Below are 46,702 nucleotides of genomic sequence, written 5' to 3' on the forward strand. Positions count from 1 at the left end.
CAGATCCGCCGGGTGCGGGAAGTCTTCCAGGGTCCCGCTTGCCCCGAGAAGGCTGTCGGTTGAATAGGGATCCCCCGCCCGCCCCATGGCAGAGACGACTGCGATGACCCGGCCGTGTTCCTGGATTCCTTTCAGGATATGACGGATACAGTGCTCCCTTGAAGCCCGATCCCTGACGGCGATCCCGCCGAATTTTTGAATGATCATTGTCCGGTGCCACCTTCTTTCCGCGTGTCAAACGGGTTTCGGTCCACATACGATGAAGTGGACTCCAATTTAATGTATTCGTCCGGAGAGAAAATGTTCGGGAAGGGGCTGTGCATGATTCTGTTGTGCGAGCTGCTTAAAAACTGGCCGTGCACCGCATCGGGCGGGAATATCCGGGCGGAGGTCCGCGGCGTGACGGACCATTCCGCAGAAGTCGTCCCGGGCTCGGTCTTCGTTGTCAGGAAAGGAAGAAGGTCGGACGGAACCGCTCATATTCCCGAGGCGCTCAGAAACGGCGCGGTCGCGGTCGTCACGGACACACCGGATCCGCCTGAGCTGCCGCCGGATGTCGCGGCCGTCTCCGTTCCGGATGCGGCCGACTTCCTCGCTCATGCCTGTTCGGCGTTTTACGGTCACCCTTCCCGCGAGCTGGAAGTCATCGCGGTGACGGGGACGAACGGCAAGACGACGGTCACTCATTTCATCGGACAGATCCTGAAGGCGGCCGGCATCAAAGCGGCCGTGCTCGGCACGCTCGGCCTCTGGGTCGACGGCGAGAAGCAGGATATCGGGCTTCCGGCTCTGACGACGGTTCCGCCGACACATCTTCAAAGGGTGCTCAGGCACTGTGCGGATTCGGGCGTCACCCATATCGCCCTGGAGGCTTCGTCGCTCGGCCTGGAGGGAGGCCGCCTCGGCCACTGCCGGATCACCCGCGGCGTCTTCCTCAATATCGGCAAGGATCATTACGGTGAACACGGCGGGGAGGCCGCCTATCTGCGTGCCAAGGCGCGGCTGGCGGATCTTTCGGACCGGATCATCCTGAACCGCGACGACCCGGCCATCCTGAAGCTCTGCGAAGGGAAGTCGGCAGGCTGGACATTCGGAGGGTCACCGGACGGCGGGAACCATATATGGGTGGAAGACGCCGGATCGGGCAGTTGGGCGGCAGGCTGCGGGGACGAACGGACTCTGCTCCCTGCGCCTGTAGGAGGGAAGCATAATCGGCTGAATGCGGCGGCTTCACTGGCTGCCGCGGTCTCGCTGGGCTTTGGAATCCGCTCGTGCAGAGCCGGGCTGGAAGGATTGAAGCTGCCGGAGGGGAGGATGCAGGAGACCGGGCTGTCCGGAGTCCGGGTCATCGTCGACTATGCCCATACGCCGGATGCGCTGAAGGCGGTGCTCGAATCCCTGGCACTTGAGGCCGGGGGGCGGATCATCACGGTCTTCGGATGCGGCGGCGACCGGGACAAGGAGAAACGCCCGGAAATGGGCGAGATCGCCGCATTTTATTCTTCTTCCGTATGGGTGACGTCCGACAACCCGAGGAATGAAGATCCGCTGCAGATCATCTCGGATATACTCGGAGGGATCGGCGGGGAAGGTCCGAACCACCGGGCGGAACCGGACCGGGAACTGGCGATCCGAAGAGCCATTGCGGAGGCGGCGCACGGGGATATCGTACTCATCGCGGGGAAAGGACATGAATCCGGCCAGACGACCGCAGGGGTGACCCGCCCGTTCTCCGATTTTGAAGTCGCCCGCCGGCATCTTGAGGACATCCACTCAAATTCCGGTTCAGACACTGTGCAATCCACTGACGGAATCTGGTATGATGGAGGGGAAATGGAGTGATGCCGATGATGATGACCGACGAATGGCTCCGCGTCATCGATGAATCAGAACTGCTCAGCCGGATGATCGTCTCTTCCGAACAGGCGGAGGCGTACCGGCTTGCCCACCATACAGTCTATACCGATCCGCAGCTTATAGAACAGATCAGGGAATTCACCTTGATGAAAGAACGGTATGAAGAAGTCCAGCGGTTCGGCCGCTATCATCCCGATTATTCCACCGTCATGAAACAGGTCCGGATCATGAAGCGCCAGCTGGATCTGGATGACAAGGTCGCCGCGCTGAAAATTGCGGAGAACGATCTCCAGGATCTGCTTGATGAAGTCAGCCTGCTTATCGGGAAGACGGTGTCGGAATCCGTGAAAGTCCCGGTCAGCAATCCGTTCTTTTCCCAGGACTCTTCCTGTTCCGGCGGATGCGGTTCCGGCGGAGGATGCTCTTGCAGCGCCTGACCCGCCCGACAGTTGCTTCCCTCCGCTCCATGCCGGGGCGGTGAAAATAGAAAAAGGCCAGCCGGCTTGTTTCAGCCGGCTGGCCTTTTATGTTCTGGCAGAGGAATCGGATGAGCGGACACCGGCCGGGCTCGGGGGCGCACCGGTTCCGCCGGCTCACTCTCCGGGCGCATCCAACGCGGCGGCTTCCAGGGCGATGTCCGGATGGTCGGAGATGATGCCCATCGCACCGGCCAGGAGCAGCCGGTCCATCTGTTCCCGCTCATTGATGGTCCAGTAATGGACCGGGATGTTCCGCTTGGCGAGGAAGCGGATGAACGGGGCGAGGTCCAGCGGGAATACCCCGGATCTGACGGGGATCTGGAACACATCCGCCTCCGGCTGGTACAAGTGACCGAAGCCGCTTGCAAACGCGAGATAAGCGCGGCGGACTTCCTGTTCGCCGGCGCCGAGAGCGACCTGGTTGCGTGCATAAAGGTTGAACCGGTCGATCTGGCTATCGAAGAAGCTCGTGACGATCACCCGGTTGTGGGCATCCGCTTCTTCGATCACCCGCCAGAGTTTGGAGGGGATGATTCCGCCCTCGTACGTATCAGGCGCGTCCTTCATGTCGATATTGATGAGCATATGGGGGAATTCCTCGAGCAGCTCTTTCAGCGTGACGGCACCCCCGCTCTTGCCTCGGTAAGGGAACGTGCCGTCGCCCGGGGAGAAATGATAGGCAAAATCCGCCTGCTTCAATTCCGCGAGCGTGTAATCCCCCGGCCTGCCCCGGAGGTCGGTCGTCCGGTCGAGTGAATCATCGTGGAAAACGATGATCTCTTCGTCTTTCGTCAGGTGGATATCGATTTCAAAGCCATGGACGCCGAGCTCCGCCGCATGTCTGAAAGCGGTCATCGTGCTTTCGGGAGCCAGGCCGGCCCCGCCCCGGTGGGCGAGAACGATCGGCCGGTCATAGTCGAGCGCGGGGAGCGGATCCCGTCCCTGCGGCTTTGAAAGCATCCGGGAACCGGCCCATGCGGCGGCACCGGCGGCTGCGACGGTCAGGGCGACTTTCTTTTTCTTTTCCATGGTGGCCTCCCTTGGTTGGTAGTAAGCACACTCTTGTGGTTCATCGTGTGTTCGTGGGTTCAAGATCCGTGGAAGGGAACGTTCCGGGAGCCGGGTCTTCCGGAGGGCGGATGCCGCCGCCTTGTGAAATGTCCCATGCTTCCCGGACGGAGGTTGCTCCGGTGACAAGAATTATAAAGCAAACGGGCTCCGGTGTCAGCAAGAGCCGGTTGCCCGTTTTTTCCGGCGTATGGTATTCTTTATGATAGGAAATGAGGGATCCCTATGATTGATCGGCGTGGCATCATCGTCTATCTCACTCATCTGAAGCAGGCAAAGTCGCTCAGGAAATACGGGCACATCCAATATATTTCAAAGAGGATGAAGTATGCCGTCCTGTACTGCAACATGGAAGATGCGGACCGGACGGCCGCCAAGCTCGAGCGGCTGCCTTACGTCAAGTCGGTGTCTCTGTCGATGAAGCCGTTCATCAAGACGGAATACGAGAACGCCAAGCCCGACAAGGCGAAGGAATACGATTACAAAGGCGGCATCTGACGGCGTGGCCGGATCATCAGTTCGGGCGCCGGCAGAAGCCGGTTCGTTCTGAAGACGCCGGTCAGGTGGCGGTAATATTGATCAAGTCCTCCGAAGTCGGCGGACGGGCGGACCTGGACGGTCACCGGTGAAACACCCGCATCCGACAGGGCATCCAGGAACAGGCGGTGCCGGGCGCCGCCTTCCCGGATCCCTTCCCGGCAGATGTAGATCGGCATGAAGTGGCCGCCTCCCGCCGGGGAGAACGCCGCGGCCAGCGACAGGGCAGAAGCCGGGTTGCCGGCCTCGAGGACCAGGGCCCGGTGTAGCCGTGCCCGGTTCGTCCGGATCAGCTCACAGAGCTCGAACACATCGCCGTATCCTTCGCCGAGCTCGATGAATCGTTGAGTATCCATAAATGCAACCCCTTTCTTCAGCTCATCCTACCATAATGGCGGGACGGCTGGACAGGGGAAGGAGTGAAGTCATGAGAGTCATTTCCGGCGAACGGAAAGGCACCCAGCTGAAGTCGGTGACGGGAACGGGAACGAGGCCGACATCCGATAAAGTGAAGGAATCGCTATTCAATATGATCGGCCCTTATTTCACCGGGGGGGTCGTACTCGATCTGTTCGGCGGCAGCGGCGGCCTGGCGATCGAGGCGCTCAGCCGGGGGATGGACAGGGCGGTCATCGTGGAGAAGGACGGCCGGGCGCTTTCGGCGATCCGGGACAATCTGGAGAAATGCCGGTTCACCGGACGGGCGGAGCTGTTCCGGTCTGATGCGGCACGCGCCGTGCAGGCGACGATCCGAAAAGGCGGGGCGTTCGATCTCGTCTTCCTGGATCCGCCGTATGCGCGCGATACATACTACGGCCTGGCGGGGGAGCTGGCGGAAGCCGGCCTGATCCGAGCCGGGGGCCGGATCGTCTGCGAGCATGACCGGACGGTCGAACTGCCGGAGTCGTACGGCGGATTCCGGAAAGAGAAAGAACATGTGTATGGAGGGACCGTCATCACAATCTACGGCGGGAACGAAGAGGGGGAAAACAATGGGTAAGCTAGGGGTTGTGCCGGGAAGCTTCGATCCGGTTACATACGGACATCTGGACATCATCAAGCGGGCATCGCGTGTTTTCGAGGAAATCCGTGTGGTCGTTCTCAATAATTCATCCAAACAGCCGCTTTTCACGGTCGAGGAACGGATGGAGCTGATCCGGCAGGTGTCAAGGGATCTGCCGAACGTAAAGGTCGAGTCGTTTTCCGGCCTTCTCGTCGACTACGCCAAGTCGGTCGGAGCTTCCGCGATCGTCCGCGGCCTCCGTGCGGTCTCCGACTTCGAGTATGAGATGCAGATCACCTCGATGAACCGGGTGCTGGAGGAAGAGATCGAGACGTTCTTCATCATGACCAAAAACCAGTATTCATTCCTCAGCTCCAGTATCGTGAAGGAAGTGGCGAAATACGGAGCAGATACGACCGAGCTTGTCCCGGCTGAAGTGGGGATCGCGCTCCGGAGGAAATTCGCAATCGAAGAGGCGGCGTCCGCCGAAGAATGAGCGCGCCTCCGAAGCTGTCCGAAAGTCCGGCAGATAGACTGTCCGGCCTTCCGGGCAGTTTTTCTATTCTTAATTCAGGAAAAGAACGAAGATGAGCGGCACGGAGGCCATGTGGAAAAGACGGGCGGCCACATACGGGCGAAGCGGTATGCCGGCACCCCTCGCGATGACCGCCACCTGCAGATGGATGCTGAATCCGTTCATCGACAGGACGAGCGCGGTGATGATGCTGTGGAGCGGCGTGCCGCCGAACAGGTCGGCGGCCATGCGAAGGCCGGCCGTCATCTCAAACAGCGGAAAAACGGCCATGCCGGCAGTGGCGGCCCCGATGCCGGTCATGGAAGAGATGAGTTCCGAAGCGACCGTCCCGACGGCGGAAAAGAAGATGACCGTCGTGGCGACGAGCACGATCGTCTGGGAACTCTCCTTCAGGCTCGCCGTGAGCGGGGACGGCCTGCGCCCGCCCGCATCACGGACCGGTGCCGGTGCGGCCGGCCTGGAGCGGAAGTAAAGGGTGCCGACGGCGAGCAGGACCAGATTGACGCCGTGGATGACGGTCATGAGCTTCCAGCCTGCCGCAGAGTTGCCGAACAGCTCATGACCGACGAATCCGACGAGCAGCATGGAACTCGGCGCGTGGCAGACGGCCGTCAGGAAGCCGCCTTCCGTGCGCGACAGCCGGCCGTCTTTCACAAGGTGGGCGACAGACGCCGCGCCGACGGGGAATCCGCCGAACGCGCCGAGCACGTACGTCTTCCAGTAAGTGCCCGTCCGGCTCTTCGGTTCGCGTCCGGGGAGCCGGAGCAGCCACTGGGTGAGGATCAGATAAGGCAGCAGATAAGGCAGGAGGGCCTCGGCGAACAGTTCGATGCCGAATTCCGCCCCTTCCCGTGCAACTGCCGGCCGGAGCAGGAACAGGAGGATCATGCTCCAGATCATGGCGGTGTTCAGCTTTGGCATCAGATCAAATCGGCTCCCTTATTTTGTATGGATCGTTTTCCGGTGATACACTTATGATGTATATGCCGGCCGCAAGGGGGCTATTTTGGGAGGGACCTGGATGAAAAAAGGAAAGGCGGCCGCACCGCTGCTGCTCGTGCTGATTTTGGCGATAGTGGCGCTCTTGCCGATGGATTCATATATTTCAAAGCCCGGAGGCGCATACGATCTGACTCCGCTCGTCGAAGTGCAGGGCGGGGATGAGGACGACCGGGGAACGATGAGCCTCATGACGATCGCCCTCTCCAAAGCGACGCCCCTTACTTATGTCATGGCGAATTTCATGGACAGCCGGAAAGTGATGAAGGCCGGCCAGGTCAGGCAGGACGGGGAGACGGAGCGGGAGTATGACATCCGGCAGAAAAAGCTGATGGAGGATTCGCAGTTCAACGCCATCTACGTCGCCTACACGAAAGCCCGGAAAACGGCCGATGTCGCCTTTGAGGGTGTCCTCGTCATGAGGGTGCTGGAAGGGGGCGCCGCCTCGGGCATCCTCGAACCCGGAGACATCATCACGGACATCAACGGCGATGCATTCGGCTCGTCCGAGGAATTTGCGGACGCCCTGGCCGCATTGCCGGAAGAAGGCGCTGCGAGGCTCGGCATCCGCCGCGAAGACAAGCGGGAAGAAGTGACGGCAAGCCTCGCGCCGATCCCGGGAGCGGAGGACCGCCGGGGGCTCGGCATCACATTTGCCGAGGAGCGTTCAATCCGAACGGAGCCCGAAGTGGAGATCCATACCGAAGACATCGGCGGACCGTCGGCCGGCCTGATGTTCACGCTGGAGATCATGGACCGCCTCCTGGACGAGGACCTGACGANGAATCCGACGAGCAGCATGGAACTCGGCGCGTGGCAGACGGCCGTCAGGAAGCCGCCTTCCGTGCGCGACAGCCGGCCGTCTTTCACAAGGTGGGCGACAGACGCCGCGCCGACGGGGAATCCGCCGAACGCGCCGAGCACGTACGTCTTCCAGTAAGTGCCCGTCCGGCTCTTCGGTTCGCGTCCGGGGAGCCGGAGCAGCCACTGGGTGAGGATCAGATAAGGCAGCAGATAAGGCAGGAGGGCCTCGGCGAACAGTTCGATGCCGAATTCCGCCCCTTCCCGTGCAACTGCCGGCCGGAGCAGGAACAGGAGGATCATGCTCCAGATCATGGCGGTGTTCAGCTTTGGCATCAGATCAAATCGGCTCCCTTATTTTGTATGGATCGTTTTCCGGTGATACACTTATGATGTATATGCCGGCCGCAAGGGGGCTATTTTGGGAGGGACCTGGATGAAAAAAGGAAAGGCGGCCGCACCGCTGCTGCTCGTGCTGATTTTGGCGATAGTGGCGCTCTTGCCGATGGATTCATATATTTCAAAGCCCGGAGGCGCATACGATCTGACTCCGCTCGTCGAAGTGCAGGGCGGGGATGAGGACGACCGGGGAACGATGAGCCTCATGACGATCGCCCTCTCCAAAGCGACGCCCCTTACTTATGTCATGGCGAATTTCATGGACAGCCGGAAAGTGATGAAGGCCGGCCAGGTCAGGCAGGACGGGGAGACGGAGCGGGAGTATGACATCCGGCAGAAAAAGCTGATGGAGGATTCGCAGTTCAACGCCATCTACGTCGCCTACACGAAAGCCCGGAAAACGGCCGATGTCGCCTTTGAGGGTGTCCTCGTCATGAGGGTGCTGGAAGGGGGCGCCGCCTCGGGCATCCTCGAACCCGGAGACATCATCACGGACATCAACGGCGATGCATTCGGCTCGTCCGAGGAATTTGCGGACGCCCTGGCCGCATTGCCGGAAGAAGGCGCTGCGAGGCTCGGCATCCGCCGCGAAGACAAGCGGGAAGAAGTGACGGCAAGCCTCGCGCCGATCCCGGGAGCGGAGGACCGCCGGGGGCTCGGCATCACATTTGCCGAGGAGCGTTCAATCCGAACGGAGCCCGAAGTGGAGATCCATACCGAAGACATCGGCGGACCGTCGGCCGGCCTGATGTTCACGCTGGAGATCATGGACCGCCTCCTGGACGAGGACCTGACGAGGGGATACAAGGTCGGCGGGACGGGCGAGATGAATGAAGACGGAACGGTCGGCCGGATCGGCGGAATCGACTTCAAGATCATGGCGGCGGACCGGGACGGCATCGAGATTTTCTTCGCACCCGACGATGAAATCACGGATGAGATGAGGAAATACAACCCGGGAATCCGGACAAACTACGAGGAAGCCGCAGAAACGGCAGAAAAAATCGGCACGGACATGATCGTCGTGCCGGTGAAGACCGTGGATGATGCGCTGGAATATTTGAGGAGCACAAAAGAGAAGTCCTGAGCGTTCAGTCCGGCAGCAGGATCGGGGGCGTCCGGTAATCAGAACCCGGACGGTTTCCGCCGATTCCGAGCCAGTAGATGTCGGCCGCCCTGATATCGGCTTCAAGCATCGGATCGTCCGATGAGGCGGCGCGCGCAAGAAGCGGAAGGCCGAGGCTTTTCTTCCTCACACCGAGATACTGCCTGCCCGCCGGAGTCATCCCGAGCAGCCGGAGATAGCGCGGCTCGCGGTATTCATGATAGTCACTCCATGTCATCCTGCAGAGGATGTGGGTGAGGACCCGCTGGATCCGCGTCCATGTGTACCGCTTCGTCTTGACGGATTCCATGAACGAGGAAAATGACATGGCCTCCCGGGCCGCCCGGTAGATCCTGTGTTCGATTCCTTCCGCCATTTCGGCGATGCCCGCCAAATTTCCCGGGCCTTCCCGGATGATCTCGAAGCGGAGCAGCGGCCAGAACAGTTCCCAGCTGCCGAACGGATGCCCGGCCTTCCGCCAATCCTTGAACGCCTTGTCCGTGGCAGGCGGAATCGCCGCCGCAACGGCGTCCGGATTGTCTTTCCCGAGGACGGCCCGGCGGATTCCCGTGGCGCTCATGATCCCGGTCTGCGCGTCCGGCCCGGTGTCATGGTGGCCGGTGCCCGTCCGCCCGATCGTATAGGGCGTCATGCCGGCGCCGAGCTTCCTTGCCGCCTCGATGTAATGGAAGCCGAGAATGTTGTTCGGCCGGGTCAGGTCCGCGAAAGCAATGTCGTCCGGTGCTCCTTCGGCCAGTGCCGAGTAGGCGCCGCTCAGTGCGGCCGGATAGCTGGACCCCGTGCGGACGAGCCGCCTCACTTCTTCGTCGTATTGAACGCGCTTGGAACCGATGAGGCCGGCCGCCGCATCGAATGCGCCGATGTCTCCGTCCTCGGAACCGAAACAGAAGGCGTCGCACCCGGCCGCGGCCAGGATGGCGACTGCGCCGGCGGCGAAATCGGAGGCCTGGGCGGTCGCAAACCGGTACGGCAGCTCAAGCACGATGTCCGCCCCGGAACGGAGCGCCGCGTCCGCGCGCGTCCACTTGTCCATGAACGCGGGCTCCCCGCGCTGCAGGAAGTTCCCGCTCATGACGGCGATCACAACATCGGCATCCGTCACCCGCCGGGTCTCCCGGAGATGGTGGACATGGCCGTTGTGGAGCGGATTATATTCGACGATAACGCCTGCAGCTTTCAAGTGCCCCACTCCTTTGATACAATATAGAGGTATTATAACGTTCAGAACGGGAAAATCCCAGCGGCCGCGGCCGTACGGGGTGACAAGAAAATATCTTGACATCGTATTTTGGGCATTATATAATCTACTTTGTTGTCTTGAGGTGATTCCTGATGAAATGGACCATCCGACAATTGCTGAAGCACCGGCAGGGCGGGATGCACGTTGATGGCACCGCCGACCTGTCCGCCGTCAAGCAGCTGAACCCTGAAATCCGGGAGATTTCTCCCGTACGGGTAACCGGCACTTGCTCAGTCGGCTCCGGCAGCATGACTTGTCATTTCCGTCTTGAAGGGACGATGACCCTTCCTGAGTCGAGGACCTGGGAGGATATCGAGTATCCGTTTGAGATCGAGACGGACGAGCAGTTTGTCTGGGAAGGCGAGACGGATCCGTCCGATGACGCGGTCCATGAAGTGACCGGGGAAGTGGTCGATCCGACACCGGTCTTCGAGGAGCTCGTCCTTCTGGAAGTACCGATTCAGATTTTTTCTGAAGAGGCGGCCCGATCGATGGAAGGGAAAGGATGGACTTTTTCTTCCGAAGAGGAATACACCGCCAAGCGTGAAGAGGAAAAACCGAAAGTTGATCCGAGACTCGCGGGGCTGGCAGATCTCTTCGGCCAGTCCGATGATGAACCGGAAGACGAATAGAACCGTAAGGAGGTGCCCCGCATGGCAGTACCAAAAAGAAGAACATCCAAAACCGCGAAGCGCCAACGCCGCACGCACTTCAAGCTTCAAGTGCCTGGCATGGTCGCTTGCGACAACTGCGGTGAACCGAAACTCGCTCACCGCGTTTGCAAAGAATGCGGACATTACAAAGGTAAGCAAGTCGTCGGCGAATAATTTCCGACGCTGCAAAGGTGACCGGGGCCGAGTGCCTCCGGTTGCCTTTTTGCGTTTATGGGGAAATGCGGATCCGCTTTCCCGACTACACGGACGGAGGATGATGAGCGATGGCGTATCGGCTTGAACAANTCCCCGCGCTGCAGGAAGTTCCCGCTCATGACGGCGATCACAACATCGGCATCCGTCACCCGCCGGGTCTCCCGGAGATGGTGGACATGGCCGTTGTGGAGCGGATTATATTCGACGATAACGCCTGCAGCTTTCAAGTGCCCCACTCCTTTGATACAATATAGAGGTATTATAACGTTCAGAACGGGAAAATCCCAGCGGCCGCGGCCGTACGGGGTGACAAGAAAATATCTTGACATCGTATTTTGGGCATTATATAATCTACTTTGTTGTCTTGAGGTGATTCCTGATGAAATGGACCATCCGACAATTGCTGAAGCACCGGCAGGGCGGGATGCACGTTGATGGCACCGCCGACCTGTCCGCCGTCAAGCAGCTGAACCCTGAAATCCGGGAGATTTCTCCCGTACGGGTAACCGGCACTTGCTCAGTCGGCTCCGGCAGCATGACTTGTCATTTCCGTCTTGAAGGGACGATGACCCTTCCTGAGTCGAGGACCTGGGAGGATATCGAGTATCCGTTTGAGATCGAGACGGACGAGCAGTTTGTCTGGGAAGGCGAGACGGATCCGTCCGATGACGCGGTCCATGAAGTGACCGGGGAAGTGGTCGATCCGACACCGGTCTTCGAGGAGCTCGTCCTTCTGGAAGTACCGATTCAGATTTTTTCTGAAGAGGCGGCCCGATCGATGGAAGGGAAAGGATGGACTTTTTCTTCCGAAGAGGAATACACCGCCAAGCGTGAAGAGGAAAAACCGAAAGTTGATCCGAGACTCGCGGGGCTGGCAGATCTCTTCGGCCAGTCCGATGATGAACCGGAAGACGAATAGAACCGTAAGGAGGTGCCCCGCATGGCAGTACCAAAAAGAAGAACATCCAAAACCGCGAAGCGCCAACGCCGCACGCACTTCAAGCTTCAAGTGCCTGGCATGGTCGCTTGCGACAACTGCGGTGAACCGAAACTCGCTCACCGCGTTTGCAAAGAATGCGGACATTACAAAGGTAAGCAAGTCGTCGGCGAATAATTTCCGACGCTGCAAAGGTGACCGGGGCCGAGTGCCTCCGGTTGCCTTTTTGCGTTTATGGGGAAATGCGGATCCGCTTTCCCGACTACACGGACGGAGGATGATGAGCGATGGCGTATCGGCTTGAACAAAGGGGGAGCGGACTGGTCTTCACGATCGACCGGCCGGAAAAACGCAATGCGGTGAACGACGAAGTGATGGACGGACTGTCCGCGGCGATTTCAGAGGCGGAAGAAAATGATTCACTTCGCTTCTTCGCCGTCACGGGCGCGGGGGATTCCGCGTTTTGCTCGGGAGGCGACCTGTCGGAATTCCACCGGCTGAAAACGGCGGACGAGGCGGCGCCGATGCTCGGCAAGATGGCCGCCATCCTGCTGCGGATGAGCCGTCTTCCGGTTCCGGTGATTGCGCTCATCAACGGGCATGCAGTCGGCGGGGGATGTGAGATCGCGACGGCCTGCGACTACCGGCTCGTCCGGGAAGAGGCGAAATGCGGATACATACAGGGGACGCTCGCCATCACGACCGGCTGGGGCGGCGCCTCGCATCTGTTTGTGAAAACCGGCGGACATGCCCCGGCACTCAGGATGCTGACCGAAGCGAAAGTCCACACGGCCGGCGAACTCTTGTCGTCCGGCTGGGCGACCGAAACATTCGCCGGTGATCCGGCCGAGGCGCTGGACCGGTTCACGGACAGTCTTTCCCGCATCGATCCCGGGGTCATCCGGGCCTACAAGCAGGCCGCCGTCCGGAAGTCTGACGCCCTCGGCCTGGCAGAGATGATCCGGGAAGAAGTCGAAGAATGCGCCCGGCTGTGGGAAGCCGACGCCCACCACGAGGCGGTCGACCGCTTCCTGAACAAGAAATACTGAAGTCTATTTCATCCGTCCTCCGCATATAGTTTCCAAAACGGGGGTGGTAGAATGACTGGCAACACACGAAAAGACAGGTGGACATCCGAAGATGACCGAATCTTGGCTGAAACGGTCATCGGATCAGTCCGAAAAGGGGGCACCCAGCTGGACGCGTTCGCAGAAGCCGCCGAAAAGCTCGGCCGCACGAAGCAGGCCTGCGGCTTCCGCTGGAACAAAAATCTCCGGAGGTTTTACGAAGGGGAACTCGAAGCGGCGAGGAAGAAACCGGAACATCACCTGAAATCCCATCTCAAGCAGGCGATGACCGGCTTCGATGAACTGTCCCAGTCCTATCTGGCCTTGAAGAAAGAGCATGAACTGCTTGCCCGCGAACACCATCGGCTGCTCGCCTGGCTTTCCAAAGGCGTCAGCTTTATCGAGAAGAAAGGGCAATGACCGGCCGTGGCCAGAACTCCGGGACCAACAAAAAAGAACAATGACGGACGGCAGGAAGAAGCGGATTCCTGCCGTTTTTTCTGTCCGGGTACTTGAAAACGGTTTCACTCTTCATATAGACTAAGAGGGAAAGGGGTTTACTATAGTTTGTTACACGGAGGGGAACCGCATGGAGAAGATATTGATCGCAAATCGCGGCGAAATCGCATCCCGGATCATCCGGACGTGCAAGCGGCTCGGCATCCGGACGATCGCCGTCCATTCTGAGGCGGACGCCGGCATGCCGTTTACAAAAGAGGCGGACGAGGCATTTCTGATCGGTCCCGGACCGGTTCCGCAGTCTTACCTGAAAGGCGACGACATCATCGCCCTGGCAGTGAAGGAAGGGGCGGATGCCATCCACCCGGGCTACGGGCTGCTGTCCGAAAACGCGGACTTCGCGCGCAAGGCGTCGGAGGCCGGGCTCATCTTCATCGGGCCGAATCCGGATGTGATCGAGAAGATGGGGGACAAGATCGCATCCAGGAAGACGATGATCGAAGCCGGTGTTCCGGTCGTTCCGGGAACAGACGCTGGCGTCGCCACGCTGGGGGAAGCGTTGGAGGCGGCAGAGAAAATCGGCTATCCGGTCATGATGAAGGCGAGCGCAGGCGGAGGCGGAATCGGCATGATCCGCTGTGAAAATGAGCAAGCGCTCACTCGGAATTTCGAGTCGGTCAAGAAGCGGGCGATGTCCTACTTCGGCGACGACCGGGTGTTCCTTGAAAAGTTCATCGACAACGCCCGCCATATCGAAGTCCAGATCTTCGGTGACGAAGAGGGCGAAGTCGTGCATCTGTTCGAGCGCAACTGCTCGGTCCAGCGCCGGAACCAGAAAGTGATCGAGGAATCTCCGTCTCCTTGCTTCCCGGAAGAAACACGCCGCAGAATGCTCGCGGCCGCCGTGGAGGCCGGAAAGGCGGTCGGTTACACGAACGCCGGAACCGTCGAGTTCATCGTCGGGCCGGACAACGAGTTTTATTTCCTCGAAATGAACACCCGACTGCAGGTCGAGCATCCGGTGACGGAGGAAGTGACGGGGCAGGATCTCGTCGAATGGCAGATCCGGATTGCGTCCGGCGGGTCGCTTCCGGTTGCGGATCAGGATGAGATCAAATCATCCGGCCATGCGATCGAGTACCGGGTATACGCGGAGGATCCGGAGCGGTTCCTGCCGTCCCCGGGGAAGATCGATTCGTTGCAGCTCCCGGAAGGCGAAGGCGTCCGGGTCGATTCCGGCTACGATGGCGGCAACACCGTCACGCCGTTCTATGATCCGATGATCGCCAAGGTGATCATTTCCGGACAAGACCGCGATGAAGCCATCCGGCGCTCGGAGGAATTCTTCTCCAAGGCGGAAGTGGACGGGGTCAAGACGAACCTGCCGCTGTTCGCCGGTTTCACCAAGTCGGAGCTGTTCACGGCCGGCGACTATTCTACAAACGTGCTGGACAAATGGAAGCAAAGCCAGAAGGAGGAAATCACCAATGAATGAACTCAAATCAACGATGGCCGGAACGGTCTTCACAGTCGATGTCAATGCAGGGGACGAAGTGACGGCGGGCCAGACGGTCGTCGTTCTCGAGTCGATGAAGATGGAAATCCCGGTTGAAGCCGAAAAAGGCGGCAAAGTGAAAGAGGTCCTCGTCAACGTCGGCGACTTCGTCAACGAAGGCGATACGGTCCTGACTTTCGAGTAAGCTCGGACAACTGATGTTCAAACGGACAGGGAGGGGATTGGAATGACGGTAAAACCGACCGGCGACAGCCGGCTGGAAGAAAAGCTCCAGCAGATTTTTGCAGGGGGCCAGCCGAAGTACCATGAGAAACTGAAAGAGCAGAACAAGATGTTCGTGCGCGATCGTCTGGCGCTCTTGTTTGATGACGGGGAATATACGGAAGATGCCCGGTTCGCCAATGTGGAGGCGGGGGACCTTCCGGCGGACGGCGTCGTCACGGCGACGGGCAAGGTCGGGGGCCGGACCGTCTGCGTGATGGCCAACGATTCGACCGTGAAGGCGGGTTCGTGGGGAGCCCGGACGGTCGAGAAGATCATCCGCATCCAGGAGACGGCGGAGCAGCTGCGGGTTCCGCTTCTGTACCTCGTCGACTCCGCGGGTGCCCGGATCACCGACCAGCTGGACATGTTCCCGAACCGCCGCGGAGCGGGCCGGATCTTCCACAACCAGGTGCGCATGTCCGGTGTCATTCCGCAGATCTGCCTGCTGTTCGGGCCGTCCGCTGCGGGCGGTGCGTACATCCCGGCTTTCTGCGACATCGTGATCATGGTCGACGGCAATGCTTCGATGTACCTCGGCTCGCCTCGGATGGCCGCGGAAGTCATCGGGGAGAAAGTCTCCCTTGAGGAAATGGGCGGCGCCCGCATGCACTGCACGGTCTCCGGCTGCGGAGATCTGCTGGCGGCAGACGAAAAGGAAGCGATCGAAGCGGCGAAGAAGTACCTGGAATACTTCCCTCAGAACTTTGAGGAAAAACCGGCCATGGCCGAAGCGGCGGCTCCGAAGGAAGGGCGTCCGCTCGCCGAAATCGTTCCTGAGAACCAGAACGCCCCGTTCAATATGCACGAGGCGATCGACAGCCTGATCGATGAAGGGTCTTTCTTCGAGATCAAGAAGCTGTTCGCACCTGAACTCATCACGGGCCTCGCACGCATCAAGGGACGCACGGTCGGCATCATCGCCAACCAGCCGAAGGCGAAAGGGGGCGTCCTGTTCGTGGATTCCGCGGACAAGGGGGCGAAGTTCATCTCGCTCTGCGACGCCTTCTCGATCCCGCTCCTGTTCCTCGCAGACGTACCGGGCTTCATGATCGGCACGAAAGTGGAACGCGCCGGCATCATCCGGCACGGGGCGAAGCTGATCTCCGCGATGAGCTCCGCGACGGTCCCGAAAATTTCGGTCATCGTCCGCAAGGCGTACGGCGCCGGTCTCTATGCCATGGCCGGCCCGGCATTCGAACCGGATGCCTGCATTGCGCTCCCGTCTGCACAAATCGCCGTCATGGGACCTGAAGCCGCGGTCAATGCCGTCTACTCCAACCGTATCCAGGCAATCGAAGACCCGAAAGAGCGCATTGCCTTCATCCAGGAAAAGCGCCAGGAGTACAAAGAACAGATCGACATCTACAAGCTGGCGTCCGAAATGATCATCGATGACATCGTGGCGCCGGAAAGCCTGCGCGATGTGCTCGCCGAACGGTTCGAGATCTACTCGACGAAAGAAAAGGCCGCACCTCTTCGCAAGCACCCGGTCAATCCGGTATAATCATAGCAACAGGCCCGCCGTGCAGGCGGGCTTTTTAAATACGGAAAAGGGGTGTCCGGAACAGTGAAATTGAATATCGCGGGCGCAGGCGCGGTCGGCCTGTTGCTCGCATCGGGATTTGCCCGGGCGGGGTTTTCCGTCCGGCTGCTTGTCCGTTCCTCCCGTCAGGCCGCACTTCTTCGGAGTGAAGGGGTCTGTCTGGAAGAAGGCGACGGACGGCATACTTTCCGCGTGGACGCCTCAGCCGATCCTGCGGAGTGGGAAGACGGCGTTCTGACCATACCTGCGATGAAATCATATGACCTTGAGGGGTTCCTGGATTCCGCTTTGCGCTTCATCCCGGACTCGCCGCTCCTGTTCGTCCAGAACGGAGTCGCCCACCTCGGCCTGGCCGATTCCCTCCGGAGCCCGGCCATTGCGTTTGCAACGGTTGAGCACGGAGCGCTCAAGAGGGACGGCCGGACCGTCCGGCACACCGGAACGGGGCCGCTGAGCCTGGCTCCCGCGAAAGGGAATGCCGGCCTGTTCACCCCTCTGCTTTCTGCGGATTCCCCTGATTTCCCCGTCCGCCTGTCGGAAGATCCCGGAGAGCTCCTTTACCGGAAAGCGTTGAAAAACGCCGTCATCAACCCGGTCACGGCCGTCACAGGCGCAAGGAACGGGGAGCTGGCATCGGATCCGCCGCTGCGCCGGCTTGCCGGCATGATCCACGGGGAGCTGGCCGCGGCTTTCCCGGACACTGCGGCTGAAGTGCCGCTTGAGGCTGTGCTGGAGCTATGCAGGAAGACGGCGGACAATGAATCGTCCATGCTTGCGGACTTGAACGCCGGAAGAAAGACGGAGGCGGACGCCATACTCGGCGGGCTCATCCGTGAGGCGGACCGGCGGGGCAGCCGGCTGCCGCTCCTGTCGGGACTTTCCGAGATGATCGCCTTCCTGGAACGGAGGGGCTCGGATGGGTGAATGGATCTATGCGATTGCCGGTTTCCTGCTCGCCTTTCCCCCGGTCGTGTTCATGGTCCTGTTCACCGTCTTCACGAGGCTGTTCAAAGACCCGGCCAAGGGGCTGAGCCGGGCGGCGGATGTGACGACGGTCTTCCTCGTCCCTGCGGTTCCGATCACATTCCGGGCCTTCACGGGAATCCATATCGGGTTCCCCGCCGCGATGGCGGTAACGTTCCTCGCGCTCTGGATGACCTGGAGGGAACGGCTGGTCCGGCGGGAGCTGGAGATCCTGCCGCTTCTCCGGAGAATCTGGCGGGCTCTCTTTCTCATATCCGCGGCCTTGTACACACTTCTTTTCATCGCGGGGACGGTTGCAATGATCTGGGAATACACGCGCCCATGAGCGGAATTTTTCAGTTCGGGCACCGCATGATGATATAATCGGTGACGATGATTAATCTGAAAATGGGGTCTGTATCATGGAATTCGAATGTCTCGACATCCCGCCGGCCAGTCCGGTCATGGCGGCATACAAGGACGACGAGCAGTTCATCAATACATATTTTGACTACAAGCCGGATGACACCGGCTACCGGGAGCGGCTTTCGGAGCTGGACGGCCGGGAATTCGACCGGGACGGGCTATGCAACGCCGTGCGCGCCTTCATGGAGCCGCTCGGGATCTCGGAACGGACCGCCGTCCATCTGGAAGAGCTCCGGAGCGGCGCGCCGGTCGTCATCGGCGGGCAGCAGGCAGGCATCCTGACCGGACCGCTCTACTCGGTGAACAAGGCGCTCTCCGTCATCCTCGAGGCGAAGCGGCTCAGAGAAGCGCTTGGCAGACCGGTCGTTCCGGTGTTCTGGATTGCGGGAGAGGACCACGACCTGGCGGAGATCAATCACGTGAACGTCATCAGCGGATGCCGGACCGAAAAGAAACAATTCCCGATGGTTCCCGGGCTGAAGACAACAGCGTCCGCCACCCGGTTCGACAAGGACCTGATGTCCGGCTTTATCCGGGAAGTTTTCCGGAGCTACGGAGAGACCGCCCATACGGCTGGACTGCTTCAGACCGCCGAGGAATGCCTGGAGGGCAATGAAACCTTCACGGCCTTTTTCGCGGCGCTCATCAATCGCCTGCTAGGTGAAGAGGGGCTTCTCTTGATGGACGCGGCCGACCCGGCCATCCGACAACTTGAAAGGAACCACTTTGCCGCCATGATCCGCCGGTCCGAAGAGATCGCGCAAGGAACGGCGGAAACGGAACAGCGCTTCTCGGAAGACGGCTTCGGCCGTCCCGTCGGCGCAGAGCCGGATGCGGCCAACCTGTTTTATGTCGAGGACGGCGAGCGCTTCCTGCTCAGCCGGAAAGACGGCCGGTTCGTCAATGAACAGGCGGGAATCTCCTTCACCGAACGGGAACTTCTCGATATTGCCGAGTCGGAGCCCGAACGGCTGAGCAACAATGTCGTCACCCGTCCCGTCATGCAGGATCTGGTGTTTCCGGTGCTCGGATTTGTCGGCGGTCCCGGCGAAATCGCCTACTGGGCGCTTCTCCGTCCGGCTTTCCGTGCGCTCGGCATCAATATGCCCGTCGTCATTCCGCGCTCGTCGTTCACATTCGTCACAAGGCGGGCGGCAGGCCTGCTCGGCGAGACGGGGCTGGACGCCCGTGCAGTCCTCGGCGGAGCCGCCGCTTCAAAACGGGAAGAGCTTCTTGCCCGGATCCACGATCACGGAGCGGAAGAGGAGATCGACCGCCTGGAGGCACAGTTGGCCGAAGGGTATGCTGGGCTCGCCGGCAAGCTTGAAGGGAAGGGCCGCGGACTTCCGGCGCTCGCCGGGCTGAATCTGGAGTACCATAGCCGTCAGTTCGATTGGCTGAAAGACCGCATCCGCGAGTCGGTCATGCTCGAACACGAAACCGCCCTGTCCCGGTTCGACCTGCTTGAAGCCGAGCTCCTGCCCGAAGGCGGGTTCCAGGAAAGGAAATACACGCCGTTCCAGTTCATGAATGAATACGGCCCCGGCCTGTTCCGCGATCTGCTCCGGGCAGCTCCGGACCGGGCGGGCATCCATCTGCTCGTCCGTATCTAATTTCAGAAACCGACTGTCCGATTTTGGGATGGCCGGTTTTTTGTTGTGGAAGAGTGTGCCTGCCGGACGCAACTCTTCCACTTCGCGCTGCAACTCTTCCATCTCCGGCCGCAACTCTTCCATCTCGGGGCCCAACTCTTCCATCTCGCGAAAAGGCCGGGGACAAGCGGGAGTGGGGAGCGGGGGCCCGGCGAAGGCGAATTCCATCGGAACGGGGCGGATTGTCTCAAAAGCCGTCGTGACGCGGTGTGTTTATTGAGACGGGGCAAAAAGATTTCAAAAACGGGTGGAGGAAAGTGGGGGGATGTGGTACATTAGTTTTACGATGTGGGGTGAATCGCATGTTCATGGGTGAATACCAGCATACGGTTGATTCAAAAGGCCGCATCATCATCCCGGCCAAGTTCAGAGACCATTTGGAGGGCGGCTTCGTCGTCACCCGCGGACTGGACCAGTGCCTGTTTGCCTATCCCATGGACGAGTGGAAGCGGCTCGAGGAAAAACTGAAAGCCCTTCCCGTCACCAAGAAGGATGCCCGTGCATTCACCCGGTTTTTCTTCTCGGGGGCCACGGAAGTGGAGCTTGACAAGCAGGGGCGCGTCAATATACCTGCGGGTCTGCTCGGCTACGCCGGGCTGGAGAAGGATTGCATCGTCCTCGGCGTCTCGAGCCGGATGGAAATCTGGTCAAAGGCGGCTTGGGAAGAATATTTTGTGGAATCTGAGGAATCGTTCAACGAAATCGCGGAAAACATGATTGACTTTGATATTTAGCCATGGAGAAAAGAGGGGACGGGCTTGTTCGATCACGTGACCGTAATGCTGAAAGAGACCGTTGACGGGCTGAATGTCCGGCCGGACGGCATCTATGTGGACTGCACGCTCGGCGGCGGCGGCCACAGTGAATATCTTGCAGGACAGCTCGGGGAAGGCGGCAGGCTCATCTGCTTCGACCAGGACCCGGAAGCCATCCGGCACGCAGAAGGACGGCTCGCCCCTCATCTGGACAAAATCACGTTCGTGCGGGAGAACTTCCGTTATCTGAAACAGGAACTCCACGCACTCGGCATCACGGGAATCGACGGGATCCTCTACGATCTCGGCGTCTCGTCACCGCAGTTCGATACGCCGGAGCGCGGATTCAGCTACCGGTTCGATGCGCCGCTCGACATGCGGATGGATACGGACGCGGAACTGACGGCGCGCGAAGTCATCAACGAATGGCCGTACGAAGACCTGGTCAGAATCTTTTTCCGCTACGGCGAGGAGAAATTCTCCAAGCAAGTCGCACGCAAGATTGAAACGGCCCGGAAAGACCGGCCGATCGAGACGACTTTCGAACTCGTCGAGCTGATCAAGGCCGGCATCCCGGCGGCGGCGCGGAGAACCGGCGGCCATCCGGCCAAACGGATCTTCCAGGCCATCCGCATCGCGGTGAACGACGAACTCGGAGCTGCCGAGGACTCGATCTCCGACGCAATCGGCCTTCTGAATCCCGGCGGACGGATCAGCGTCATCACGTTCCATTCGCTCGAGGACCGGCTCGTCAAGACGATGTTCAAGGAAGCCTCGTCGCTTCCGGACCTTCCGCCGAACCTCCCGGTCATCCCGGAAGGCATGGAGCCGGAACTCAAGCTCATCACCCGGAAACCGATCCTCCCGTCAGAAGAAGAACTTGCCGTCAACAAACGCTCCCACTCCGCCAAACTCCGCATCGCCGAAAAGAAATAAGACGGCATGCCGGACAGGGAGTCCGGGCGATCCATCACAGCAGACAAAGAAAAAGACATAAAATGAGAATGTAACCATCCAAAAAAGCAAGGGGGACCAGACGAATGGGGCTTGAAGCACGCAAGTTTGATTATGCATACATACAGGAACCCGAGATCCCGAGACTTCCGGAATCAGAGCCGGACGTCCAACCCTCCAGAAGAAGAAAGATCTTCACGAAAGGCGAAAAGATTCTGTTCATCATCTTCGCCGCGGGCATTGCCATGTTTGCTGTTTTCCTGCTGCAGGCCCAGTCGTCGGTCAACGCGACGAACAAGGAAATCCAGCTCATCCAACAGGATATCGCGGAAACGTCCAAACAAAATACGGATTTGTCCATTCAAGTGAGAGAGAAATCGACCTACGAGCGGATCTGGGGCAAGGCGCAGGAGCTTGGTTTGACTCTCAATGAAAAAAATGTGAAGGTCGTGCCTGGGCAATGAAGAGAAGATTTCGTTTCCAATGGGGAGCCTTCCTGATGTTTTGTGTCTATGGAGGGCTCTTTTTTCTATTATTCGCACGTTTTCTGTTTATCCAGATCACCGGTGAAGTGGAAGGCCGGCCGCTTGCCGCGATGGCGCAGGCGAAATATGAACGCCAGAACGTGCTGAGCGCTGACCGGGGCCAGATCCTTGACCGCGACGGCGAAGCGATCGCGGAGGATACGCTCAGCTACAAGCTCGTCGCGGTCCTGAGCAAGAAGGCGAGCGACGGCGTCAAAGACAAGAAGAAGATGCGCCATGTCGTGGACCGGGACAAAACGGCCAGGGAACTCGCGGAGTATATCGACATGCCGGAACAGGAAATCCGGGAACTGCTGGACCGTCAGGACGACCCGGACGTCTATCAGGTCGAATTCGGATCTGCCGGGAGGAACCTGAGCCATGACACGATGAGAAAGATCCAGGAGCTCGAACTTCCGGGCATCCAGTTCATCAAGGACAAAAAACGGTTTTATCCGAACGGCATGTTCGCCTCCCATCTGATCGGTTTTGCCCAGAAGGAGAAGCAGGATGACGGCTCGACGAAGACAGTCGGCCAGATGGGGCTCGAGAAGACGTTCGATGATCTGCTCACCGGCAAGGACGGAAAGATGCAGTATGAGAGCGACACTTGGGGATTCCTTCTCCCGGGCTCGGAAGAAAAAGTGACGCCGGCCGTCAATGGATCGAACATCCGGCTGACGCTCGACAAGACGATCCAGAATTTCGTCGAGGACGCGATGAACCGCGTTCAGGCCGAGTACTCTCCGGAGCGGATGTCGGTCGTCGTCGCGGATCCGAAAACAGGTGAAATCCTCGCCATGAGCCAGCGTCCGTCGTTCAACCCGGAGACGAGGGAAGGGCTGTCTTCCAACTGGCTGAACGAGGCGGTCCAGTATACGATCGAGCCGGGCTCGACTATGAAGATCTTCACGCTCGCCTCGGCGATCGAAGAGGGGGCCTGGGCACCGAACGACTTCTACAAGTCAGGCAGCTATACGCTCTACGGCACGACGATCAATGACCACAAGAAAGCCGGCTGGGGCTACATCAGCTTCCTCGAGGGCTTCCAGCGCTCGTCCAACGTCTCGATGGCCTATCTGCTCGAAAAGATGGGCGGCGAAGCGTTCATCGGCCATCTGAAAGACTTCGGGTTCGGTCAGCCGACCGGCATCGATCTTCCGGGAGAAGCGCCGGGCATCGTCAATGACATCGGTCCGATCGAACGGCTCACGACTTCCTACGGGCAAGGTTCCACCGTCACGCCGATCCAGATGGTGCAGGCCGCCACGGCGATCGCCAACGGGGGAACGATGATGAAACCGTACGTCATCGATGAAATCAAAGACCCGAACACCGGCAAAGTGCTGCGTGAAGGAGAACCGGAGGAGAAAGGAAACCCGATCTCCCCCGAAACGGCGAGGACGGTGCTGGAAGTGATGGAATCGACCGTCACATCCGAACACGGGACCGGCCGTCCGTTCGAGCTGGGTGATTATTCCGTCGCCGGGAAGACGGCGACGGCCCAGATCCCGAACGGCAGAGGAGGGTTCCTCCACGGGACGAACAACCTGCTGTATGGCTTCCTCGGCATGGCGCCGGCAGATGATCCGCAGTTGATCGTCTATGTGAATGTCCACCGGCCGAAGATCCCGGCCGGCGAGTACGGCGCGATCCCGGTGTCCAAGATTTTCAAGCCGGTCATGGAGAACAGCCTGAAGCACCTCAATATCAAGCCGGATGAAGAACACGAAACCGCACAGCCGGTCAAGCTCTCCGATTTCGGAGGGAAGGCCGCCGGATCCGTTGCGGGAGAACTGGAAGCCGAAGGAATCGCCGTTGCGGTCATCGGAGACGGCAATGAAGTGCTCGGCCAGTTTCCGGAAGCGGGGGCGTCGGTCCTTCCCGGCGGCACGGTCATCCTGAAGACGGACGGACAGGCTGCACTGCCGGACTTCACCGGCTGGTCGAAGCGGTCGGTGCTCGCATTCGCCTCGCTGTCCGGATTGACAATCGAAATCCACGGCGAAGGCTTTGCCGTTTCCCAGAGCGCGTCACCGGGTTCCGCACCGGACGAGGGCTCGCCGGTAGTCGTCAAGTTTGAAAGCCCGGAACAGCAGCAGCAGGCTCCATCCGATGAAGACGCGGAGCCGGAGGACGAGTACCCGCTTGACTGACCCCGAATAGCGCCCGCCCGGGACTCATACGCTGAAAGAAAAACACAAGGTGGGAAATTGTGCGCCGCTTCATCGAAACCCGGATGAGGAAAAGGCTCCGGCTGGCCTTCCTCATCCTCGCCGCGCTGTTCGCCGCACTCGTCTTGAAAGTTTTTCAGGTGCAGATCATCCGCAATCCGGAACTCACCGGGAAGGCGATGGAGAACTGGGACCGGGAGCTGCCGTTCGCCGGCGTGCGCGGGGAGATCAAAGACCGCCACGGCAAGAAGATCATCGGCAACCGGGTCGCGCCGACCCTGTATTTCATGCCTTCACAGAACCGGGACATCCCGGCGGCGGCTTCACGGCTCGCGCCGATGATCGGGGCGGACAAGGACCGCCTGGAGGAATTGATGTCAAAACGGGCGTCGATCGTCAAACTCGCCCCCGAAGGAAAGAACATCCCGTATGAAACGGCGGTCGAAATCGGCAGGCTCGGCATTCCCGGCCTTTACACCGGCGTCGATTATATCCGTGATTATCCATACGGGGAGATGCTGTCGAGGCTCGTCGGCTTCACAGGCTACGACAACCAGGGCCTGGCCGGGATCGAATATGAATATGACCGCTTCCTGTCCGGCTCCGGCGAGAAGATCCGGATGTATACGGATGCACGGGGGAACCCGCTTCCGCACGTCGGCGACGGCTGGATCGGCGGGAAGGCGGGCGCCGATGTCGAACTGACGATTGATCTGCGCATCCAGGAGATCGTGGAGCGGGAACTGAGCCAGGCAATGATGAAGTACGAGGCCGACCAGGCGCTCGCCATCGTGATGGTTCCGGACACCGGGGAAATATTGGCGCTCGCTTCAGCCCCCAATTTTGACCCATCCGACTATGCATCTGCCGATCCATCGATTTATAATAGGAACTTGCCGGTATGGATGACGTTTGAGCCGGGCTCCACGTTCAAGATCATCACATTGGCGTCGGCGCTCGAGGAAGGGGTCGTGGACCTCCATGACGATTCTTTCTTCGATCCGGGGCATACGACGGTCGGCGGGGCCCGGCTGCGCTGCTGGAAACGTGAAGGCCACGGATCCCAGACATTCCTCGAAGTCGTCGAGAATTCCTGCAACCCGGGGTTCATCGAGCTCGGACGGCGCGTCGGCCCCGAGAAGCTCACATCCTATATCCGTGAATTCGGCTTCGGAGCGACGACCGGAAGCGGCATTGCGGGGGAGGCGTCGGGGATTCTGTTTTCCCCTGAAGCCTACGGGCCCGTCGAGCATGCAACGACCTCGTTCGGACAGGGGATCTCCGTGACGCCGATCCAGCAGGCCCAGGCCGTTGCGGCGGCGGTGAACGGCGGCCGGCTCATGCAGCCTTACATCGTCAAGCGCATCCTGGATCCGGAAACCGGGAAAGAGATCGAGCGCAATGAACCGGTCGAAAAGCGCCGCGTGATCAGCGAGGAGACTTCCAAGCAGGTCCGGGAAGCGCTTGAGTCCGTCGTCGCCAACGGTTCGGGGCGCAACGCGTTCACGGACGGGCTGAGGGTCGGCGGGAAGACCGGGACCGCCCAGAAAGTCGAGGACGGCCGCTATAAGGACGGTGACTATATCGTCTCTTTCATAGGCTTCGCGCCGGCGGACGATCCGGACATCCTCGTGTATGTCGCGGTGGACGGACCGAAAAATGAAGTCCAGTTCGGCGGGGTCATTTCTGCGCCGATGGTCGGCCGGATCATCTCGGACATCGCCCCGCTGCGGAACATCAAGCCGAGGGATGGACAGCTCGAGCGGGAATACCGCTGGGGAGACCCGGTCCAGATCCGGGTACCCGACCTGACCGGCAAGGAACGCGATGAGCTCATGCAGATGTTCCATACGATCAAGATCGAATGGAACGGCCCTGCCGAAGGCCGGGTGATCCGGCAGCTTCCGGCACCCGGTTCCCTGATGGAAGAGTCGGGCACGATCCATCTTTATGCCGGCCCTGCCAATAAGAAAAATGAATGATTGATATGCCTTCTGACGGGCATTCGTTTCAAAGGAGATTTCTATCATGACACTCGCCACAACGATCACGATCATCGCAGTCGCGTTCATCTTGACCGCGCTGCTCGCTTTTCCGCTCATTCCGATGCTCCGCCGTCTGAAATTCGGGCAGAGCATCCGGGAGGAAGGGCCGAAAGCCCACCTGAAGAAGGCAGGAACCCCGACGATGGGCGGCCTGATCTTCATCGCGGCCATCATCGTGACTTCGCTGATTCTCGGCTTTGCTTACCGCCTGCTGACCACGCAGACGATCGTCCTGCTCATCGTCCTTGCCGGGTTCGGCCTGATCGGCTTCCTCGACGACTTTATCAAGGTCGTCCTGAAGCGCAATCTCGGCCTGACTTCCCTGCAGAAGCTGATCGGCCAGATCGCCATCGCGGTCGTTTCCTATCTGTTGCTGAGGCTCGGACCTTTCGAGACGACCATCGGCCTGCCGTTCACGTCCTTTGAGATCGACCTGGGAGCGTTTTACGTCCTGTTCCTGATCTTCTGGCTTGTCGGCTTTTCCAACGCCGTGAACCTGACCGACGGACTGGACGGCCTCGTCGCGGGGACATCCTCCATCGCCTTCGCCGCGTTCGGCGTGCTCGGTCTCGTGTACGGGCAGGAAGACCTGGCGCTCGTCGCCTTCACGATCACCGGGGCATTGCTCGGATTCCTCATGTTCAATGCCAATCCTGCGAAGATCTTCATGGGCGATACGGGTTCGCTCGCCCTCGGCGGCGCACTCGCCATGTTGTCGGTCCTGATGAAGCAGGAGCTGCTTCTTCTCGTCATCGGCATCATCTTCGTGATCGAGACGCTGTCTGTGATCTTGCAGGTCGCTTCCTTCAAGACGACGGGCAAGCGGATTTTCAAAATGAGTCCGATCCATCACCACTTTGAGCTTTCCGGTTGGTCCGAATGGAAAGTCGTCATCGTGTTCTGGTCCGCCGCGCTCGCCGCTGCGCTGATTTCCGTCCTGCCGGAGGTGCTCTAAGATGAAAAAAACCGAAATGTTCAAAGGGAAGCGGGTGCTCGTGCTCGGACTCGCAAAAAGCGGCTCGGCGGCGGCTCGCCTCCTCTTCTCGCTCGGTGCCGAAGTGACCGTCAATGACGCCAGGAATGAAGATCCGGAAGAGGCTCCGCTCCGCGGGCTCGGGGTCGAGGTCATCCTCGGCAGTCATCCGGATGATCTTCTCGGCAGAGGATTCGACTATGTCTTCAAAAATCCCGGCATCCGGTATGACCATCCGGTCGTCTCCCGGGCGATCAGCGCCGGGATTCCGGTATGGACCGAAGTGGAACTTGCCTGGCTCGTCAGCGAGGCGCCGTTCATCGGCATCACCGGTTCGAACGGCAAGACGACGACCACGACGCTCCTGCACCACATGCTGCACATGGGCGGGAAAAATCCGCTCATCGCAGGAAACATCGGCACGCCCGCCTGCACGGTTGCGGCGGAGGCCGCGCCCGACCAGCCGGTCGTCATCGAACTGTCTTCTTTCCAGCTCATGGGCACGGAAGCATTCCGGCCGAAAATCGCCATCTGGACGAATCTGTATGAAGCCCACATCGATTACCACGGGACGATGGAGGAGTACGGAGAGGCGAAGTTCCGCATTACGAAAAACCAGGGTCCCGATGATTTCTTCATCTACAATGCGGACCAGGAAGCGGTCAGCCGCTTTGCGGAGCGTTCCGTTGCAAAGAAAGTCCCGTTCACGCTCGCCGGCCGCTCGGAACAGGGGATCAGTGCCGACGGGGAAGCCGTCTACTGGCTCGGGGAGAGGCTGTTCGGGCGGGATGAAATTGTCCTGCCCGGCCGCCATAACCTGGAAAATGCCCTCGCCGCCACTGCCGCCGCGATTCTCTCCGGCTGCCCCGTCGAAGCGATCCGGGACGTGCTGTCTTCGTTCGCCGGGGTCCGCCACCGGACCCAGTTCGTGAGGGAATGGCAAAAACGCCGGTTCTTCAATGATTCGAAAGCGACGAACACACTCGCCACAAAAAGTGCGCTGGAGGCGTTCCCGGGTCCGATTTGCCTGCTTGCGGGAGGGCTTGACCGCGGGCACTCGTTCGAAGAGCTCCGGCCGTTCATGGGCCGGGTCTCCTCGGCGGTCTTCTTCGGAGAAACGGCCCGCCGCTTCGGGGAATTCGCCCGTTCCTGCGGCGTCGCGGATATCCATGATGCGGGGACGATCGAGGACGCCGTCCGGATCGCGTCGGAGGTGTCTGCGGAAGGGGACACCGTCCTGCTGTCCCCGGCCTGCGCCAGCTGGGACCAATACCCGAGCTTTGAAGTGCGGGGCGACCGATTCATCGAGGCTGTCCGGAAACTGTAAACGCGTCAGATCAACATCAAGGAAGGATGCATGCACTGGAAAAGAGGCTTGTTGGCATCTTCTTCATATGCGCTGCCGCACTGAGTCTCCTCGGCATCGCATTCGTCCACTCCGCCGGTTCCTACTGGGGGGAGATCCATTACGGTGATTCACTGCCGTTCGCGGTCAAGCAGGGCGTTTATCTGGCCGTGTCGGCCATCGTCGCCGCCTTCATCATGAAAACACGCCGGATCGGGAACAAACGGCTCTGGACCGCCGTCTACATCGCAGCGGTCCTGCTGCTGGCCGCCGTGCTCATTCCGGGCATCGGTGCCGTCAGGAACGGATCGCAGAGCTGGATCGCCCTCGGCCCGTTCAGCCTGCAGCCCGCGGAATTCGCCAAGATCGCGGTCATCGGCAAACTTTCTTCGATGCTGGCGGAGTCCCGTGGCCGGAGGGCATTCAAGGCGGGCCACTTCGTCGTCATCCTGCTTCCCGCCGCGCTCATCATGCTGCAGCCGGACTTCGGGTCGATGATGATCATGGTCGTTGCGGCATTTGCGGTTCTCCTCGTCGGCGGCTATCCGCTGAAGTTCTTCTTCGGACTGGCGGGGGCGGGGGCGCTCGGGATTGCCGGACTGATCGCCGCGGCGCCATACCGGCTCGACCGGATCAAGGCCTATCTGGATCCGTGGAGCGACCCGCTCGGGACCGGTTTCCAGGCGATCCAGTCGCTCCTGGCGACGGGGCCTGCGGGGCTCACCGGCTTCGGATACGGGCAGAGCCGCCAGAAGTATCTGTATCTGCCCGAGCCCCAGAATGACTTCATCTTCGCCGTCATTGCGGAAGAAACAGGGTTCATCGGGGCTGCCGCCGTGATTCTGCTGTTCTTCCTGCTTGCGGCCTCCGCCATCGGACTGGCTGCCCGCCAGCGAGATCCGCTTTCGTTCTACATGATCTCCGGGATGGCCGCCATGCTCGGGTTTCAATCATTCCTTAACATCGGCGTCGTCTCGGGGCTTCTCCCGGTGACCGGCGTCACGCTGCCGTTCATTAGCTACGGCGGTTCATCCCTGCTCGCCGCGTGGATTGCGGCCGCCCTGATCCTCCGGTTCGCCTTGGGAGGGGGGAAAGGCTGAAAGGAGGCCCAGCGTTGGACAAAGTGATCGATATCGAAGAACGGATCCCCTCGCTCAGGGAGAAGAGGAAGAGGAGGACGAACCGGAAATTCATCTTCCTCCTCATCCTGTTCCTCCTGGTGCTCGCCGTGCTGCTGTACTTCCAGTCCCCACTCAGCAAGGTCGATGAAGTCCGGGTGGAAGGGGCCCTGCTGAACAGCAAGGAAGATTATGTACGAGCCTCCGGCATTTCTGTCGGCGACGCCCTTTGGGGATTCCGGCGATTCGAAGCTGCCGGCTCCGTCTCTTCTGTCCAGGGCGTCGAGGAGGCGGCGGTGGAAAGGACAGGCCTCCGGTCGGTCGTCATCAAGGTGAATGAATGGGTCCCCGCCGCGCTCATCGAGCAGGAAGGCCGGTTCCATCCCGTCCTGTCCAACGGCGAGGTGTTCGGGAAGCCTGCCGCAGAACCGGTGCCGGCACCGATCCTCTCCGGCTTCAGTGACGAGAAGACGATGGAAAAGATGGTCGGAGAGCTGGAAGCCCTTCCCGGCGGCATCCGGACCCTGATTTCAGAGATCAAGAGAACGTCGGAAGAAGACCCGGATGCGATTACCGCCTACATGACCGACGGCTATGAAGTGAGGGGGATCATCCCGGGATTCGCGGAAAAGATGGAGTATTATCCGTCGATCGTCTCTCAGCTGACCGATGAGGGGAAAGGCGTCATCGATCTCGAAGTCGGCCTTTATTTCCGGCCGTATGAAGAAGTATACGGCGACGGGGCGGCCCCTGAAACGGAAGGGGAAGAGGACGGCGGAGGGGAGGAAGAGTGACGCTGCGACTGCGGCTTTATGGACAAAGTGTGACCATGTCCGTGGATCGTTCAGTTTCCCGGAAAATCCAAGGGAAAAGGCCATCTCTTCCAACGGGCGGGGAATCCGCCCGCAACCGTACATAAGATGCAGCGGTCCGATCAACGCGGCCTCCTTCCCGGCTTCCCCGCCGCTATGCCGGCCCGCCCGCCCGGGAGACGGGAATCGATTTTTGCCCCCGGCCGCCATTTTTCTGTCCGGTGCGAGGCTGTTCCAAAACATCGCGGCCATCCGGCACCCTATCCGGAAAGATGGGAGGAACGTCCGCCTAAACGTCCCGCTGATGGCAGAAAGTGAAGGAATTTAGGCTTAATTAACGAATATACTTAACATTGAACTGATAATGAAATAGAATGATGTTTAAGAGGATCAGAAGGAGGTGCCATCCGTTGAGTCAAACCGATATGTATGTGTCATTGGACATCGGTTCTTCCTCCGTTAAAGTGCTGATCGGGGAGATGACGGATCGCTCGCTGCACGTAATCGGAGTCGGAAATGTAAAATCGGAAGGCATCAGAAAAGGTGCCATTGTAGATATTGATGCCACTGTCCAGTCAATCAAGAAGGCGGTGGAACAGGCGGAACGGATGATCGGGATGTCGATCCGCGAGGTCGTCCTCGGCATTCCCGCCAACCAGGCCATGCTCCAGCAGGTGAAGGGTGTCGTGGCGGTGAACAGCGAAAACCGTGAAATCACGGATGATGACCTGGACCGGGTCATGCATTCGGCAGAAGTGATGATTCCTGCGGAGCGGGAACTTGTCAACATCATCCCGCAGCAGTTCATCGTCGACGACCTCGACGAGATCAAGGACCCGCGCGGCATGATCGGCGTCCGTCTTGAAATGGACGCAACCCTGGCCACCACTTCAAAGACACTGCTCCACAATATTCTCCGCTGCGTGGAACGGGCGGGCCTCCAGATCCGGGAGATTTATCTTCAGCCTCTCGCTGCCGGCTATTTTGCCCTCAGTGAAGATGAAAAGAGCCACGGAACGGCGTACATAGACATCGGGGGCGGGTCGACGACGATCGCCGTCTTCGGTGACGGCCGCCTCGTTTCCGCCAGTGCCCTCCCGATCGGCGGAGATCATATTACGAAAGACCTGTCGATCATCCTGAAGACGACGACCGGGCAGGCCGAACAGATCAAGCACCAGTATGGCCATGCCTACTACGATGACGCATCCGAGGACGAGCTGTTCGAAGTCCCGGTTGCAGGCGTCGATACGAAAGACCAATACAGCCAGAAGTACATCTCTGAGATCATCGGCGTCCGCCTTGAAGAACTGTTCGAGATGGTGCTGGACGAGCTGTACCAGTCCGGCATCCGGGATCTCCCGGGAGGGGTCGTCCTGACGGGCGGCGTCTCGAAGCTCGAAGGCGTTCCGCAGCTCGCCAGGGAAGTGCTGCAGACCCGCGTGCGGGTGTATGTCCCTGAATTCATCGGAGTCCGCGAACCGGGTTATTCCACGGCCGTCGGGCTCATCCGGTATGCCAAAATGGAAGATGAGTTTTTCGGCAACCGCGGAGAATCGCCGTTCGGTGAAACGATGGAACCCGCAGCGGCGGCCCCCCCTGTCAAAAGGAAAAAAGCCGAACGCGGCCGGGAAGGCCAGGAAAAGGTCGTCGACCGGATGAAGAAAATCTTTGACAAATTCTTCGAATAATCGCGGTCATCCGTATACCCATAGGAGGAGAAAGCATGCTGGAATTTGATACGAACATCGATGCGCTCGCCGTCATCAAGGTCATCGGCGTCGGCGGCGGCGGAAATAATGCGGTAAACAGAATGATCGAGCATGGCGTCCAGGGCGTTGAATTCATCGCCGTCAACACGGACGCCCAGGCCCTTAAGCTGTCCGAAGCTGAAGTGAAGCTCCAGATCGGCGAAAAGCTGACACGCGGCCTCGGTGCCGGCGCCAATCCCGAAGTCGGGAAAAAAGCTGCCGAAGAAAGCAAGGAGCAGATCGAAGAAGCCCTCCGCGGAGCCGACATGGTCTTCGTGACGGCCGGCATGGGCGGCGGGACCGGCACAGGTGCAGCGCCTGTCATCGCCCAAGTGGCGAAAGACCTCGGTGCGCTGACGGTCGGCGTCGTCACACGCCCGTTCACATTCGAGGGGCGCAAGCGCGCGACCCAGGCGATCGGCGGAATCGCGGCGATGAAGGAGTCCGTCGACACCCTCATCGTCATCCCGAACGACCGTCTCCTTGAGATCGTCGACAAGAACACACCGATGCTCGAGGCGTTCCGCGAAGCGGACAATGTCCTCCGTCAGGGGGTGTCGGGCATCTCGGACCTCATCGCCGTTCCGGGACTCATCAACCTCGACTTCGCGGACGTGAAGACGATCATGCAGAACAAAGGCTCGGCTCTAATGGGGATTGGTATCTCATCAGGCGAAAACCGCGCGGCCGAAGCAGCAAAGAAGGCCATTTCGAGCCCGCTTCTCGAAACGTCGATCGACGGCGCGAAAGGTGTCCTCATGAATATCACGGGCGGCTCGAACCTAAGCCTGTTCGAAGTCCAGGAAGCTGCGGACATCGTGGCTTCCGCTTCCGACGAAGAAGTGAACATGATCTTCGGCTCGGTCATCAACGATAACCTGAAAGATGAGATTGTCGTGACGGTCATCGCAACCGGCTTCACCGAAGAGCAGCTCGGGGTCCAGCGGCCGACAAGGGGCGGCTTCGGCTCCTCGCGCCAACAGGCGGCTCCGCAGCCGGAACCCCGCCAGCAGCAACAGGCGCCGGTCCGCAACGAACGTGAGCGCGAGCGCCGCGAAGACCACGGCCAGTTCCGTCAGGAGCCGGCACCGCGCCAGCAACAGCAGCACCAAGAAGACGCACTGGATATCCCGACATTCCTCCGCAATCGCCGGAGAAGATAACTGAACACCCGAACACCCGGAACGCATCACGCGTTCCGGGTGTTTTTTTGTCGGGTCGGGTCGGAAGATTTGCCCAGTTCTTCCGCGGGTTATGACAATTCGCGCCGTCCGGACATGCTAAATTTGGGACAAGGGAGGGGATGCGGTGTACGGGGAAGTCGCCATTGCCGTCAACTCGGCATTCAATTATGTACTCCTTTCATTTGCCGGAAAAGTTTCGAAGCGACCATGCAGAAGACCGAGGATCCTGTTTGCCGCACTTGCGGGTGCGCTGCCCGTCGTCCTGCTCGGCGCGAATCCCGTGATTGTGGCGGGTGCGTTTGCCGTCATGGCACTCGCCGCGTTCGGCGCCAACCGGAACGCCCTCTGGAAAGGGGCGGGTGCGACGATCGTCGCCGCGCTGTTCGCCGGAGGGCTGCTGACGGTGCTTTCACCGGGCGGCCTCGGGATCCCGGGCGCTGTCGCCGCCATGCTGTCTTGCGGAATGGCCATGGGCGGGCTCCGGCTTCTTGAGCGCCGCTGGAGCGGTGCGGAAGAGGATGCCGTCTCGGCTTCCTTCCGGGCGGACACGGTCCTCCATCTGTTTGGCTCGGCCGTCCCGCTCACCACATTCGCGGACTCGGGCAACGGATGCACGGAGCCGCTTTCCGGGGAACCGGTCCATTTCATTTCTCTTCGGGCGGTCCGGAACCATCTGCCGGACGGGCTCATGACAGCGCTTGCAAGCCAGAAGCCGGGGGACATGCCGGATCTCCGGCGCATCCCCGAAGAGTACCGCCGCCGGCTGCGGCCCGTCCGGATCACGACGGTCGGCGGTTCCGAATGGGCCGTCGGCTTCAAGATCGGGAAGTGGGATTTTACGGAAGACGGAGGGGAGATCCGGGGCTATTTCGTCCTGACGGCGGGGGATGCGGAGTATCCGCTCGGCGCGGATGCCATTCTCCACCGGACGTCCATTAAAAAACACGAAAGGGGATAGGCAAATGCTGAACGGCTTGAAAAAGTGGCTTGCAGTGCTCCTGGATTCTTTGAAGAAAGACGGAACATACTATATCGGAGGCCATGAATCCCTCCCGGTCCCGCTCACGAAGGAAGAGGAAGCGGAGACACTCCGGCTGTTCATGGAAGGCGACCGGGCGGCGCGCGACCGGCTGATCGAAAAGAATCTCCGGCTCGTCGTCTACATCGCCCGCCGCTTCGAGAACACGAACACCCACATCGAAGATCTGATCAGCATCGGGGCGATCGGCCTCATTAAGGCGATCGAGACATTCGATCCGGAAAAGAAGATCAAGCTCGCCACGTACGCCTCCCGGTGCATTGAAAATGAAATTCTCATGCATCTCAGGAAAACGAGCCGGATGAAATCAGAAGTCTCGTTCGATGAACCGCNTATCCCGACATTCCTCCGCAATCGCCGGAGAAGATAACTGAACACCCGAACACCCGGAACGCATCACGCGTTCCGGGTGTTTTTTTGTCGGGTCGGGTCGGAAGATTTGCCCAGTTCTTCCGCGGGTTATGACAATTCGCGCCGTCCGGACATGCTAAATTTGGGACAAGGGAGGGGATGCGGTGTACGGGGAAGTCGCCATTGCCGTCAACTCGGCATTCAATTATGTACTCCTTTCATTTGCCGGAAAAGTTTCGAAGCGACCATGCAGAAGACCGAGGATCCTGTTTGCCGCACTTGCGGGTGCGCTGCCCGTCGTCCTGCTCGGCGCGAATCCCGTGATTGTGGCGGGTGCGTTTGCCGTCATGGCACTCGCCGCGTTCGGCGCCAACCGGAACGCCCTCTGGAAAGGGGCGGGTGCGACGATCGTCGCCGCGCTGTTCGCCGGAGGGCTGCTGACGGTGCTTTCACCGGGCGGCCTCGGGATCCCGGGCGCTGTCGCCGCCATGCTGTCTTGCGGAATGGCCATGGGCGGGCTCCGGCTTCTTGAGCGCCGCTGGAGCGGTGCGGAAGAGGATGCCGTCTCGGCTTCCTTCCGGGCGGACACGGTCCTCCATCTGTTTGGCTCGGCCGTCCCGCTCACCACATTCGCGGACTCGGGCAACGGATGCACGGAGCCGCTTTCCGGGGAACCGGTCCATTTCATTTCTCTTCGGGCGGTCCGGAACCATCTGCCGGACGGGCTCATGACAGCGCTTGCAAGCCAGAAGCCGGGGGACATGCCGGATCTCCGGCGCATCCCCGAAGAGTACCGCCGCCGGCTGCGGCCCGTCCGGATCACGACGGTCGGCGGTTCCGAATGGGCCGTCGGCTTCAAGATCGGGAAGTGGGATTTTACGGAAGACGGAGGGGAGATCCGGGGCTATTTCGTCCTGACGGCGGGGGATGCGGAGTATCCGCTCGGCGCGGATGCCATTCTCCACCGGACGTCCATTAAAAAACACGAAAGGGGATAGGCAAATGCTGAACGGCTTGAAAAAGTGGCTTGCAGTGCTCCTGGATTCTTTGAAGAAAGACGGAACATACTATATCGGAGGCCATGAATCCCTCCCGGTCCCGCTCACGAAGGAAGAGGAAGCGGAGACACTCCGGCTGTTCATGGAAGGCGACCGGGCGGCGCGCGACCGGCTGATCGAAAAGAATCTCCGGCTCGTCGTCTACATCGCCCGCCGCTTCGAGAACACGAACACCCACATCGAAGATCTGATCAGCATCGGGGCGATCGGCCTCATTAAGGCGATCGAGACATTCGATCCGGAAAAGAAGATCAAGCTCGCCACGTACGCCTCCCGGTGCATTGAAAATGAAATTCTCATGCATCTCAGGAAAACGAGCCGGATGAAATCAGAAGTCTCGTTCGATGAACCGCTCAATTCGGATGCGGACGGCAATGAACTCCTGCTTTCCGATATTCTCGGCACGGATGAAGATATTATTACCGGGGATGTTGAAAAGAAGATCGAGCGCCAGCACGTTGTCGAAGCGATTTCAAGACTCGATGAGCGCGAACGGTACATCATGGAATGCCGGTTTGCCTTGTCCGGGCAGGAAGAGATGACCCAGAAGGAAGTGGCCGATCAGCTCGGCATTTCCCAGTCTTATATTTCACGGCTTGAAAAGAAAATCATCAATGACTTGAGAGGGCTGCTCAACCATCCGGTGACGTGATGGCTGAAATTGGCGGGCCCNAATGGCCATGGGCGGGCTCCGGCTTCTTGAGCGCCGCTGGAGCGGTGCGGAAGAGGATGCCGTCTCGGCTTCCTTCCGGGCGGACACGGTCCTCCATCTGTTTGGCTCGGCCGTCCCGCTCACCACATTCGCGGACTCGGGCAACGGATGCACGGAGCCGCTTTCCGGGGAACCGGTCCATTTCATTTCTCTTCGGGCGGTCCGGAACCATCTGCCGGACGGGCTCATGACAGCGCTTGCAAGCCAGAAGCCGGGGGACATGCCGGATCTCCGGCGCATCCCCGAAGAGTACCGCCGCCGGCTGCGGCCCGTCCGGATCACGACGGTCGGCGGTTCCGAATGGGCCGTCGGCTTCAAGATCGGGAAGTGGGATTTTACGGAAGACGGAGGGGAGATCCGGGGCTATTTCGTCCTGACGGCGGGGGATGCGGAGTATCCGCTCGGCGCGGATGCCATTCTCCACCGGACGTCCATTAAAAAACACGAAAGGGGATAGGCAAATGCTGAACGGCTTGAAAAAGTGGCTTGCAGTGCTCCTGGATTCTTTGAAGAAAGACGGAACATACTATATCGGAGGCCATGAATCCCTCCCGGTCCCGCTCACGAAGGAAGAGGAAGCGGAGACACTCCGGCTGTTCATGGAAGGCGACCGGGCGGCGCGCGACCGGCTGATCGAAAAGAATCTCCGGCTCGTCGTCTACATCGCCCGCCGCTTCGAGAACACGAACACCCACATCGAAGATCTGATCAGCATCGGGGCGATCGGCCTCATTAAGGCGATCGAGACATTCGATCCGGAAAAGAAGATCAAGCTCGCCACGTACGCCTCCCGGTGCATTGAAAATGAAATTCTCATGCATCTCAGGAAAACGAGCCGGATGAAATCAGAAGTCTCGTTCGATGAACCGCTCAATTCGGATGCGGACGGCAATGAACTCCTGCTTTCCGATATTCTCGGCACGGATGAAGATATTATTACCGGGGATGTTGAAAAGAAGATCGAGCGCCAGCACGTTGTCGAAGCGATTTCAAGACTCGATGAGCGCGAACGGTACATCATGGAATGCCGGTTTGCCTTGTCCGGGCAGGAAGAGATGACCCAGAAGGAAGTGGCCGATCAGCTCGGCATTTCCCAGTCTTATATTTCACGGCTTGAAAAGAAAATCATCAATGACTTGAGAGGGCTGCTCAACCATCCGGTGACGTGATGGCTGAAATTGGCGGGCCCGCTCCAGAATAGGACCATCCTCCGGGGACAGACTGTATGGAAACAGAGAAAAGTCCGGAGGATGATGAGAGATGTCCAACACGAAAGTGGAGATTTGCGGAATCGATACGTCCACACTTCCGCTGCTGACCCATGAACACATGAGAGAAACATTCGTCCGCCTCCAGTCCGGGGATCTGTCTGCGAAAGAGGAACTGGTCATCGGGAATCTGCGTCTTGTCCTGAGCATCGTCCAGCGGTTCGCCTACCGCGGCGAGCAGGCGGACGACCTGTTCCAGGTCGGCTGCATCGGCTTGCTCAAATCGATCGATAACTTCGACCTCAAGCACAATGTGCGCTTTTCGACTTATGCGGTGCCGATGATCATCGGCGAAATCCGGAGGCACCTGCGGGATCACCATGCGGTGCGCGTGTCCCGTTCGCTGCGGGACATCGCCTACAAAGCGATGAAGGCAAAGGAACAGTTTGTCCATGAAAACCTGAAGGAACCGACACTCGAGGATCTTGCCAGGATGACCGATATCCCGTCCGAAGACATCCTGTTCGCGCTGGATGCCATCCAGGATCCGCTGTCGCTTCATGAACCGATCCACCACGACGGAGGAGATCCGGTGTGCATGATGGACCAGCTGCAGGACACGCTCGTGACCGAGGAGCGATGGCTGTCCTACGTGTCGATCAAGGAAACCGTCCAGAAGCTGGACACCCGCCAGCAGAAAATCCTTTCCCGCAGATATTACTACGGTGAGACCCAGACGGAAATCGCCAAGGATCTCGGCATTTCACAGGCCCAGATCTCCAGGCTGGAGAAGCATGCGATCACCCTTATCCGGGAGACGCTCGGAACAGGGGAAACAGTGAAAAAGAGAATGACTTGAGCGCAGGGATCCCCTGCGTTTTTTTGTTTTTCCGGGCATAAGATGGACGAAGGGGGAATGACGTTGAAATTTTCCGATCTGCAGAAAAAGGAATTCATCGAGGCGGGCAAGGGACGCCAGCTCGGCTACGCGGTGGATGCCACCATTTCGACCGAAGACGGGACGATCGAGCTCTTTCATGTCGGCGGCATGGAAAAGCTCAAGTTTTTCGGAAGCGGGGAAACTCCTGTGAAAATTCCGGTGAACCGGATTCTCGTCATCGGCAAAGACGTCGTCCTGATCGATGATGCCGCCCCGAAAGATTGAATCTTAATTGAAATACAGGCGGGGCCTTGATACAATGGGTGGAGTAACATAGAGAAAAGTGGGAATCAAATTGTCTACTGTAGAAGAACGGCTGAAGCATATAAAAGAATCGATTCAACTTGCCTGCGGGCGATCGGACCGAAATCCGGAAGAGGTCACCATCATCGCCGTCACGAAGTCCGTCGGCACGAAACGTGCGGAGGAAGTGCTCGCCGCCGGCATCCCGGACCTCGGCGAGAACCGAAAGGAAGGGCTCGATGAAAAACAGCCCGCGATCGGCGATGCCGCCCGCTGGCATTTTATCGGCAACCTCCAGAGCCGCCGGGTGAAAGACATAGTCAACCGGGTTGACATGATCCACTCGCTCGACAGGGGCAGCCTGGCCAGGGAGATCCAGAAACGCGCAGATCACCCGGTCGACTGCTTCGTCCAGGTGAACGTTTCGGGGGAAGATTCGAAAGCGGGCGTCATTCCGGAAGAGACGGAGCCTTTCGTCCGGTCTCTTGCCGACCACGATAAAATCCGGGTCGTCGGCCTCATGACCATGGCTCCGAACACGAATGACGAAGAGGTGATCCGGCGGACGTTCCGCGGCCTGCGTGAACTGCGGGACCGGATTTCGGCCCTGGACCTTCCGCACGCGCCTTGCACGGAACTTTCAATGGGAATGTCAAACGACTTCGGCATCGCGGTGGAAGAGGGGGCGACGCACGTCCGCATCGGCACAGCGATCGTCGGCTACGAAAGCGGGGAGAGACCATGAGCTTCAAGGACAAGTTCAAGAATTTCTTTTACCTCGAAGAAGACGAAGAAATGAATGCGGAACCCCGGCAGGCCCGGGAAGGACGCCCGGTGCGCCCGGTCGAGCAGAAGCGCCCGGCACAGGAGCAGGAATGGCGCCAGAAGGACCGCCGCCAGCCTGCGGAGCGTCGTCAGCCGGACAGCGGTTCCGGTCCGGCGGTCGTCAGCCTGCAGAGCATCAAAAAATCCTCGAAGATGATTCTCGCGGAACCCCGTGTGTACGCCGAGGCGCAGGATGTGGCCGAACATCTGAAAAACCGCCGGACGGTCGTCGTCAACCTCCAGCGGATCGATCACGGCCAGGGCGTGCGCATCATCGACTTCCTGAGCGGGACGGTCTATGCGCTCGGCGGCGACATCCAGCGGATCGGAACGGATATTTTCCTTTGCGTCCCGGACAATGTCGAGCTCTCCGGAGAGATCTCCGACTATCTGTATAATGAATTCGAATGATGGGATGCGATGAAACGCTATGATAGGCTTGCTGCTTAATGTGATTCAAATCTACTCGGTTCTGCTCATCATCTATGTGCTGATGTCCTGGGTGCCGAGCACGAGGGAAACATCGATCGGGCGGATTCTGGCCAGCATCTGTGAACCGTACCTCGGATTTTTCCGCCGGTTCATTCCGCCGATCGGCATGATCGACATCTCGCCGATTGTGGCGCTGATCGCCCTGAACCTGATTGCCAAGGGCCTGATCAACGTGTTTTACATGTTTTGAGGACCCTCCCCACGTTTCGTGGGGATTTTTTGCTATTATGGGGTTGGGTGTCGTTCTTTATTCGAAGTGAGGGATGGCAGGGAGTGGAGTTCGGGTACTGAATAGAGGGCTAATTAACGTTTCGCGTTGGCTAATTAACGTCTCAGCTCAGGTAATTAACGTCTCACCCTAGATAATTAACGTTTCAGTGGAGATACACAACGTTTTGGCGAAGATACACAACGTTTCGGCGGAGATACACAACGTTTCTCCCTAGATCCACAACGTTTCGCCTTATATGAGGCAAGATCTGCTTACAAATGATGGAGGAATCAGGCCATGGACAAGGGGATTGAACAGCATTTCAGGAAGGATGAGCAGCCGTTCCTCGATGCGGCAGCGGGCTGGGTGGCGGAAGTGGAAGACCGGTATGCGCCGAAGCTGACGGGCTTTCTGGATCCGCGCCAGCGATTCANGCAGAGCATCAAAAAATCCTCGAAGATGATTCTCGCGGAACCCCGTGTGTACGCCGAGGCGCAGGATGTGGCCGAACATCTGAAAAACCGCCGGACGGTCGTCGTCAACCTCCAGCGGATCGATCACGGCCAGGGCGTGCGCATCATCGACTTCCTGAGCGGGACGGTCTATGCGCTCGGCGGCGACATCCAGCGGATCGGAACGGATATTTTCCTTTGCGTCCCGGACAATGTCGAGCTCTCCGGAGAGATCTCCGACTATCTGTATAATGAATTCGAATGATGGGATGCGATGAAACGCTATGATAGGCTTGCTGCTTAATGTGATTCAAATCTACTCGGTTCTGCTCATCATCTATGTGCTGATGTCCTGGGTGCCGAGCACGAGGGAAACATCGATCGGGCGGATTCTGGCCAGCATCTGTGAACCGTACCTCGGATTTTTCCGCCGGTTCATTCCGCCGATCGGCATGATCGACATCTCGCCGATTGTGGCGCTGATCGCCCTGAACCTGATTGCCAAGGGCCTGATCAACGTGTTTTACATGTTTTGAGGACCCTCCCCACGTTTCGTGGGGATTTTTTGCTATTATGGGGTTGGGTGTCGTTCTTTATTCGAAGTGAGGGATGGCAGGGAGTGGAGTTCGGGTACTGAATAGAGGGCTAATTAACGTTTCGCGTTGGCTAATTAACGTCTCAGCTCAGGTAATTAACGTCTCACCCTAGATAATTAACGTTTCAGTGGAGATACACAACGTTTTGGCGAAGATACACAACGTTTCGGCGGAGATACACAACGTTTCTCCCTAGATCCACAACGTTTCGCCTTATATGAGGCAAGATCTGCTTACAAATGATGGAGGAATCAGGCCATGGACAAGGGGATTGAACAGCATTTCAGGAAGGATGAGCAGCCGTTCCTCGATGCGGCAGCGGGCTGGGTGGCGGAAGTGGAAGACCGGTATGCGCCGAAGCTGACGGGCTTTCTGGATCCGCGCCAGCGATTCATCGTTCGGGCGATTGCCGGCGGACGCGATCTGATCATTGAAGAAGACGGCGGACTGCCGGAAGCGGAGCGGTGCCGCCTGCTGATCGCGCCTTCTTATTATGAACGGACCGAGGAGGATTTTGAAATCGCCGTGATGGCCATCCGCTATCCGGCCAAGTTCGTCGAGATCGGCCATCGCGATGTGCTCGGTTCGCTGACGGGGCTCGGCATCGACCGCTCCCGGTTTGGTGATATCCGGGTCGGGGACGGGACGGTCCAGTTTGCGGCGGATGCCGGGCTGCATGACTATCTCATCGCTAATTTCACGGCGGTCGGCAAGTCGAAGGTGACCGTTTCCGAACTGAAGGATCCCGAGCTCTTCCTGCAGAACACGGAAAAATGGGAAGAGCAGATCGTGACGGCCGCCTCGCTCCGGCTTGATGCGGTGCTCGCCGCCGTGCTCAACATATCCAGACAGAAATCCGCCGCGCTCATCAGCTCAAAAAAAGTGAAGGTGAACCATGTCCTCAGGGAATCCGCCTCATTTGAACTGTCCGACGCCGACCTGCTGTCCGTCCGCGGCCACGGCCGGATCCGGATCGGCGAGATCGAGGGCACGACGAGGAAAGGGCGCATCCGCCTTGAAATCGGCCGGCTCGTCTGAACAGCCGGACCGGAATTTTCGAAATAACCGTGTCACGGGAGCCGGCGGCATGTATAATAGGCACTAATAGAGAATTGTAAAAGGGGAGATGCAGCGCAATGGCTCTGACACCGCTTGACATACATAACAAAGAGTTCGGCCGTTCATTCCGCGGGTACGACGAGGATGAGGTGAACGATTTCCTCGAGCAGGTGATGAAGGACTACGAAGCGGCCCTGGATAAGGGCAAGAAGCTCGAGGCGCAGCTGTCGTCCGAGAAGGAGCGCGTGACTCATTTCACGACAATCGAGAACACGCTACAGTCCTCGATCCTCATCGCCCAGGAAGCGGCCGAGGAAGTTCGCCGGAATTCGCAGAAGGAAGCGAAGCTCATCGTGAAGGAAGCAGAGAAGAACGCCGACCGGATCGTGAATGACGCCCTGTCCAAGGCGCGGCGGATCGCCATCGAGATCGAAGAGCTGAAAAAGCAGTCCAAAGTATTCCGCAACCGTTTCCGGATGCTCGTCGAGGCGCAGCTTGAACTCATCCAGACGGACGACTGGGATTATCTGATGGGACATGAAGTCGATACGTCCGAGCTCGAAAAGTTCGAGCAGGAAGAACAGTGACCGGTCCTTGACCGCGAGCCGCGTATTCATTATAATAACGGCAAGCGAAATGGAATTGACTTTTTGAAAAATGGCGATGACGGAGACAGTAGGATCGGCGGATGCCAAAGCGAACCGGGGGAGGTGAGAGCCCGGTGCGGATGCCGTTCATGAACATCCCTCCGGAGCCGGAATGCGGAACCGAGTACGCATTCCCGGTGCACCCCGTTACGGTGTCCGAGAGGCGGCATGCATCAGCATGGCGCAATGAGGGTGGTAACGCGGGCTAGGCTCCCCGTCCCTTTGTGGACGGGGGCCTTTTTCTATTTTCTTGGATGAATCAACAGATGCACGGCCCCTTTTCAATGCGGGCCTTTCATTTCAGAGGAGGAAACATGATGGATTACAAGAGCACGCTGCTCATGCCGAAAACAGAGTTCCCGATGCGCGGAAACCTGCCGAAGAACGAACCGAAAATGCAGGAGAAATGGAATGAGATGGACATCTACGGCAAAGTCCAGGAACGGACGAAGGGCCGCCCGTTCTTCATTCTCCATGACGGGCCTCCTTATGCGAACGGCGATCTGCACATGGGCCACGCGCTGAACAAGGTGCTGAAGGACATCATCGTGCGGCACCGCTCCATGACGGGCTACCACGCGCCGTATGTGCCGGGCTGGGATACGCATGGCCTTCCGATCGAGCAGGCGCTCGTCAACAAAGGCGTCAAGCGCAAAGAACTGTCGGTTGCGGAGTTCCGGAAGCTGTGCGAAGAGTATGCCTACGAGCAGATCGACCGCCAGCGCAGCCAGTTCAAGCGCATCGGGGTCCGCGGTGACTGGGATAATCCGTACATCACGCTGAAGCCGGCGTTCGAAGCCCGCCAGATCGGCGTGTTCGGGGACATGGCGAAAAAAGGCTATATCTACAAAGGGAAGAAACCGGTCTACTGGTCCCCGTCGAGCGAATCCGCGCTCGCGGAAGCCGAGATCGAATACAAGGATAAGCGCTCCCCGTCCATCTATGTGGCGTTCCCCGTCAAGGACGGAAAAGACGTGCTGGACAACGGGACGAAATTCGTCATCTGGACGACCACTCCATGGACGATTCCGGCGAACCTCGGCATCTCGGTCCATCCAGAATTCATCTACTCTGTCGTGAAGGCCGGCAACGAGACGTATGTCGTCGCAAAAGATCTCGTGGAGCAGGTTGCCGGCAAGATCGGCTGGACGGATTACGAGACGGTCCGCGAACTGAAAGGCGCAGAGCTTGAGCACATCGTTGCAGCACATCCGATCTACGGCCGCGACTCGCTCGTCATTCTCGGCGACCACGTTACGATCGATGCCGGTACCGGCTGTGTCCACACGGCGCCGGGCCACGGGGAAGACGACTTCCGGGTCGGCAAGGCGAACGGCCTGGACGTCCTCTGCCCGGTCGACGACAAAGGATATATGACCGAGGAGGCACCGGGCTTTGCAGGGCTCTTCTACGACGAGGCGAACAAGCCGATCACCGAGAAGCTCGATGAAGAAGGCGCGCTGCTGGCGCTTGAATTCATCACCCACTCGTATCCGCACGACTGGCGCTCGAAGAAACCGGTCATCTTCCGCGCAACGGCCCAGTGGTTCGCATCGATCGAATCGTTCCGCGACGATCTGCTGAAGGCGATCCGCGAGACGACATTCACGCCGTCCTGGGGAGAAACGCGGCTGTTCAACATGGTCCGGGACCGCGGCGACTGGTGCATCTCCCGCCAGCGCGCATGGGGCGTCCCGATTCCGGTGTTCTATGCAGAAAACGGGGAGCCGGTCATCACCGACGAAACGATCTCCCATATCCAGGAACTGTTCCGGGAGCACGGCTCGAACATCTGGTTCGAGCGCGAGGCGAAGGATCTGCTGCCTGAAGGCTTTTCCCATCCGGGCAGCCCGAACGGCAAGTTCACGAAGGAGACCGACATCATGGACGTCTGGTTCGACTCCGGCTCCACCCATCAGGGGGTTCTCGTGGAACGCAACGATCTCGTTTATCCGGCCGACCTGTATCTTGAAGGATCCGACCAGTACCGCGGCTGGTTCAACTCGTCCCTCACGACGAGTGTGGCCGTCTGCGGTCGCGCACCGTACAAGAGCATCCTGAGCCACGGCTTCACGCTCGACGGGGAAGGGCGCAAGATGAGCAAGTCGCTCGGCAACGTCATCGTGCCGGCGAAAGTGATGGACCAGATGGGCGCCGACATCCTGCGCCTCTGGGTGTCGTCCGCCGACTATACGGCCGACGTCCACGTGGCCGACAGCATCTTCAAGCAAGTGTCCGAAGTGTACCGGAAGATCCGCAATACGCTCCGCTTCCTGCACGGGAACCTGTTCGACTTCGATCCTGCGAAGGACCGTGTGGCGTTTGAAGATTTGCGTCCGGTCGACCAGTTCATGGACCTCAAGCTCCAGAAACTGATCGGGACGGTGCGCGGCGCCTACGACCGGTACGAGTTCATGACCGTCTACAGTGCCGTCAACAACTTCTGCACGGCGGACCTCAGCTCGTTCTATCTCGACATCGCCAAAGACGTCGTGTACATCGAAGCGCCAAATCATCCGCACCGACGCGCGATGCAGACGGTCATGTACGACACGCTCCTCGCGCTCCTGAAGCTCATGTCGCCGATCCTGCCGCACACGACCGATGAAATGTGGGGCTATCTCGAACATGAACAGGAAGAAAGCGTCCAGCTCACCGACATGCCGGATGCCCGCACTGCGACGGAAGAAGACGAGGCGCTCCTCGCACGCTTCGGCCGTCTCATGGAAGTCCGCGACGATGTGCTGAAGGCGCTCGAAGAAGCACGGAACGAAAAGACGATCGGAAAGTCGCTTGAAGCCGCCATCACGCTGTATGTGCCGGAAGACCTGAAGGCACAGTTTGCGGCGAACGACATCGACTTCGCCCAATTCTTCATCGTCTCGAAATTCACTGTCGGCGGCAACCTCGAACATTCGCCGGCTGAGGCAACGGGCTCCGTTGTCCGCGTCACCGTCGAAAAAGCCGACGGCGAAAAATGCGCCCGCTGCTGGTCCGTCCCCGGCACAGTCGGAGAAGACCCGAACCATCCGGAACTCTGCGCCCGTTGCGCCGAAGTCGTCACCAATCATTACGAATAAACCTGAAAAGCCGTCCCGTCGAAGGGGCGGCTTTTCGTTTTTTGTCTGGGCCCGCCGGTGGAAAAATAAACCTGGACGACCCGCGGCCGAATCCGGACGACTCGGGTCGAAAAGCGGACGACTCGAGGCCGAAAGCGGACGACTCACCGATGGAAAAATAAACCTGGACGACTCGCGGCCAGATGCGGACGACTCGGGTCGAAAAGCGGACGACTCGAGGCCGAATCCGGACGACTCACCAATGGAAAAATAAACCTGGACGACTCACGGCCAGATGCGGACGGCTCGGACCGAAAAGCGGACGACTCGAGGCCGAAAGCGGACGACTCACCAATGGAAAAATAAACCTGGACGACTCGCGGCCAGATGCGGACGACTCGGACCGAAATGCGGACGACTCGAGGGCGAATGCGG

Annotated in this window: 49 protein-coding genes, 3 pseudogenes and 1 other annotated feature (1 of these 53 running past the window's edge); of the genes and pseudogenes, 46 read left to right on the plus strand and 6 right to left on the minus strand. The window is 59.3% G+C overall.

The features are described from left to right. Nucleotides 1–207, minus strand: partial view of an amino acid kinase family protein gene (locus tag BN1189_RS10585; protein WP_040227932.1) — the 5' end (the start) only. The gene continues 522 nt to the left of window position 1, outside the view; only the first 207 of its 729 coding nucleotides appear in the window; the start codon lies at nucleotides 205–207; its stop codon lies off the left edge, out of view. 114 nt (nucleotides 208–321) lie between these two features. Between BN1189_RS10585 and BN1189_RS10590 the strand changes: the two genes are divergently transcribed. After that, nucleotides 322–1,842, plus strand: a complete 1,521-nt coding sequence (locus BN1189_RS10590) for a UDP-N-acetylmuramoyl-L-alanyl-D-glutamate--2,6-diaminopimelate ligase (protein WP_069201970.1) — start codon at nucleotides 322–324, stop codon at nucleotides 1,840–1,842. Nucleotides 1,843–1,847: 5 nt separating this feature from the next. Further along, nucleotides 1,848–2,294 carry a YlbF family regulator gene (locus tag BN1189_RS10595; RefSeq protein WP_040227997.1) on the plus strand — a complete coding sequence of 149 codons (447 nt, stop codon included), beginning with the start codon at nucleotides 1,848–1,850 and terminating at the stop codon, nucleotides 2,292–2,294. Nucleotides 2,295–2,450: 156 nt separating this feature from the next. On the opposite strand, the gene BN1189_RS10600 is transcribed toward BN1189_RS10595, so the two are convergent. Further along, nucleotides 2,451–3,365 carry a glycerophosphodiester phosphodiesterase gene (locus BN1189_RS10600; protein ID WP_040227933.1) on the minus strand — a complete coding sequence of 305 codons (915 nt, stop codon included), beginning with the start codon at nucleotides 3,363–3,365 and terminating at the stop codon, nucleotides 2,451–2,453. A 264-nt stretch (nucleotides 3,366–3,629) separates the two neighbouring features. Here BN1189_RS10600 and BN1189_RS10605 point away from each other — a divergent pair, with 264 nt between their 5' ends. Continuing rightward, nucleotides 3,630–3,902, plus strand: a complete 273-nt coding sequence (locus BN1189_RS10605) for a YlbG family protein (RefSeq protein ID WP_040227935.1) — start codon at nucleotides 3,630–3,632, stop codon at nucleotides 3,900–3,902. Here BN1189_RS10605 and BN1189_RS10610 read toward each other — a convergent pair. Next, entirely contained in the window at nucleotides 3,884–4,297 is a 414-nt protein-coding gene (locus BN1189_RS10610) for a DUF7147 family protein (RefSeq protein WP_052455814.1), read from the minus strand. The two genes, BN1189_RS10605 and BN1189_RS10610, sit on opposite strands and share 19 nt — an antisense overlap. 71 nt (nucleotides 4,298–4,368) lie before the next feature. Between BN1189_RS10610 and rsmD the strand changes: the two genes are divergently transcribed. Continuing rightward, the gene (gene rsmD, locus BN1189_RS10615; protein ID WP_040227937.1) at nucleotides 4,369–4,941 is read left to right on the plus strand and encodes a 16S rRNA (guanine(966)-N(2))-methyltransferase RsmD; all 573 of its coding nucleotides are present in this window, start codon (nucleotides 4,369–4,371) and stop codon (nucleotides 4,939–4,941) included. After that, a complete protein-coding gene (gene coaD / locus BN1189_RS10620; RefSeq protein ID WP_040227938.1) occupies nucleotides 4,934–5,440 on the plus strand; it encodes a pantetheine-phosphate adenylyltransferase in 507 nt (168 codons plus the stop codon). Before rsmD ends, coaD begins: the two co-directional genes overlap by 8 nt. 69 nt (nucleotides 5,441–5,509) lie before the next feature. On the opposite strand, the gene BN1189_RS10625 is transcribed toward coaD, so the two are convergent. After that, the gene (locus tag BN1189_RS10625) at nucleotides 5,510–6,400 is read right to left on the minus strand and encodes a hypothetical protein (protein ID WP_040227939.1); all 891 of its coding nucleotides are present in this window, start codon (nucleotides 6,398–6,400) and stop codon (nucleotides 5,510–5,512) included. A 409-nt stretch (nucleotides 6,401–6,809) separates the two neighbouring features. Between BN1189_RS10625 and BN1189_RS10630 the strand changes: the two genes are divergently transcribed. Further along, nucleotides 6,810–7,418, plus strand: a complete 609-nt coding sequence (locus tag BN1189_RS10630; RefSeq protein WP_441296272.1) for a PDZ domain-containing protein — start codon at nucleotides 6,810–6,812, stop codon at nucleotides 7,416–7,418. A 297-nt stretch (nucleotides 7,419–7,715) separates the two neighbouring features. Beyond that, a complete protein-coding gene (locus BN1189_RS10635; protein WP_040227940.1) occupies nucleotides 7,716–8,765 on the plus strand; it encodes a SepM family pheromone-processing serine protease in 1,050 nt (349 codons plus the stop codon). Between the two features lie 4 nt (nucleotides 8,766–8,769). Here the strand turns inward: BN1189_RS10635 and BN1189_RS10640 are convergent, their stop codons facing one another. Then, a complete protein-coding gene (locus tag BN1189_RS10640; RefSeq protein ID WP_040227941.1) occupies nucleotides 8,770–9,984 on the minus strand; it encodes a nucleotidyltransferase in 1,215 nt (404 codons plus the stop codon). Nucleotides 9,985–10,136: 152 nt separating this feature from the next. Here BN1189_RS10640 and BN1189_RS10645 point away from each other — a divergent pair, with 152 nt between their 5' ends. Together BN1189_RS10645 and rpmF (BN1189_RS10650) are read left to right on the plus strand one after the other, a co-directional pair. Continuing rightward, entirely contained in the window at nucleotides 10,137–10,676 is a 540-nt protein-coding gene (locus tag BN1189_RS10645; RefSeq protein WP_040227943.1) for a YceD family protein, read from the plus strand. Nucleotides 10,677–10,697: 21 nt separating this feature from the next. Further along, nucleotides 10,698–10,871 (plus strand): 50S ribosomal protein L32, encoded by a 174-nt coding sequence (rpmF, locus tag BN1189_RS10650; protein ID WP_076756599.1) that lies wholly within the window; start codon nucleotides 10,698–10,700, stop codon nucleotides 10,869–10,871. Between the two features lie 134 nt (nucleotides 10,872–11,005). Here rpmF (BN1189_RS10650) and BN1189_RS10655 read toward each other — a convergent pair. Then, nucleotides 11,006–11,140: pseudogene (locus BN1189_RS10655) on the minus strand (nucleotidyltransferase family protein); the annotation flags it as partial. Nucleotides 11,141–11,292: 152 nt separating this feature from the next. On the opposite strand from BN1189_RS10655, the gene BN1189_RS10660 reads away from it, so the two are divergent. From BN1189_RS10660 to ileS, 37 genes and pseudogenes are all read left to right on the plus strand, one after another. Continuing rightward, nucleotides 11,293–11,832 carry a YceD family protein gene (locus BN1189_RS10660; protein WP_040227943.1) on the plus strand — a complete coding sequence of 180 codons (540 nt, stop codon included), beginning with the start codon at nucleotides 11,293–11,295 and terminating at the stop codon, nucleotides 11,830–11,832. A 21-nt stretch (nucleotides 11,833–11,853) separates the two neighbouring features. Next, on the plus strand, nucleotides 11,854–12,027 hold the full coding sequence (gene rpmF / locus BN1189_RS10665; RefSeq protein WP_076756599.1) for a 50S ribosomal protein L32: 174 nt from the start codon (nucleotides 11,854–11,856) through the stop codon (nucleotides 12,025–12,027). Between the two features lie 110 nt (nucleotides 12,028–12,137). Beyond that, nucleotides 12,138–12,899: an enoyl-CoA hydratase/isomerase family protein gene (locus BN1189_RS10670; protein WP_040227946.1), complete on the plus strand. Its 762-nt coding sequence runs from the start codon at nucleotides 12,138–12,140 to the stop codon at nucleotides 12,897–12,899. 51 nt (nucleotides 12,900–12,950) lie between these two features. After that, nucleotides 12,951–13,337, plus strand: coding sequence for a transcriptional regulator (locus BN1189_RS10675; protein ID WP_040227947.1), 387 nt, complete (start codon nucleotides 12,951–12,953; stop codon nucleotides 13,335–13,337). Between the two features lie 169 nt (nucleotides 13,338–13,506). Continuing rightward, the gene (locus BN1189_RS10680; protein WP_040227948.1) at nucleotides 13,507–14,871 is read left to right on the plus strand and encodes an acetyl-CoA carboxylase biotin carboxylase subunit; all 1,365 of its coding nucleotides are present in this window, start codon (nucleotides 13,507–13,509) and stop codon (nucleotides 14,869–14,871) included. After that, nucleotides 14,864–15,076: a biotin/lipoyl-binding carrier protein gene (locus BN1189_RS10685; protein WP_040227949.1), complete on the plus strand. Its 213-nt coding sequence runs from the start codon at nucleotides 14,864–14,866 to the stop codon at nucleotides 15,074–15,076. Before BN1189_RS10680 ends, BN1189_RS10685 begins: the two co-directional genes overlap by 8 nt. A 42-nt stretch (nucleotides 15,077–15,118) precedes the next feature. Beyond that, entirely contained in the window at nucleotides 15,119–16,660 is a 1,542-nt protein-coding gene (locus BN1189_RS10690; protein WP_040227950.1) for an acyl-CoA carboxylase subunit beta, read from the plus strand. 63 nt (nucleotides 16,661–16,723) lie between these two features. Continuing rightward, nucleotides 16,724–17,623: a ketopantoate reductase family protein gene (locus BN1189_RS10695; protein ID WP_040227952.1), complete on the plus strand. Its 900-nt coding sequence runs from the start codon at nucleotides 16,724–16,726 to the stop codon at nucleotides 17,621–17,623. Continuing rightward, the gene (locus BN1189_RS10700; protein ID WP_040227953.1) at nucleotides 17,616–18,008 is read left to right on the plus strand and encodes a DUF3397 family protein; all 393 of its coding nucleotides are present in this window, start codon (nucleotides 17,616–17,618) and stop codon (nucleotides 18,006–18,008) included. The genes BN1189_RS10695 and BN1189_RS10700 overlap by 8 nt, the downstream gene beginning before the upstream one ends. A 76-nt stretch (nucleotides 18,009–18,084) precedes the next feature. Beyond that, nucleotides 18,085–19,701: a bacillithiol biosynthesis cysteine-adding enzyme BshC gene (gene bshC / locus BN1189_RS10705; RefSeq protein ID WP_040227954.1), complete on the plus strand. Its 1,617-nt coding sequence runs from the start codon at nucleotides 18,085–18,087 to the stop codon at nucleotides 19,699–19,701. A gap of 341 nt (nucleotides 19,702–20,042) precedes the next feature. After that, nucleotides 20,043–20,474 carry a division/cell wall cluster transcriptional repressor MraZ gene (gene mraZ, locus BN1189_RS10710; protein WP_040227955.1) on the plus strand — a complete coding sequence of 144 codons (432 nt, stop codon included), beginning with the start codon at nucleotides 20,043–20,045 and terminating at the stop codon, nucleotides 20,472–20,474. A 24-nt stretch (nucleotides 20,475–20,498) separates the two neighbouring features. Continuing rightward, nucleotides 20,499–21,431, plus strand: coding sequence for a 16S rRNA (cytosine(1402)-N(4))-methyltransferase RsmH (rsmH, locus tag BN1189_RS10715; protein ID WP_040227956.1), 933 nt, complete (start codon nucleotides 20,499–20,501; stop codon nucleotides 21,429–21,431). A gap of 104 nt (nucleotides 21,432–21,535) precedes the next feature. Then, nucleotides 21,536–21,913, plus strand: coding sequence for a cell division protein FtsL (ftsL, locus tag BN1189_RS10720; RefSeq protein WP_040227957.1), 378 nt, complete (start codon nucleotides 21,536–21,538; stop codon nucleotides 21,911–21,913). A 35-nt stretch (nucleotides 21,914–21,948) separates the two neighbouring features. Then, nucleotides 21,949–24,129, plus strand: a complete 2,181-nt coding sequence (locus BN1189_RS10725) for a penicillin-binding protein (RefSeq protein WP_257125415.1) — start codon at nucleotides 21,949–21,951, stop codon at nucleotides 24,127–24,129. A gap of 83 nt (nucleotides 24,130–24,212) precedes the next feature. Then, nucleotides 24,213–26,129, plus strand: a complete 1,917-nt coding sequence (locus BN1189_RS10730; protein WP_040228001.1) for a penicillin-binding transpeptidase domain-containing protein — start codon at nucleotides 24,213–24,215, stop codon at nucleotides 26,127–26,129. A 46-nt stretch (nucleotides 26,130–26,175) separates the two neighbouring features. Continuing rightward, nucleotides 26,176–27,147: a phospho-N-acetylmuramoyl-pentapeptide-transferase gene (gene mraY / locus BN1189_RS10735; protein WP_040227959.1), complete on the plus strand. Its 972-nt coding sequence runs from the start codon at nucleotides 26,176–26,178 to the stop codon at nucleotides 27,145–27,147. A 1-nt stretch (nucleotide 27,148) separates the two neighbouring features. Beyond that, entirely contained in the window at nucleotides 27,149–28,492 is a 1,344-nt protein-coding gene (gene murD, locus BN1189_RS10740; protein ID WP_040227960.1) for a UDP-N-acetylmuramoyl-L-alanine--D-glutamate ligase, read from the plus strand. 26 nt (nucleotides 28,493–28,518) lie between these two features. Further along, nucleotides 28,519–29,610 carry an FtsW/RodA/SpoVE family cell cycle protein gene (locus BN1189_RS10745; protein ID WP_052455816.1) on the plus strand — a complete coding sequence of 364 codons (1,092 nt, stop codon included), beginning with the start codon at nucleotides 28,519–28,521 and terminating at the stop codon, nucleotides 29,608–29,610. Between the two features lie 23 nt (nucleotides 29,611–29,633). Then, complete coding sequence (locus BN1189_RS10750; RefSeq protein WP_257125449.1) at nucleotides 29,634–30,422, plus strand: cell division protein FtsQ/DivIB; 789 nt, start codon at nucleotides 29,634–29,636, stop codon at nucleotides 30,420–30,422. Nucleotides 30,423–30,850: 428 nt separating this feature from the next. Further along, a complete protein-coding gene (ftsA, locus tag BN1189_RS10755; RefSeq protein WP_040227963.1) occupies nucleotides 30,851–32,131 on the plus strand; it encodes a cell division protein FtsA in 1,281 nt (426 codons plus the stop codon). Between the two features lie 35 nt (nucleotides 32,132–32,166). Then, nucleotides 32,167–33,354 carry a cell division protein FtsZ gene (gene ftsZ, locus BN1189_RS10760; RefSeq protein WP_040227964.1) on the plus strand — a complete coding sequence of 396 codons (1,188 nt, stop codon included), beginning with the start codon at nucleotides 32,167–32,169 and terminating at the stop codon, nucleotides 33,352–33,354. Nucleotides 33,355–33,499: 145 nt separating this feature from the next. Then, nucleotides 33,500–34,333, plus strand: a complete 834-nt coding sequence (locus BN1189_RS10765) for a sigma-E processing peptidase SpoIIGA (RefSeq protein WP_040227965.1) — start codon at nucleotides 33,500–33,502, stop codon at nucleotides 34,331–34,333. Between the two features lie 4 nt (nucleotides 34,334–34,337). Then, nucleotides 34,338–34,745: pseudogene (locus BN1189_RS10770) on the plus strand (sigma-70 family RNA polymerase sigma factor); the annotation flags it as partial. A 184-nt stretch (nucleotides 34,746–34,929) separates the two neighbouring features. Then, on the plus strand, nucleotides 34,930–35,763 hold the full coding sequence (locus BN1189_RS10775) for a sigma-E processing peptidase SpoIIGA (RefSeq protein WP_040227965.1): 834 nt from the start codon (nucleotides 34,930–34,932) through the stop codon (nucleotides 35,761–35,763). 4 nt (nucleotides 35,764–35,767) lie between these two features. Beyond that, nucleotides 35,768–36,475: an RNA polymerase sporulation sigma factor SigE gene (sigE, locus tag BN1189_RS10780; RefSeq protein WP_040227966.1), complete on the plus strand. Its 708-nt coding sequence runs from the start codon at nucleotides 35,768–35,770 to the stop codon at nucleotides 36,473–36,475. A 22-nt stretch (nucleotides 36,476–36,497) separates the two neighbouring features. Next, nucleotides 36,498–36,992, plus strand: a complete 495-nt coding sequence (locus BN1189_RS10785; RefSeq protein WP_040227968.1) for a sigma-E processing peptidase SpoIIGA — start codon at nucleotides 36,498–36,500, stop codon at nucleotides 36,990–36,992. 4 nt (nucleotides 36,993–36,996) lie between these two features. Then, entirely contained in the window at nucleotides 36,997–37,704 is a 708-nt protein-coding gene (gene sigE, locus BN1189_RS10790) for an RNA polymerase sporulation sigma factor SigE (protein ID WP_040227966.1), read from the plus strand. A 91-nt stretch (nucleotides 37,705–37,795) separates the two neighbouring features. After that, nucleotides 37,796–38,602 (plus strand): RNA polymerase sporulation sigma factor SigG, encoded by an 807-nt coding sequence (gene sigG, locus BN1189_RS10795; protein ID WP_040227969.1) that lies wholly within the window; start codon nucleotides 37,796–37,798, stop codon nucleotides 38,600–38,602. 63 nt (nucleotides 38,603–38,665) lie between these two features. Beyond that, the gene (locus tag BN1189_RS10800) at nucleotides 38,666–38,908 is read left to right on the plus strand and encodes a PRC-barrel domain-containing protein (RefSeq protein ID WP_040228006.1); all 243 of its coding nucleotides are present in this window, start codon (nucleotides 38,666–38,668) and stop codon (nucleotides 38,906–38,908) included. 70 nt (nucleotides 38,909–38,978) lie between these two features. Continuing rightward, nucleotides 38,979–39,671, plus strand: a complete 693-nt coding sequence (locus BN1189_RS10805; protein ID WP_040227971.1) for a YggS family pyridoxal phosphate-dependent enzyme — start codon at nucleotides 38,979–38,981, stop codon at nucleotides 39,669–39,671. After that, the gene (locus BN1189_RS10810) at nucleotides 39,668–40,162 is read left to right on the plus strand and encodes a cell division protein SepF (protein ID WP_040227973.1); all 495 of its coding nucleotides are present in this window, start codon (nucleotides 39,668–39,670) and stop codon (nucleotides 40,160–40,162) included. The genes BN1189_RS10805 and BN1189_RS10810 overlap by 4 nt, the downstream gene beginning before the upstream one ends. Nucleotides 40,163–40,181: 19 nt before the next feature. Next, nucleotides 40,182–40,433: a YggT family protein gene (locus tag BN1189_RS10815; RefSeq protein WP_040227974.1), complete on the plus strand. Its 252-nt coding sequence runs from the start codon at nucleotides 40,182–40,184 to the stop codon at nucleotides 40,431–40,433. A gap of 456 nt (nucleotides 40,434–40,889) precedes the next feature. Further along, nucleotides 40,890–41,171: pseudogene (locus BN1189_RS10820) on the plus strand (cell division protein SepF); the annotation flags it as partial. Between the two features lie 19 nt (nucleotides 41,172–41,190). Beyond that, on the plus strand, nucleotides 41,191–41,442 hold the full coding sequence (locus tag BN1189_RS10825; protein WP_040227974.1) for a YggT family protein: 252 nt from the start codon (nucleotides 41,191–41,193) through the stop codon (nucleotides 41,440–41,442). A 318-nt stretch (nucleotides 41,443–41,760) separates the two neighbouring features. Continuing rightward, nucleotides 41,761–42,540, plus strand: coding sequence for a YlmH family RNA-binding protein (locus BN1189_RS10830; protein ID WP_040227975.1), 780 nt, complete (start codon nucleotides 41,761–41,763; stop codon nucleotides 42,538–42,540). Nucleotides 42,541–42,638: 98 nt separating this feature from the next. Then, a complete protein-coding gene (locus BN1189_RS10835; protein ID WP_040227978.1) occupies nucleotides 42,639–43,148 on the plus strand; it encodes a DivIVA domain-containing protein in 510 nt (169 codons plus the stop codon). A gap of 67 nt (nucleotides 43,149–43,215) precedes the next feature. Beyond that, nucleotides 43,216–43,433 (plus strand) — a binding site (T-box leader). Nucleotides 43,434–43,525: 92 nt separating this feature from the next. Next, nucleotides 43,526–46,288, plus strand: coding sequence for an isoleucine--tRNA ligase (gene ileS / locus BN1189_RS10840; RefSeq protein WP_040227980.1), 2,763 nt, complete (start codon nucleotides 43,526–43,528; stop codon nucleotides 46,286–46,288). Nucleotides 46,289–46,702: the final 414 nt, after the last annotated feature.

The organism is Bhargavaea cecembensis (assembly GCF_000826125.2).
Taxonomy (GTDB): domain Bacteria; phylum Bacillota; class Bacilli; order Bacillales_A; family Planococcaceae; genus Bhargavaea; species Bhargavaea cecembensis_B.

Coding starts and splice junctions, on each gene's coding strand:
- sigG (WP_040227969.1), top strand. CDS start 37,796: ATGTCCAACACGAAAGTGGAGATTTGCGGAATCGATACGTCCACACTT.
- BN1189_RS10685 (WP_040227949.1), top strand. CDS start 14,864: ATGAATGAACTCAAATCAACGATGGCCGGAACGGTCTTCACAGTCGAT.
- sigE (WP_040227966.1), top strand. CDS start 36,997: ATGCTGAACGGCTTGAAAAAGTGGCTTGCAGTGCTCCTGGATTCTTTG.
- BN1189_RS10595 (WP_040227997.1), top strand. CDS start 1,848: ATGATGATGACCGACGAATGGCTCCGCGTCATCGATGAATCAGAACTG.
- BN1189_RS10590 (WP_069201970.1), top strand. CDS start 322: ATGATTCTGTTGTGCGAGCTGCTTAAAAACTGGCCGTGCACCGCATCG.
- BN1189_RS10725 (WP_257125415.1), top strand. CDS start 21,949: ATGTTTTGTGTCTATGGAGGGCTCTTTTTTCTATTATTCGCACGTTTT.
- BN1189_RS10690 (WP_040227950.1), top strand. CDS start 15,119: ATGACGGTAAAACCGACCGGCGACAGCCGGCTGGAAGAAAAGCTCCAG.
- BN1189_RS10605 (WP_040227935.1), top strand. CDS start 3,630: ATGATTGATCGGCGTGGCATCATCGTCTATCTCACTCATCTGAAGCAG.
- BN1189_RS10675 (WP_040227947.1), top strand. CDS start 12,951: ATGACTGGCAACACACGAAAAGACAGGTGGACATCCGAAGATGACCGA.
- BN1189_RS10745 (WP_052455816.1), top strand. CDS start 28,519: ATGCATGCACTGGAAAAGAGGCTTGTTGGCATCTTCTTCATATGCGCT.
- BN1189_RS10660 (WP_040227943.1), top strand. CDS start 11,293: ATGAAATGGACCATCCGACAATTGCTGAAGCACCGGCAGGGCGGGATG.
- bshC (WP_040227954.1), top strand. CDS start 18,085: ATGGAATTCGAATGTCTCGACATCCCGCCGGCCAGTCCGGTCATGGCG.
- BN1189_RS10700 (WP_040227953.1), top strand. CDS start 17,616: ATGGGTGAATGGATCTATGCGATTGCCGGTTTCCTGCTCGCCTTTCCC.
- BN1189_RS10635 (WP_040227940.1), top strand. CDS start 7,716: ATGAAAAAAGGAAAGGCGGCCGCACCGCTGCTGCTCGTGCTGATTTTG.
- BN1189_RS10645 (WP_040227943.1), top strand. CDS start 10,137: ATGAAATGGACCATCCGACAATTGCTGAAGCACCGGCAGGGCGGGATG.
- ftsL (WP_040227957.1), top strand. CDS start 21,536: ATGGGGCTTGAAGCACGCAAGTTTGATTATGCATACATACAGGAACCC.
- BN1189_RS10670 (WP_040227946.1), top strand. CDS start 12,138: ATGGCGTATCGGCTTGAACAAAGGGGGAGCGGACTGGTCTTCACGATC.
- BN1189_RS10810 (WP_040227973.1), top strand. CDS start 39,668: ATGAGCTTCAAGGACAAGTTCAAGAATTTCTTTTACCTCGAAGAAGAC.
- BN1189_RS10785 (WP_040227968.1), top strand. CDS start 36,498: ATGGCCATGGGCGGGCTCCGGCTTCTTGAGCGCCGCTGGAGCGGTGCG.
- BN1189_RS10680 (WP_040227948.1), top strand. CDS start 13,507: ATGGAGAAGATATTGATCGCAAATCGCGGCGAAATCGCATCCCGGATC.
- sigE (WP_040227966.1), top strand. CDS start 35,768: ATGCTGAACGGCTTGAAAAAGTGGCTTGCAGTGCTCCTGGATTCTTTG.
- BN1189_RS10600 (WP_040227933.1), bottom strand. CDS start 3,365: ATGGAAAAGAAAAAGAAAGTCGCCCTGACCGTCGCAGCCGCCGGTGCC.
- BN1189_RS10825 (WP_040227974.1), top strand. CDS start 41,191: ATGATAGGCTTGCTGCTTAATGTGATTCAAATCTACTCGGTTCTGCTC.
- BN1189_RS10815 (WP_040227974.1), top strand. CDS start 40,182: ATGATAGGCTTGCTGCTTAATGTGATTCAAATCTACTCGGTTCTGCTC.
- coaD (WP_040227938.1), top strand. CDS start 4,934: ATGGGTAAGCTAGGGGTTGTGCCGGGAAGCTTCGATCCGGTTACATAC.
- BN1189_RS10625 (WP_040227939.1), bottom strand. CDS start 6,400: ATGCCAAAGCTGAACACCGCCATGATCTGGAGCATGATCCTCCTGTTC.
- rsmD (WP_040227937.1), top strand. CDS start 4,369: ATGAGAGTCATTTCCGGCGAACGGAAAGGCACCCAGCTGAAGTCGGTG.
- BN1189_RS10835 (WP_040227978.1), top strand. CDS start 42,639: ATGGCTCTGACACCGCTTGACATACATAACAAAGAGTTCGGCCGTTCA.
- murD (WP_040227960.1), top strand. CDS start 27,149: ATGAAAAAAACCGAAATGTTCAAAGGGAAGCGGGTGCTCGTGCTCGGA.
- mraZ (WP_040227955.1), top strand. CDS start 20,043: ATGTTCATGGGTGAATACCAGCATACGGTTGATTCAAAAGGCCGCATC.
- ileS (WP_040227980.1), top strand. CDS start 43,526: ATGGATTACAAGAGCACGCTGCTCATGCCGAAAACAGAGTTCCCGATG.
- BN1189_RS10610 (WP_052455814.1), bottom strand. CDS start 4,297: ATGGATACTCAACGATTCATCGAGCTCGGCGAAGGATACGGCGATGTG.
- mraY (WP_040227959.1), top strand. CDS start 26,176: ATGACACTCGCCACAACGATCACGATCATCGCAGTCGCGTTCATCTTG.
- ftsZ (WP_040227964.1), top strand. CDS start 32,167: ATGCTGGAATTTGATACGAACATCGATGCGCTCGCCGTCATCAAGGTC.
- rpmF (WP_076756599.1), top strand. CDS start 10,698: ATGGCAGTACCAAAAAGAAGAACATCCAAAACCGCGAAGCGCCAACGC.
- rpmF (WP_076756599.1), top strand. CDS start 11,854: ATGGCAGTACCAAAAAGAAGAACATCCAAAACCGCGAAGCGCCAACGC.
- BN1189_RS10730 (WP_040228001.1), top strand. CDS start 24,213: ATGAGGAAAAGGCTCCGGCTGGCCTTCCTCATCCTCGCCGCGCTGTTC.
- BN1189_RS10830 (WP_040227975.1), top strand. CDS start 41,761: ATGGACAAGGGGATTGAACAGCATTTCAGGAAGGATGAGCAGCCGTTC.